We start from the raw sequence: 57671 nt of genomic DNA, 5'->3' as shown, positions 1-57671 counted from the left end.
GCGACCAGGGCGTCGACACGGCATGGCTCACCACCTCCCTGTTCAACGCCTTCGTCGACGAGGACCCCTCCTGCTTCCTCGGCCTCCGGCACGTGATCACCGGCGGCGAGAGGCTGTCACCGCACCATGTGCGCCGCTTCCTGGACGCCTACCCGGAGGTGCGGCTGACCAACGGCTACGGGCCGGTCGAATCCTGCGTCTTCACCACCACACACGACGTGGTGCCGACGGACACGGAACTCCCGCACGGCATCCCCATCGGCAGGCCCGTGCCGCACACGACCGTCCACGTGCTGCGGGACGGCCGGACATGTCCGCCGGGGGAGACCGGGGAGATCTGCATCGGCGGGGACGGCCTCGCCGTCGAATACCTGGACATGCCGCAGGACACGGCCGCACGCTTCGTGGACACCCCCGTCGGCGGCCGGACCGTCCGCCTCTACCTGACCGGGGACCTCGGGTTCACCACCCCTGACGGACTGTTCCACTACGTCGGCCGGGCCGACCGCCAGGTCAAGATCCGGGGACGGCGGATCGAGCCGCTGGAGATCGAGAACGTCTGCCTCGCCCTGCCGCACGTCAAGCAGGCGGTGGCGGTGCCCGTCCCGGGCCCGGACGGCGCCTACACCGCCATGGTGCTCTTCTACGTCGCGGAGCCCGGAGCCCCCGGGGACGCCGTCGCACCGGCGGCCGTGCGCGCCCACCTCGTCGCCGGGCTGCCTCCCCACAGCGTCCCGGACGACCTGCGGAGCGTCGACGCCATCCCGCTGTCGCCCACGGGCAAGACGGACACCGCGCGGCTGCTGTCGACGACCCGGCGGGCACCCGCCGGCCCGCCGGAGGAGACGACCGCTCCCGGCGGGCCCGCACAGCCGCGGAGCCCGTGGACGGCGGTCGTCCTGGAGGAGATCCGCGCCCTCCTGGAGACCGACGCGGCGCCCGACGCGCCGTTCGCGGTTCTGGGCGGGACGTCCCTCGACGCCATCCGGCTCTGCGCGCGCCTCTCGGACCGTACGGGCATCTCCGTGCCGGTCTCCGGCTTCCTGCGCAACCCCACGGCCGAGGGCCTCGCGGAGTTCCTGGAAACCCGCTCCCCCGCCGCCCCGGCGGAACCGGCCGGCCGTACCGACCGGGTCCGCCTCGACGGCATCCAGGCCCACTTCGGCCTGCTGCACGAGCTGGACCCGAGCGACTCCACCGCCCTGTGCCACCTGCTGTGGGAGGTCACCGGTCCGCTGAACACCACCGCCCTGGAACAGGCCCTCAACGACCTGCAGCGGCGCCACGAGGCCCTCAGATCGGCCTACCGACTCGACCCCGAGCCGGTGGCTCTGGCGCCCGAGACCGCGCATGCCGTCCGCGTCGAGACGCTCACCCCCGGCGACCGGACCCAGGACGCGCGGGCCCTGGTGGAGGAGGCGATGAACCGCCCCCTGCGCATCGAGGACGCGCGGGTGTGGCGATGCGTGTGCGCCCCGGTGGACGACGACACGGCGCTGGTCGGCCTCACCGTCCACCACATCGCCTTCGACGGCTGGTCGCAGGACCTCCTCATCACCGAGCTGACACACGCCTATGAAGCCCGCAGCCGCGGCGCCGATCCGCACTTCGAAAGCCTCGCGCCGACCCTGCGGGGGCTGGCCGACGAGGCCGCCCGGTTCGACGACCCCGACGAGACCGCCGCCCAACTGGCCTACTGGACCCGGCACCTGGCGGACCTGCCGGACCTCGCCCTGCCCGCGCCCGGAGCGGAGCCGGAGCAGCCTGCCCAAAGCCTCGGCTTCGCCGTGGACCCGGTGGTCACCGCCCGCCTCCGCGCCGAGGCCGGCCGCCTCGGAGCGACCCTGTTCCTGCCCCTCGCGGCCGGATACGCCGCCGCGCTCGCCGACGTGACCGGACAGGACGACTTCGGCATCGGCGTCCCCCTCGTGCGCCGCTCCGGACCCGCCTCCATGGCGGCCGTGTCCTGCCTGGTGGACGTCGTGTGCCTGCGGCTGCCGGAAGGTGACGGCGCGCCGGCGCTCGCGGACCTGGCGAAGGCGGCACGCCCCGCCGTCGAGGACGCCTTCGCGCGCCAGGACGTGGCGTTCTCGGAGGTGGTCCGCGCGATCCGGCCGCCCAGGACGGGCCGCAACCCGCTGTACCAGACGATGTTCGCCGTGCAGAACGGCGTGCCCGAGGAGCTCGCCCTCGCCGGGTGTGCGGTGCGGCGCCTGCCGATGGAACCACCCGCCGCGATGCACGAGATCGTCTGCGAGATCTGGCCGACGGCCGACGGCGGGCTGCGGGTGGACATCAGCTTCCAGGCCGACCGCGTCGCGTCGAGCACCGCGCACCGCCTCGCCCGTGTCTACGAGGAGCTGCTGGTGTCCGGGAAGCCGCCGGCCTCCCAGTGCTTGTGAACGACCACCACTCGAAGGGACCCCACCTCCCCATGCAGGACATTCCAGAGGAACGGACGGTCGTGCGCCTGCTGCGGCGCATCGTCGACTCGGACCCCGAGGCGACGGCGGTCGAGTGCGGCAAGGACGAGCTGACGTACCGGCGTCTGTGGGACGAGGCCGGTACCGCGGCGGCACGGCTCCAGGAGACGCCGGGCTTCGAACCGGGCTGCCTGCTCGGCGTCCTGTACGAGCGGGGCGTGCCGGGCGTGGTCGCCCAACTGGCGGCCTGGCGCGCCGGGGCCGCCTACCTGCCCCTGGACCCGGCCCTCCCGGACGGGCGCATCGAGTCGGTCCTCCACGACGCGCGGCCGTTCGCCGTGCTGGCCCGCCCCGATCTGCGCCACCGGGTGCCGCGTACGGTGCCCACGCCGCAGGACGTTCTCCCCGGCCCCGCGCGGGAGCCGCGAGCGGTCGGGTCCGCCCTCGCGTACGTCATCTACACCTCCGGCTCCACCGGGACGCCGAAGGGGGTGGAGGTCGCTCACGCCAGCCTGGTGAACCTGCTGGACTGGCACCGGGCCACCTACGGGACCGGGCCCGGCACGCGCGTGGCCGCCTTCGCGGGCCTTGGGTTCGACGCCTCCGTCTGGGAGACCTGGGCGGCGCTCGCCAGCGGTGCGACCCTCGTCCTGCCCGCCGAGCCCCCGGGCGCCGACGTGACGGCCATCACGGGCTTCCTCCAGGACAACGCGATCGAGCAGTGCTTCCTGAGCACACCGCTCGCCGAGGAACTGATCGGCTCCGACTCGCCCCCGCGCTCCCTGCGGGTCCTGCTCACCGGCGGTGACCGGCTGCGGGTGTGGCCGAGCCCCTCGTTCCCCGCCGCCGTCCACAACCACTACGGCCCCACCGAGGCGACCGTCGTCACGACCGCCAGCCGGGACCTGCGCGGCGGCGGCGACCCCGGCCGCGCTCCGGTCATCGGCACCCCCATCACCGGCGCGCGCGTCCGGCTGGTCGATCGTCAGGGCCACGACGTCACCGGACCCGGAGCGACCGGCGAACTCCTCATCGGCGGGGCGGTCCTGGCCGCCGGGTACCGAGGTGACCCCGCTCTCACCGAGGAGAGGTTCGGCGCGGCGGCCCTCGTCTCGGACGCCGGGCCCGCCGGGGGGAGCCCCGCCGCCGCTGAGCGCTGGTACGCCTCGGGTGACGTCTGCCGCTGGACGGACTCCGGGGACCTGGAGTTCGTCGAACGGCGCGACGCCCAGCTGAGCGTCCGCGGCATCCGCGTCGAACCCGCCGAGATCGAGCACACCATGCTGACCTTGGCGGAGGTCAGCCAGTCCGCGGTCGTGCTGTGCGACGACGGCTCGGGCGGCTCCCTGGTCGCCTTCTACTGCGGCGGGGCCACCGTGGAGACGGTGCAGGAGGTGCTGGCGGCGAGGCTGCCCCGGTACCTGGTCCCCTCCCGCGTCCAGCGGCTGGACGCCATGCCGCTGACCCCGAACGGCAAGATCGACCGCAAGTCCCTGCTGGACGCGCCGTCCGAGCCCGCACAGCGGCCCGAGGCGGCCTTCCCGCCCGGCTCCACCGAGGAGGCCATCGCCGGGATATGGACTGAGCTGACCGGCATCGTGCCGGGCGCCCGCGACAACTTCTTCGACGTCGGCGGGCATTCGCTGCTCGCGGCACGCATGATCGGCAAGGTACGCGACCGGTTCGGCGTCAAGGTGGGCCTGCAGGCGGTCTTCGACCATCCGGTCCTGGCGGAGCTGGCGGCCGTGGTCGACGCGGCGCCCAAGAACGGAGACTGAAGCGAATGTCCGGCGAGACGACTCCCCACGACGGCCGGCCGGTCGTCGTCATCGAGTTCGGCAACGAGATACCACCGCGCAGCTTCGACCCCGTCCTCCCGCCCGAGCTGCACGCCCACCGCCTCAGGATCGATCCGCTGCGCTACCCCGGACTCGCGGAGACGGTCCCCGACCTGGCGACGCAGGCTCGGCACTGGGCGGCCCGGATCGCGACCGGCGCCCCGCCACGGGCCGTGCTTGCCTACTGCTCCGCCGTCGAACTCGCGGCGCTGCTGGTCGGCGAACTGCCCGTGCCCGGCACACCGCTCGTCGTCCTCGACCCCGTGGTCCCCGGCCCTGGCACGCCCCGGGAACTGCTGCTGGACCTCGCCCTGGACATGGACGACGCGCTGGACCCCGCCGAGCTGCCCGACATCACCGGCCTCCCGGCGTCCGAGGCCCTGCGGGAGGCGAGTGCCTTCCTCCGCTCCCTTGTCACCCGGACCGCGCCCGACCTGGACGACGACATCGCCGACGAGCTGACGCAGGCGCAGCGGGCCTGGCTCGGCTTCACGTTGTCCGCGGCGGCCGACCGCACCGACCCCTTGCAGCTCGGGCACGTCATCCTCAGCGAGGGCTCCGAGTGGCCGGACGCCGACGCACGGTCGGTGCACCGCACCGGACTGACCGTGAAAGAGCTGTTCGGTACTCCGGCGGTGACGCCGCTGCTGTCGGAACTCCTCTCGGCCCGCGCAGCCGAGAGCGACCAGGGGAAGGAAGCGCCGTGCAGTCGCATTTCGTAGAGCGGGACGCCACCGAGGCCGTCGTGGCCGCCCAGTGGTCCCGGGTGCTGGGCCGGCCGCCCGCCTCCCTGGACGCCGACTTCTTCGGGTCGGGCGGGTCCTCCCTGCTCGCCGCGAAGCTGGTCGCCGCTCTGCGGGGCGCCCTCGGTACCCGGGTCCCCCTGAAGACGCTGTTCGAGGCGCCCACGTTCGGCGGCCTCAGCGCCCGCATCAGGAACGACACCCCCGGGCCCGGCGGCCGGCTGCTCACCCTCAACCCGTACGGCACCGGCGCCCCGCTCCTGCTGGTGCCGGCGGCGAGCGGCGGCGTCATCGGCCTCCACCGCTTCGGAGGCGACCCGATCGACCGCCCCGTGCTCGGCTTGCAGGCCTGCGGCCTCGACCCGGCCGAGGGTGCGCCCTGCGGAACGCTCGCGGAGATCGTCGACGACTTCGTCGGAGTTCTGGAGAAGGCGGACGCGCCGCGCAGCCTGCACCTGGCCGGATACTGCGTGGGAGGCATCCTCGCCTACGAACTCGCCGCCGGACTGCGGCGGCGCGGATGGGACGTGCGCTCCGTCGTCCTGCTCAACACCTCGCTGTACTGCCCGCCGCTGACGGTGGCCGAGGCCGCCGGGGAGAAGCTCCTGTCCGTCGCGCACGAGGCGGGCATCGCGATACCGGAGGGCCAGGAGCCGGACGCCGCCGAGGTGTACCAGGCGGTGAGCACGCAGGGGCCGGACCCCATCGAGACCGACTTCGCGGAGTTCCAGGCCGGACTGCGGGTCTTCGGCTCCGTCGGCTCGGCGGTGTCGGGTTACGTGCCCGAGCCGGGCGACTTCGCCGTGCGGCTCTTCTCGACCGACGACCGGGACGACCCGTCGGACGTCGAGCGCACCCTCCACCGGGTGACCGACTGGCCCGACCTCGGGCTCACCGACTACCAGCAGTACCGGGTGCCCGTCGACCATTTCGAGATGATCGCGCACGAGCCGACCCTGAAGGCCGTCGAAAACGCCATGAAGGACATCGACGACGGCCGAAGAGGTCAGAGCGAACCGAGTGAGGACTCCCGCCCGGACGCCTGAACGGGCCCGACGAGACGTTTCGCCATTTCCGCGAGAAGGGGCTCCCGCGACGCATGCAGGAAGAAATGGTCGCCGGGCAGGACCACCGAGTCGAGCTCTCCCTCGATCAACTCGGACCACTGCTGGAGGTGATTCATTCCCACGCCCGGGTCGCTCGCTCCGCCGAATACCGTCACCGGTGCGCCAGGAGGCTTGCACGGAAGAAAGGAATAGCGTGAGAGCATCGCATAGTCCGCCCTTACGGCGGGCAGCAGCATCCGCATGAAGTCGGCGTTCCGGAGAATCTCCTCCGGTGTTCCGTTCATGAGCCGGAGTTCCTCTATGAGTTCCGCTTCGGGCAGTGTGTGAAGGTCCCGCCGGCCGTCGTGCACGGCGGGCAGGGCGCGGCATCCCGAGAGGAACACACGGGCCGGTTCAAGGTTGTGCTCCTCGCGCAGAACGCGGGCTGCCTCCCAGCAGACGATCGCCCCGAGACTGTGTCCGAACAGGGCAAACGGCTCCTTGGAGTACTCCAGCAGCTCCGGGACGACGGCGTCCAGAGTCGCCTGCAAGGTGTCGACCGGGTCCTCGAACAGCCGGTCCTCGCGGCCCGGCGGCTGAATGGCGTGGACGTCGATCTCGTCCGGCAGCAGCTCGGCCCAACCGCGGAATGTGGAAGCGCCGCCACCGGCATAAGGAAAACAGAACAGCCGTATACTTCCGGGCGGATTCGTCTTCGACAGTCGGTGGATCCAGGGGCGCGTGGGCGCATTGCCGTGCATGTGCGGCCTCTTTCTGATTCCGGTCCTGCTCATCGGCCAGAACAGCGTGCCACAGAGCTGTCTCCGGGGCGAGCGTGAGGAGTGGGTTCCAGGCGCTTTCGCCTCCTATCGCGCACGTCACGCCGGAAGCCATTGTGGCGCGTGGGATCCTGGGTTAGTCTCACTGCCGATCGACGTGAGCTGCGAACACCGAGCGATGGACCATCGAGCAGCATCGATTTCCTGCTCTTTCGAGATTCTCGAGGGCAGTCGTTGGGGGAATGAGTGCGGTACGGGGCAACAAACAACGCCGATGGAACCGAGGCCGGTGAGGCCGTCCGGCCTGAGGAGGCCGACGCCCGCCTCCTGCCCCTCGGGTCCCAGGAGTCCGTCACTCCGGCACCGCCGTCGCACTCGCCCACGGCCGCGCAGGCCGCCCGTACCTGAGGTATGCAGCGGCCCGCCCGGCACGCGGACGACCGCGCGGCGGGAGCGCCCTGGCCCACCACCGCGAAGACAGCAGGCCGCAGGGGGCCTCGGCAGCACCGATGGACGCGTGCAGGACGGAGGGAGCAGTGATGAGCGACACGAACGACGAGGGGTTCGACGACCCGTCCGTGCCGGAAGGCGTCGCCATCATCGGGATGTCCGGACGCTTCCCGGGTGCCCGGGACCTGACCGAGTTCTGGGCGAACCTGCGCGGCGGCGTCGAGTCCGTCGTGGAGTTCGGGGACGACGATCTGCTGGCGGCCGGGGTCGACGCCGAGGAGTCCCGGCAACCGCACTACGTGAAGGCAGGCCCCTCGTTCGAGGGCATCGACCTGTTCGACGCGGAGTTCTTCGGCTACACCGCCAGGGAAGCCAAGATCATGGACCCGCAACACCGGCTGTTCCTCGAGACCGCCTGGGAGGCGCTGGAGCACGCGGGCCTCGACCCGGCCCGGTACCCGGGCACCGTCGGGGTCTTCGGAGGCGCGAGCAGCAGCGCGTACATCGGGAACGTCCTCAGCAACATGGACGACGGGGAGGGCATCCGCGGGGAGAACATCGGCCTCGGCAACGAACTGGCCTTCCTGACCACGCGGGTCTCCTACAAGCTCGATCTCAAGGGACCGAGCTATCCCGTCCAGACGGCCTGCTCCAGCTCGCTGGTCGCCCTGCACGCCGCCTGCCAGAGCCTCCTGGGCTACGAGTGCGACATGGCCCTGTCCGGCGGGGTCTCGTACAAGGTCCCGGAGAAGACCGGCTACGCCTACCAGGAGGGCGGGTTCCTCTCCCCGGACGGCCGTGTCCGGCCCTTCGACGCCGCCGCCCGAGGGACGGTCTTCGCCAACGGCGTCGGGGTGGTGGCGCTGAAGCGACTGGCGGACGCCCTCGCCGACGGAGACACCGTCCACGCGGTGATCAGGGGCACGGCGGTCAACAACGACGGTGCCGTCAAGGCGAGTTTCTCCGCGCCGAGCGTCGCGGGGCAGGCCGCGGTGATCGCGGAGGCCCTGGCGACGGCCGGGCTGGAGCCGGGGGACATCGACTACGTGGAGGCGCACGGCAGCGGCACCCTGATCGGTGACTCGATCGAAGTCCAGGCCCTGACTCGGGCCTTCGCCGGCGCACCGGGAACCTGGCGGATCGGCTCCGTGAAATCCAACGTGGGGCACCTGGACGCCGCCGCCGGGATGGCCGGACTGCTGAAGACCGTGCTGGCCCTGCGCCACGAGGAACTCCCCGCCTCCCTGAACCATGTGGAGGGGAACAAGGACATCGACTTCACGGACGGGCCGTTCCGGGTGCACACGGAACTCGGGGCGTGGCCGCGGACGGCCGGGCGGGTGCGCCGCGCCGGGGTGAGCGCGTTCGGCTTCGGCGGCACGAACGCGCACGTGGTGCTCGAGGAGGCCGGCCCCGCCCCCGAACCCGCACCGAGCCCCCGAGAGTCCGAACTCCTGGTGCTGTCGGCGCGCTCCGAACACGCCCTGGACCAAGCCTCGGACCGGCTGGCGGCGTTTTTGCGCCGCGAGCGTCCCGCACTGGCCGACGCCGCCTTCACCCTGGCCACGGGCCGACGCGACTTCCCGTACCGGCGCACCGTGTGCGGGACCGACGCCGAGGCGGTGGCCGCCGCGCTGGAGACCCGCGACCCCGCGTACGTGACGAGCGGGCAGGCCGCGCCGAGCGCGCCGCACGTCGCGTTCATGTTCAGCGGGCAAGGGGCCCAGTACCCGGGCATGGGGCGCGGACTCTACGCGTCCGAGCCGGCCTTCCGGTCGGCCGTGGACACCTGCGCGGAGCACCTGCGGCCCCACCTGAACGGGGACGTACGCGACGTCCTCTTCCCGAAGGACGCGGTCGCAGCCGCGCTCCTGGGACAGACGCGGTGGGCGCAGCCGGCGCTGTTCGTCGTCGAGTACGCCCTGGTCGCGCTGTGGCGGGAGTGGGGTGTGGAACCCTCACACCTGCTCGGGCACAGCCTGGGGGAGTGGGTCGCGGCGTGCGTCTCCGGAGTCTTCCGGCTGGAGGACGCGCTGCGGCTGGTGGCCCTGCGCGGTGAGCTGATGCAGAGCTGTGGGGCCGGAGCGATGCTCGGCGTGGTGGCCGAGCGGGACGCGGTGGAGTCCGCGCTGCCCGACGGGGCCTGCCTGGCCGCGCACAACGGCCCCCGCGACTGCGTCGTGTCGGGGCCCGCCGACGCGGTCGAGGAGTTCGCCGTGACGGCCGACGAACGCGGGTGGGCGACCCGGCCGCTGGAGGTGTCCCACGCGTTCCACTCGGTACTCATGGAACCGGTCGTCGACGGATTCGTCTCGGCAGTGGCCCGGGTGGAGCGGGCGGCGCCCGGTATTCCGTTCGTCTCCAACGTGACCGGTGACTGGATCACGGCGGAGCAGGCGCGGGACCCGGAGTACTGGGGACGCCACATACGGCAGTGCGTGGAGTTCGCCGCCGGTGTGCGCCTGCTGGCACAGAGCGCACCGGTGCTCCTGGAAGTCGGCCCCGGACAGACCCTCGCGAGCCTGGCGCGGCGGACGCTCGCCGACGCGGGCACCGGGGGCGTCACGGCCACGGCGTCGCTGCCGCACCGCCGCGACCCGCGCGGTGCCGGTGAGACGATGCGCCGCACCCTGGGCCAGCAGTGGCTCCTCGGGGTGGCGCCGGACTGGGCCCGCTACTACGGCCAGGACGGGCGGCGCCGGGTTCCCCTGCCCACGTACCCCTTCGAGCGCAAGCGCTACTGGCTGGAGCCCGCGGCCCCCCGGGTGTCCCGTGAGCCCGGCCGCCACCCGCTGCTCGACGAGGTGCTGCTCCGCTCCGCCGGACAGACCGTCTTCGCATCCGAGCTGTCCCTCGACCGCCACTGGGTGCTCGCCGAACACCGCATGCTCGGTGAGGCGATCGTCCCCGGGACCACCTACCTCGAAATGGGCCGGGCCGCCGCCGCAGCGCATCTGCGCCGCCCCGTCACCGAGATCAGGGACGTCGACTTCCTGGTGCCGCTGCTCGTGCAGGAGAACAAGCCCCGCACCGTGCACACCACCGTCCGCGAACTCGACGACGACACCGTGGAGTTCTCCGTGGCCGGCCACGACCCCGAGCGCGACGTGTGGACCGTCCACGTCCAGGGCAAGGCCGCCGCCGGCAGCCTCGTCCCGCCGCCGCGCCAGGACCCGGACGCCCTGCTTGCGCGGTGCGCTCTGGAGACCGTCGACCTCGGCAGGGCCCAGGCCGAGCACAAGGTGATGGAGTTCGGCCGCCGCTGGACGGACAGCCTGCGCACCATGCACGTCGGCGTCCGCACCGCGCTCGGCATCCTCGACATGCCCGAGCGGTACCGCTCCGAGTGCGAGGACCACGTCCTCCACCCGGCGCTGCTCGACCTCGCGACGGGCTTCAGCGGATTCGCCGTCCACGAGACCCGGGAGGACGTACAGGAGTACCGGGGCAGCCGCGCCTTCTTCCTCCCCGTCGGGTACGACGTGCTCCGCATCCACGCGCCGCTGCCGCCCACCGGGACCAGTCTCATCACTCCCCACCCGGACGCCGGGCGCGGCACCGAGATCCGCAAGGTCGACGTCACCGTCCGCGACGCCGACGGCAACACCGCGGTGGAGATCCTCGGCTTCACGGTCAAGCGTGTCCCCGACCCGCGGCACACCGTCGCCCGCATCCGCCCGCACTCCCGGCACCACACCCTGCGCTGGATCCCCGCGCCGGACGTCACGGAGCAGCGAGAGGCGCCCGCCGCCGTACTCCTCGTGACGGAAGGCGGCGGGCTCTCCGGGGACCTGGGCGTCTCGCTGCGCTCCCGAGGTGTACGGGTGATCACGGCCGAGCTCGCGGGGGAGTGGAGCGCCCCCGGCGACGACCACTACGGCGTTCCCCCCACGGCCGAGGGGTGGGGACGGCTGCTCGACACTCTGGGCGACGCGGTGCCCGGCGAAGCGGTGTTCGTCGCCGCCCCCGCCGCCGACGCCCAGCGCGGGGTCGCGGAGCTCGACCGTCGGCTGCGCGGCGGGGCCGACAGCCTGTTCCACCTGGTGCGGGCCCTGGCGGCACGGGACGCCGTCCCCGGCCGGCTCGCCGTGATCGCCCCGCACGTGGCACGCGTGACGGGCGACGAGCCGGCCACGGCCCCCGTACACGCGACCCTGTTCGGCCTGGCGAAGGTCATCGGCCAGGAGCACGAGGGGACCGAGGTCCTCTGCCTCGACGTCGACGAGGACACCGACGCGGTCGCGCTGTGCACCGAACTCCTCGGGCCGTGGTCACCGACCATGGTCGCGCTCCGCGGTGGCGGACGTCATGTCACCGAGCTGGCGCCGCTGCACCTGCGGGATCGCTCCCGCCAGGAGGACGAGCGCCCCGAGGGCGTCCACCTCATCACCGGCGGCCTCGGCGGCCTCGGACTGGCCGTGGCCCGGCATCTGAGCCGCACCGTACCCGGCATCCGTCTGGCGCTTGTCAGCCGCGGCGCCCCGGACCCGCGCGACCACCGTGACGAGACGGGCGCGGAGGACCCGCGACGCCACCGGCAGCTCACCGCCCTGCGGGAGCTGGAGGACCTGGGTGCCCGGGTGCGCTGCTACCGGGCGGACGTGGCCGACGAGGCCGCTATGGCGGACGTCGTCCGTGCCGTCCGCGCCGACCTGGGCCGTATCGCCTGTGTCATCCACGCGGCGGGCGTCGCGGGCGACGGCTTCCTCTTCCGCAAGGACGCCGGGACGTTCCGGGCCACCCTCGCCCCCAAGGTGCTCGGCGCGACCGTCCTGGACCTCGTCACCGCGGACGATCCGCCGCAGCTGATGCTCTGCTTCGGATCGACCACCTCCGTGTTCGGCGTCGCCGGCCAGGGCGACTACACCGCGGCCAACACCTACCTCGACCACTTCGCCGACCACCGCACCGCTCTGGGCCGCAGGACGGTCACCGTCGACTGGACCGACTGGCTGGACACCGGCATGGCGTTCGATCACGGCGTCCAGCGGGACCAGGGCTTCTTCCGGTCGATCAGCGTGGAGGACGGGCTCGGCAGCCTGGACGAGATCCTCGCCGCGCCCTGCTCGCCCGTGGTGGTCGGCGAGATCAACTACGGGGTGCTGGGCTCCGTGGACCCCGACCGTCTGGCGGCCCAGTTGCGCAGGGCTCCGCTGGTCCTGGAGGAGTCCGTCCGGCAGCGGGTCGCCGAGGCCGGCGGTGAGTCCCGCCGGCCGGCGGCGGACGCGTCCGCCGGGCCCGCACCGGCCGAAGGCGTCACGCTCCTCGGCCGGGAGGACGGCGGGTACAGCGAGACGGAACACCAGCTCGCCCGGATCTGGGCCAGGGAACTCGGTCTGGACCGGCTGAACATCCATGAGAGCGCCTTCTCGCTGGGCGGGGACTCCCTCGTCGCCCTGCGGATGGCACAGAGCATCCAGAAGACCATGGCCGTCAGGGTGTCGATGGTCGACCTGTTCCGGTACGTCACGGTCGCCGACCTGGCGACACACCTCGACGGCAAGAAGTCCCACGGCTGAGACGGCGAACCCGTTCGGCCGCCCCCTTCCAATCATCTGAGGCGGTATCAGCATGAACATCCGTACGGTGGGTGTCATCGGCGCGGGCACCATCGGCCGTGGAGTGGCACAGTCCCTGGCCCAGTCGGCGTTCGACGTGCTGCTGATCGACGTGTCCGAGGAGCAGCTCGCCTCCGCCACGGCACAGATCGGGAGCGACCTGCGGCTGCAGGGCATGTTCCGCGCGGAGCGCCTGAAGGACGACCCGGCCACCATCCTCGCCCGCATCACCACCGGAACCGACCTGTCGGCCCTGAGCGCCGCGGACTTCGTCGTCGAGAACGTCACCGAGAACTGGGACATCAAGCGCGACGTCTACGAGAAGATCGACAAGATCTGCCGTCCGGAGGTCGTCTTCGGCGTCAACACCTCCGCGGTGCCCATCACCCGGGTCGGCTCGGTCACCGAGCGCCCCGAGCACGTGCTCGGGCTGCACTTCATGAACCCCGTGCCGCTGATGGACACGGTCGAGGTCGTCCAGGGCCACTTCACCTCGGAGCTGACCCTGGACACCGCGCTGGGGCTCCTGCGGGACCTCGGCAAGGAGGGCATCGTCGTCCAGGACGCCCCGGGCTTCGTCACCAACCGCGTACTGATGCTGACGATCAACGAGGCGATCTTCTGCGTTCAGGACCAGGTCGCCACGGCCGAGCAGGTCGACCGGATGTTCAAGGGCTGCTTCGGCCACAAGATGGGCCCGCTGGAGACCGGCGACCTCATCGGCCTCGACACGATCCTGAACTCCCTCACCGTCATGTACGAGAGCTTCCGGGACAGCAAGTACCGCCCGGCGCCGCTGCTCCAGCGAATGGTCGACGCCAGGCTGCTGGGCCGCAAGGCCGGACGCGGTTTCTACACCTACTGACCACCCCACCCCACCCCACACTGGAGGCAGAACGATGCAGGACGACGTGCGCACCCGGGTCCGGGAGTTCCTCGCGCCGCAGCTCAACGGCCGGGCCCTGGCCGACAGCGACGACATCTTCGCGCTGGGATACGTCAACTCGCTCTTCGCCATGCAACTGGCGCTCTTCGTGGAGCAGGAGTTCTCGCTCCAGCTCACCCCCGACGACATGGAGTTCGACAACTTCCGGACGGTGGACGGACTCGTCCGCCTGGTGACGTCGAAGACCACGACGGCGGCGTGACCCTCGGGAACGCCGCGCGTGGCCGTCCCCGACGGCCACGCGCGGCGTCGTCCGCGGTGACCCGCGAGACAGAAAGGCGTACGACATGACGGCGCGGACCGAGGACGCCGTACCGGGCCCCGGCGCGGCCGGCGCGTCCGTCGTCCCTCTGCTGCTGCGGCTGCGGGCCTCGAACGTCCGCGTGTGGGCGGCCGGCGGCCGGCTGCACCACGAGACGCCGCCGGGCGGAGTCGACGAGGAGCTGCGGACACTGCTGGAGGAGCGGTCGGCGGACGTCCTGGCCTACCTCGAAGCCGTCGACGGCATCGAGTCCTCCACCCACTACGTCACGATGCGCGACGGCGTCCGGATCGCCGTGGACGTGCTCCGTCCCAAGCGGGACGGCCGGGTGGTCGAGGAGCCGCTGCCGGCCCTCTGGTGCCACGACCGCTACCACCGCTCGGACGTGGTGGACGGCCTGACCTGGACCAAGCTCGACAGCCGACCCTGGCTGCGCCGGATCCTCGACGACGGCTACGTGATCGCCGCCGCGGACGCCCGGGGCACGGGCGCCTCAAGCGGCGTGCGGGGCATGGAGTTCGGCCCCGAGGAGAGCCGGGACGCCTACGAGATCACGGAATGGCTCGCCGCGCGGGACTGGTGCGACGGGAACGTCGGCATGTACGGCGAGTCCTATCTCGGAATCACCCAGTTCCTCGCCGCCGGCACCGCCCCGCCCAGCCTGAAGGCGATCTTCCCGCAGGTCGCGCTCTTCGACCTCTACTCGTTCCTCCGTCCCGGAGGCGCGTTCCGGCACGACTTCATCCGGAACTGGGGCGCGATGGTGCGGCGGCTGGACACGGAGACCGGGGCCGCGCCCGTACGGGAGGACTCGGCGGCCGTGCGCGCGGCCGCCGAGGAGCACCGGGCCAACACGGACGTCTTCGCCAGGGCCGCTGCGCTGCCCTTCCGGGACAGCCGGGGCGAGGGCGACGACGAGCCGCCGTACGCGCGGCAGAGCCCCTCCACCCGCGTCGCGGCGATCGCCGCCGCGGGCGTTCCCGTGTACCAGCTCACCGGCTGGCACGACACATGGGTGCGGGACGCGTTCCTGTGGCACGCCAATCTCACCGGGCCGCGCAAGCTCCTCGTGGGCGACTGGTCCCACAACGGCAGGGAGGGCGTCGACCTGGCGGCCGAGCACCTGCGCTGGTTCGACCACTGGCTCAAGGGCGTCGACACCGGCGTCATGGACGAGCCGCCCATCCGCTACCGCCGGCGCAACGCGCCCCCCGGCGAGGAGTGGCGCACCACGCACCAGTGGCCGCCCGCCGGGGTCCGTACCACGCGGATGTACTTCGGTCCCGGCCCGGACCTGCCCGCGACCTCCGTCAACGACGGCACGCTGACGGACCGGGCGCCCTCGCGGCTCGGAGGCGTGGACGACCTCGTCGTCGACTACACGGCCACCTCCGGCACGGCGACCCGCTGGACCGACGCCTACGGCGGACCGTTCGGCTACGAGCCGATGAACGGCAACGACCGGACGGCCCTCACCTACACGACGGCCCCGCTGGAACGGGAACGGGAGGTGACCGGGCACCCGGTCGCGGAACTGTGGGTGACGTCGACCCATCCGGACGGCGACTTCTTCGTCTACCTGGAGGACGTCGACGCCGAAGGGGTCTCCCACTACGTCACCGAGGGCGTGATGCGCGCCTCCCACCGGGCGCTGGGCCCCGCTCCGTACGACAACCTCTCGCTGCCGTACCACCCGTGCTCGGAGCGGACCCGCTCACCGCTGCCCGAGGAGCCGGTGGCGCTGGTCTTCGACCTGCACCCGATCAGCCACGTGTTCGCTCCGGGGCACCGGCTCCGGATCGCCGTCACCTGCTGCGACCGGGACAACGCCGAGACCTCCGCGCACCACCCGCCGCCCGTCGTCCAGATCCACCGGAGAGGCGCCCACGCGTCCTTCGTCGGCCTCCCTGTCCTCCCAGCCGCTCAGGAGCAAGAGACATGACCGACACCACCCGACAGGACACCGCGCCGACGGGCGCGGGGACCGGGGAGTTCCGTACACGGGTCGAGCTGCACACCCCGGTGGCCGGGGAGCTCGCCGCCGAGATCGAGCGCCGCCTCCTCTTCGTGTCCTCGAAGATCACGGGATACGAACTGGACACGGCCGACGGCGAGGTGCGCGGGGTGACCCTCCGCTCGGCCACCCCGCTCCCTGCGGGGGAGCTCGCCGAGAAGGTGAACCGGGTCGTCGACGGTGACGTCCGCCGGCAGCGGACGACCCCGCCGAAGTCGGTGTGGACGTCCCCGCACGAGCGAGTGGTCGAGGAGGGGACGTTCGAACTGCTCGCGCGGGCGGGCGCGGTGACCGAGGCGGGCGAGGGACAGGTCGCCGTCGGTGAGCCGCTGCTGTCGCTGCTCGCGTACTTCGACGGGGCGGTGAAGCGGATCCTGGCCGAGGACTTCAGTCCGACGGAGTACCGCTACCCGACGCTGATCAGCACCGGGGCCCTTGCGACGGCCGGCTACTTCGCCTCGTTCCCGCAGCACCTGATGTTCGTGACCCGGCTGCACAACGACATCGACGTGTACCAGGGCTTCCAGAAGTCCTATGCCGAGACGGGCGTCGACTCCACCGTCCTCGACGCCTGCCGCAACGTGGACTACTGCCTGCCGCCGACCATGTGTTACCACACGTTCCACCAGTACCGGGGGCGGACGCTGGACACGGACGGGGTGCACGTCGTCACGGCCAAGGGCAAGTCCTTCCGCTTCGAGGCGGCTTACGCCACGACGATGGAACGGCTGTGGGACTTCACCATCCGCGAGATCGTCTTCATGGGGCCGCGCGAGGACGTCCTCGCCTCGCGCGAACTGTTCATGCGGAAGATCTTCGGGTTCGTGGAGGATCTCGGCCTGAGCGGCTTCTGCGAGGTGGGCAACGACCCGTTCTTCGGCGGCGGCGACACCTCCGCGCGGATCTGGTCGCAGCGGTTGCTGGAGCTCAAGTACGAGCTGCGCCTCACCGTCGCACCCGGGCGGACCATCGCGGTGGGCTCCTTCAACTTCCACGACGACCTGTTCGGGCGCGGCTTCGGCATCGACTACGGCACGCAGGGCGCGGCGCGCAGCGCGTGCGTCGGGTTCGGGCTCGAGCGGCTCGTCTACGCCTTCCTGTGCCAGTACGGCCTCGACTCCGCCGACTGGCCCGACCGCGTGCGCGAGGGAGCCCGGGCCTACGGCGGGGCGGTCTGACGCGACACCCACGCCGACCGCGGGACGAGCGCGTCGCGAGGCCTCGCAGGGCCGCGACGCGGTCGTCCCGCGGCGGCTCGGTCCACCGCGGCTCGGCCCCCGTGCGGCGCGCGCGCCGACGACGGCTTTCCATCGGTGGATTCCGGATAACAGATCGTGGTAACCGGATATCTGGTGTTGTCGAACATGTACCGGTCCATCGGTATGAGGTGTTCGCCGCCGGTCAGTGCCCGTTCGGCAGGCGGCCCTATGTGGAGTCCCGATGCATATGTACGGCCCGTATGTCGAGCCGCTGGTGCCCCTGGCCTGCCGTTGTATCCGTATCAGATCCCGGAACTGCACCGGAACCCCCGGCGAGGTTCCCAAAGGCCGGTTCGAAGCACGTGGTGTTGGTGCCGGAGAATTCCGCCATGGCGGTCGGATCGCTTGCCCGCGCATGGGTGGCGAACTCGACCTCGGCGACATGGGCCACGCCGTCCTCGACGGCCCCGAGTAACACGGCGAAACAGGACGGCGCTTCTTCCGCAGTAGTGTATTTATCGTATCCGGGGCGCGCGGCACTTGTGAAAGATTCGAGGAGTCGAAACCGATCAGGACGGTGTGCTGACGGGCGAAGGTCGTCGTGCCGTCGTGTCCGGTTCGTCGGCGGACGGCGGCGAACCGGGCCGGCGCCACCGCACCGGGGCTTCTTCTCCAGAGGGTGTGCCCTCCTTACGGCCCACCTCGATGGCGATGACCACCTGGTCCCGGACCTTGCGCGTGCCGAACCGGCGGTGTCGACCGAATTCCCGCCGGCCGAGAAGTACGCGTCGAGGACGGCGCTAGGTGCCCTGGTCGACGGTCCGGCCGAAGACGCTTCCGCTCAGGCAGAGAGGGAAAACATCCACGTCGGATTGCCCAGAGGCAGCCATTGTCGCTTCCTCCGATGCAGTGTGCGGTTCCTCGTGATTCGGTGAATACGGAGGCGTCTCCGTCGTGGTGCCGGTGTATCTCGGATCGAGAACGGTCGAATGCTCTGACAGGTTCCTCCGGCATGCAAGGCTTACTGTCCAACTCGCCCTCCATGTCGGGAAAGTTCGCGTATGGAGTTGAGCGCCGGATGGGCGTCTGGGAAGCGGGTGTGAGCCTTCTCGGAAACGCTTGCCGGGGTCCGCCGGTTGACGTAGCGTGGCTCGGGCCGGGCGTGATCGTAAATGGCCGGTGTTCTCCGGCGGTTCGGTCGAAAAGTCGTATCGCCGGCACCGAGGTCACCCACTCTCCGGGAATCCCGTGCGAGGAGTGGCCGCGGGACGGGTGGGCTGCAGGGCCCACCGCATCTGCGGGGGAGCGCTGATGATCGAAAAGCTGTTACCGGCCGCGGTGGCCGTCGCGGAGACGTGCGGCGACCCGCCCGACGCGCCACTCCTCGACGGGGAGCCGGAGGTCGTGAGCCGCGCCGTGGAAGAGCGAAGACGGGAGTTCGCCGCCGTCCGCCGGTGCGCGCGAAGAGCGCTCGCGGACCTGGGTGTCGGCCCCGTCTCCATCCTGCCGGGCGAGCGCGGCGCCCCCGTGTGGCCGGAGGGCCTCGTCGGCAGCATGACCCACTGCGACGGATACCAGGGGGCGGCCGTGGCCCGGGTGTCCGACGGCGTGCTCGCGATCGGTGTCGACGCCGAACCCCATCTGCCCCTGCCGGACGGGGCGCTGCGCCTCGTGGGGCTCGAGGCGGAGCGGCTGCGGATCGCGGACATGGCGCGACTCGACCCCGGAGTCGACTGGGACCGGCTGCTGTTCAGCATGAAGGAGTGCGTGTACAAGGCGTGGTTCCCGCTCACCCGCAGATGGCTGGGTTTCGAGCAGGCGGACATCACGATCGAGTACGAGGGCACCTTCTCGGCCCGGCTGCTGACGGCCGATCCCGCGGTGCCCGCCGACGGGTTCACCGGGCGGTGGCTTGTGGAGCAGGGGCTGATCGTCACCGCCCTCGCAGTGCCGGCGGCGCCGTCCTGACCGAGCGCGTGCCGGCGTCCGGGAGACAGCCGGTTCGTCGCCATGCGCACACCATCGAAGTAATAACACCGTCGACGTGAAGTCGCCATCCGGTGACTTCGGATGTGTCAATTCCGATGACGGAAATATGGGCCGGTGAGCCAGGTCACAGAATTCTCGGTTGAGGCTGGTCATGTCTGTGACATACTCGGAAAGCGGGACGTTGTATTTAGCGGGATGGAGCTGATGCAGGGGTGAGGGAACGGGGCCTGCTGAATATCCCTTTGCGGTTCTGAGTTTCTCGTACGGGGGCAGGTGGGCATGGTGCGGCGAATGCGGCCGCGGTGCGGATCGCGCGAGCTCGACCTCTCGCGTTTCTACGGTTTGCAACCGCTAACCTTTGTCGTTCTGCTGCACGCGTCGCAGCGGGTGCCCGGTTCTCCCTCTCTTCCTTCATGTCTGCGGTATGCAGTGACAGTGTGAGGCCCGGGGACTTCCCATGGTGCAGACGGGAATCGAAGTGTCGAACGATGTACAGCAGAGCGATCAGTGTCACAGTTGCAAATGTGACGTCATTCGAATGCGGCAGGTCGGTCAGGCCCGACTGCATGTGTGCGGAAGTTGTTTCGATCAGTTCAGGCGAAATCTGACATCTCTTCCGCGCCTTTACCGCCAGTGCGAGGAAATGCTGACGGTGTCGCCGCAGAAGGGCGAGAAGGTGTCCCGTCAGCCAGGTCGGGGGATTTCGCTCAATTCCAGTGCCGTGGAGGCCCGGGATTTCGTCCGGGCGCGCCTGCTGGCGTGGTCCGACCTGGTCGCCAACGAGCGGGCCTGTGCCGCCCCCGACCGGTCGGTCGCCGCCATGGCGGCCTTTCTGCACCGCCATGCCCACTGGCTCTGCGCGCACACGGCAGCCGCTGACGTCGTCGCCGAGATCGCCGAGACGGCGGCCACAGCGAAGCGAGCCGCCTACCCCCACCGGGTGCGCAAGTTCAGGGTCGGCCCGTGTGTCGAGCAACGGTGCGGCGGCTCCCTCGTCGCCGTGATCCAGCCCCATGAACAGCTCCTGCCGAGCGAACTGCGCTGCGACGTCGACCCCGAGCACGCCTGGCCGGCCCACCGCTGGCGCGAACTGGACCGGCAGGTGAGCCGGCAGAACGCCTCGGGCGGCGAGCGGTGGCTCACCGTCGTGGAGGTGTCCAAGCTGTGGGGCCTGTCCACCAGCAACGTCTACCGGCTCGCGTCGGTGAACGCCTGGCGGCGTCGCGCGGACGGCCGCAGGGTCTACTACTACGAGGCCGATGTGCTCCAGTCCGTGGGCTGACACCGTCCGTGGAGGGCTGCGCGTGGCGGCAGTTGGCTCTTGACTTCCGGTTGGACGGCTAAGAACATGAAAGCCAGATTGCACAGGTGTCTGTGCAGGTCGCCCCTCGAACCGTCCTTCGAACGGGTCAGGCGGAGCACCATCCCGGCGGTGACGCCGGCACCGTTGAGACGCCACGCGGTACCGCCCCGGCGTCCTGCGGCCCACCCCGGTCTTCCCCACTTCCACGAGCGTCCCTTCGACCGATGACGCTCGGCTCGCGCGCGTCCACCGCGGCGCGGGCAGTTCAATCCTCCGCTCGCGACACAAGGTGGTGCTTGTTTGTGATCGTCCAGTTGTCTGTGGATCAGCGGGCGGCCCGGAGCCGGTTCAAGGTTTTCGCCGAGAAGGAGATCCTTGCGCACGCCGCCGCGTTCGACGCCGAACAGGCCATCTCCACGGACGTGGTGCGCGCGCTCGCCGACGAAGGCTGCCTCGCGGCGCCCGTGCGGGTGGACAGCGGTGGCGGCGGCATGGACTGGGTGACGTACGGGCTGATGAGTGAGGAGTTCGGCCGCGCCTGCCAGAACATCCGCAACTTCGTCGCGGTCGAGGACATGGTGGCCCAGGCCCTCGACCGCTGGGGCACCGCCGAGCAGCGCGACCGCTGGATCGGACCGATCCGCCGCGGCGAGACGCTCGCCGCCTTCGCCCTCACCGAACCGGGCATCGGCTCCGACGCGGCCTCCATCGAGATGGAGGCCGAGCCCGTCGCCTCCCCGGACGGTGCGGACGGCTTCGTCCTGCGCGGGAGCAAGAAGTGGATCAGCTTCGGCCAGATCGCGGACCTCTTCCTCGTCTTCGCCAAACTGGACGGCAAGCACACCGCGTTCCTGGTCGAGCGGGACACCCCCGGCCTCACCGTCAACCCCCTCAACGGCCTGCTGGGGCTGCGGGGTTCGATGCTCGGTGAGCTCGTCTTCGACGACTGCCGCATCCCCGCCGAGGCGCTCGTGGGCCGGCCCGGTATGGGCCTGACCTTCATCGCCTCCTCCTCCCTCGACCTGGGCCGCTACAGCACCGCGTGGGGATCGGTGGGACTGGCCCAGGCGTGCATGGAGGCCTCGGTCCGCTACGCCGACGGGCGCCACCAGTACGGCGGCCCGGTCAGCGACCACCAACTGGTGCGGCGCATGCTCGCCGACATGGTCACCGACATCGCCGCCACCAGGGCTCTGTGCCACCAGGCCGGACTGAGCAAGGACCAGGGCGAGGCGGACGCGGTCAACCTCACCCTCATGGCCAAGTACCGTGCCTCGCTGCTGGCCAACCAGGCCGCCGCCGACGCCGTCCAGATCCAGGGAGCGCAGGGCATCGGCACTCCCGGCCAGGTGGAACGGCACTTCAGGGACGCCAAGGTCATGGAGATCATCGAGGGCACCACCCAGATCCAGCAGTCCATGCTCGGCCAGTACGCCAGGCAGGTCGTAGGCCGCGGCTGACCACCGACCGGTACGTCGCCCGGGCCGCAGAACCGGCCACCGCAGACAACACCTCGATCACGGGGGAAGGACCAGCCTCGATGAACAGTGGACGGCCTGCGAGCCGCGTCGCCGACTCGCTCACCGGCCTGTTGCTGCGTCGCTCCGCGGAGCAGCCCGACTCCGTCGCCTACACCTTCCTGGAGCGCGACAGCGAGGTCTCCTGGACCTACGGCGAACTCGACGCCCGGGCCCGGCAGATCGGCGCGACACTGCGGCGGCACTGCGCCCCGGGGGAACGCGTCGTGCTCGTCCTGCCGCCCGGACTCGACTACGTCGCCTCGTTCTTCGGGTGCCTGTACGCCGGGGTCATCGCCGTTCCCGTGTACCCGCCGAACGGGTCCGCTCTGGTCCGTAGCCTGTCCCGGCTGGAGGCGATCGTCTCCGACGCCCGCCCGACCGCGGCCCTGACCCTCGGGGCCGTCGCGGCGCAGCGCGACACGTTCGCCGAGTCCAACCCCCTGTTGGGCACGCTCCGGTGGATCGGGGTCGACACCGACCTGGCCCCGGAGACCGACTGGCGGCCGGCCCCGGTGCCCCGTGACGCGCTCGCCTTCCTCCAGTACACCTCCGGCTCCACCGGCACCCCCAAGGGGGTGATGGTCAGCCACGGGAACCTGCTGCACAACGGTGCGGACATCGAGCGGTTCTTCCAGCTCACACCCGACAGCAAAACCGTGATCTGGCTGCCGCCTTACCACGACATGGGCCTCATCGGCGGCATCCTGCAGCCGCTGTACACCGGATACCCGACGGTGCTGATGCCGCCGATGTCCTTCGCGGCCGACCCCCTGCGCTGGCTGCGGACCATCTCCGACCACCGCGCCACGACCAGCGGCGGACCGAACTTCGGCTACGAGCTGTGTATGCGCAAGATCTCCCCCGAGCAGATGGAGGGCCTGGACCTCGGCTGCTGGCAGGTCGCCTTCAACGGCGCCGAGCCCATCCGCGCCGACGTCATGGACGCCTTCGCGGACTTCCTGGCGCCCACCGGCTTCCGCCGCGAGGCGTTCTACCCCTGCTACGGACTGGCCGAGGGCACCCTCATCGTCACCGGCGGCTCGCCCAAGGCGGCACCCGTCGTACGCGAAACCGAGGGCGCCGGCCGCGAGGTGGGCTGCGGACAGCCCTCCCCGGAACAGGAACTGGCCATCGTCGACCCCGAGACGCGCCGACGCCGCGTGGACGGAGAGGTCGGGGAGATCTGGGTCAGCGGCCCGAGCGTCGCCCAGGGTTACTGGGAGCGCCCCGAGACCAGCGCCGAGGTGTTCGGCGCGCGCATCGAGGGCTCGGAGGAAGGCCCCTTCCTGCGCACCGGCGACCTCGGATACGTCGTCGACGGCGAGCTGTTCGTCTCCGGCCGCATCAAGGACCTGATCATCATGCGCGGGGTGAACCACTACCCGCAGGACATCGAGTACACCGCCTTCCGTTCCCACCCGGCACTCCGGCACAACGGCGGAGCCTGCTTCACCATCCCGGTCGACGGCCAGGAGGTGCTGGTCGTCGCGCACGAGGCGGAGCGGGTCGCCCGCGACGCCGACGTGCGGGAGGTCGCGGCGGCGGTGCGGACCGCCGTGGGAGAGGACCACCTCATCGCCCCGTACGCCTTCGCGCTGGTCCGGCCCGGACGGCTGCCGCGCACGTCGAGCGGGAAGATCCAGCGGTTCGCGGCCCGCGAGCAGTACCTGGCCGGCACGCTCGCCGTGCTCGGCGTCCACGAGTACGGCCAGGACGACGCGGCTGACGCCTCCACCGCCACCAGCGTCGCGCGACCCGGCCAGGCAGGCACACCGAAGACGGTGGAGGCGTTCCTGAGGACGGGCATCGCGCGGCGCGCGGGCGGCGACCCCGACGCCTTGGACCTCGGCCTGTCCGGCCCCGCACTGGGCCTCGACTCCCTCGACCTCCTGGAGATCCAGCACGAGGTGGAGAAGGCGTTCGGCGTCGAACTCGGGTACGGGGCCATGCACGGCGCCCCGGTCCGGGACGTCCTCGCGACCGTGGTCGCCGCCGTCGAGGCCGCCTCGGACACGGTCGTACCCGAGGCCGCCGGACCCGACGCACCTCCCGCCACCTCACCCGACGAACTGAGCCACGGCGAGCGCGGCCTGTGGTTCCTCGACCACGTCACCGGCTGCGGCCCCGCCTACAACGTCGCGGGCGCCGTACGCCTCCCCGACGACGTCGACCCGGGCGCCCTGCAGCGGGCGCTCGACCGGGTGGTGGAGCGCCACGCCGCGCTGCGCACCTCGTACACCGCGGGTGACGGGCACCCGGTGCGGCGGATCGACGCCGGGCGGAAGGTCGTCCTCGACCGTACGGACGTCGCGGACGCCGCGCCGGACGCCCTGGAAGACCTGCTCGCGGACGCCGCCGCCGAGCCCTTCGACCTGACGCGAGGACCCCTCGTACGGGCCCTGCTGTACGCGGGCGCCGACGGCCGGCGGGTACTGCTGCTCGTCATGCACCACATCGTCGCGGACTTCTGGTCGATGTCCCTGGTCGTGGACGAACTGGCGCGCTGCTACCGGGCGGCGCTGACCGGCACGGCCGCGCAACTTCCGCCGGCCGGCGACTACGCGGACTTCGTCGCGGCACAGAAGCGGTACGCGCAGAGCGCCGAGGGCGAGGCCGCCGCCGCGTTCTGGGGAGAGCGGCTCGGCGGCGAACTGCCCGTACTGGAGCTGCCCACCGACCGGCCCCGCCCGCCCGTCCAGACATACCGCGGGGACACCCACGACTTCACCGTGGACGCGGGACTGCTCGGCGGGCTCACCGCCCTGGCCCGGCAGTCGGGGACGACGCTGTACACCGCGCTGCTGTGCGCGTTCGAGGTCTTGCTGCACCGCTACAGCGGCCAGACCGACATCCTGGTCGGCTCGCCGGTGTCCGGCCGGGGCCGCCCCGCGTACGTGGACACCGTCGGCTACTTCGTCAACCCCGTCGTCATCCGCGGCGACCTCGGCGGCGACCCGGTCTTCCGCGAGCTGCTGACCCGGTTCTCCCGGACCGTTTCCGAGTCGCTGGCCCACCAGAAGTACCCGTTCGGCCTGCTGGCCGAGCAGCTCCAGGCGGGCCGCGACCCGGCACGGTCCCCCGTCTTCCAGGCCATGTTCATCCACCACCAGGCACCCTCCCGCTTCCCCGGCGACCTCGCCGCGGTCGCCACCGGGCACGGGACGCGGCCGTTCACCGTGGCGGGGTTCGACCTGGCGCCGGTCCACGTGCCGCAGCGGACCGCGCAGTTCGACCTCACCATGATCGTCGCGGAGCACGGGGACGGTCTCGTCGGACGCCTCCAGTTCAACGCCGACCTGTTCGACCGCGCCACCGTCGCCGACCTCGCCGACAACTTCCGCACCCTGCTCGCGGGCATCGCCGCCGACCCCGACCGGACCCTGTCCGCGCTGCCGCTGCTGAGCGACGAGAAGAGCCGGCGGGTGCTCGCCGACTGGAACGACACCGCCCTGGACCTCCCCGGGGAGTTGTGTGTCCACGAGGAGTTCGAGGCCGCGGCCGCGCGTACGCCCGACGTCGTCGCCGTGGTCTTCGGGTCGGCGCGGCTGACCTTCGAGGAGCTGTCCCAGGCGTCGGACCGGCTGGCCCGGGAGCTCGTGGCGAGGGGTGTCGGCGCGGAGTCCCGGGTCGGCATCTGCCTGGACCGCTCCCCGGAGCTGGTCGTCGCGATGCTGGGCGTCCTCAAAGCCGGCGGCGCGTACGTGCCGCTCGACCCGGACTACCCGCGCGACCGGCTGGACGTGGTCGTCTCGGACGCCCGGCTCGACCTGCTCGTGACCCGCAGCCGCGTGGCGCACCGGGTCGCCGAAGGAGCCGTCCCCCTCCTCGACGTCGACACCGTCCTCGCCACACCCGACGGGCGGACCGGATGCCCGGCCGGCCGGGCATCCGCGGACAACGCCGCGTACCTCCTCTACACCTCCGGCTCGACCGGCGTCCCCAAGGGCGTGGTGGTCACCCACCGCAATGTGGGCAACTTCTTCGCCGCCATGGACGAGAAGGTCGGGTGCGGGACCGACGACACGATGCTCGCCGTGACCAACGCCGGGTTCGACATCTCCGTCCTGGAACTGCTGTGGACGCTCACCCGAGGCGCCAAGGTGGTACTGGCGCAGGACGTGCTCTCCCGGCAGGCCGCGCCGTCGGCCCCGGCCAAGCCCGTCGACTTCAGCCTGTTCTTCTTCGCCAGCGACGCCCGGTCCGGCACGGACGACGCCGGCCGGCGCTACGACCTCGTCTTCGACAGCGCCCGCTTCGCCGACCAGCACGGCTTCACCGCGGTGTGGACCCCCGAGCGGCACTTCCACGAGTTCGGCGGCCTCTACCCCAACCCCTCGGTGCTCAGCGCCGCCATCGCCGCCGTCACCCGCGACGTGGCCGTCCGTGCGGGCAGTGTCGTCCTGCCGCTGCACTCGCCGGTGCGCGTGGCGGAGGAGTGGTCCCTCGTCGACAACATCTCCGGCGGACGGGCCGGCGTCGCGTTCGCCTCCGGCTGGCACGCCGACGACTTCGTCTTCTTCCCGGAGCGGTACGAGGACCGCAAGGAGCAGATGTTCCGGGACATCGACACCGTGCAGCGGCTGTGGCGGGGGGAGACGGTCTCCCTGCCCGGCGGCACCGGCAAGCCGGTGGACATCGCCATCCGCCCCGCCCCGCTGCAGCCCGCGCTGCCCACCTGGATCACCGCCGCCGGCAGCCCCGACACCTTCGCCAGGGCGGGAGCCATCGGCGCGAACGTCCTCACGCACCTCCTCGGCCAGACCGTCGAGCAGGTCGCGGAGAACGTACGCCGCTACCGGGAGGCCCGGCTCCAGCACGGCCACGACCCGGACGCCGGCGTGCTGACCCTGATGCTGCACACCTTCATCGGTGACGACGTCGAAGCGGTGAAGGAGCAGGTCCGCGAACCCTTCACCGCCTACCTGCGGTCGTCGGTCGGTCTGATCGAGAACCTGGTGCGCACGCTCGGCCTGCCCGTCGACCTCGCCGGCATGAGCAAGTCCGACATGGACGACCTGCTGGAGTTCGCCTTCAACCGGTACTTCGACACCGGCGCGCTGTTCGGCACGCCCGAGTCCGTACGCCCGCTGATCGAGCGGTGCGCCGAGGCGGGGGTCGACGAGATCGCCTGCCTGGTGGACTTCGGACTGCCCCGCCGGACGGTCCTGGACGGGCTGCCGGCCCTCGACCAGGTGCGCCGGCGCAGTGGACGCGACACCGCCGCCGAAGCCGGCACCGCCGGGGGCGAGGACATGTCCCTCGCCGGCCAGATCGCCGCCTGGCGGCCGACCCTGCTCCAGGCGACCCCCTCCGCGATGCGGCTGATGGCCCTCGACAAGGCGGCCCTGAGCGGACTGACGTCCCTGCGGGCGCTGCTGCTGGGCGGCGAGGCGCTCCCGCCCGACCTCGCCCGGGAACTGCGCGAACAACTGCCCGCCCGGCTGATCAACATGTACGGCCCCACCGAGACCACGATCTGGTCGGCCACCCACGAGGTGACCGACGTGGAGGAGACGGTGCCGCTCGGCGGCCCCATTGCCAACACCCAGATCCACATCGTCGACGACGGGCTGCGCCCCGTCCCGGTCGGCGTGGCCGGCGAACTGGTGATCGGGGGCGCCGGGCTGGCCCGCGGCTACTGGGGCCGCCCGGACGCGACCGCCGAGAAGTTCGTACCGAACCCGTTCACCCGCACGCCCGGGGCGCGGCTGTACCGCACCGGCGACCTCGCCCGCTACCGCCCGGACGGCCGCGTCGAGTTCCTCGGGCGGATCGACCGGCAGGTCAAGGTGCGAGGGCACCGCATCGAGCTCGGAGACATCGAGGCGGCCCTGGCGGCCCGCGAGGACGTACGGGAAGCCGTCGTGATCGCCCAGCGGGAGACGTCCGCCGGCTCCCGGCTCGTCGCCTGCGTGGTGGCGGCCGACGGCGCCGCCCCGTCCGTCCGCGACCTCCAGCGCGGCCTGCGCGAGCGGCTGCCCCAGTCCATGGTCCCCAGCGGGTTCGTCCTCCTGCCCGACCTGCCGCGCACCGCACACGGCAAGGTCGACGTCAAGGCACTGGCGGCCCTGGAGTGGGCAGGCTCCGGGAACGGCGCCAAGGCGGCACCCGTGACGGAGCTGGAGCGGTCGATCGCCGCGATCTGGAGCGAGGTGCTCGGAGTCGAGTCGGTCGGGCTGTACGACAACTTCTTCGACCTCGGCGGACATTCCATGCTGATGGTCCAGGTCCACAACCGGCTGCAGCGTGAAACGGGCGTGGAGCTGCCCCTGATCAAGCTCCTGGAGCACCCCACGGTCAGCGCGCTCGCCACCCATCTGGGCGAGGGCGGCGCCGCTACGGAGCAGCGGGTGTTCTCCGACAGCGAGGAACGAGCGCGCCGTCAGCGCGACAGCAGGCGAAGGTCCCGCGGGCTCGGTGGAAGGGGCAGGGCGTGATGAGTGAACTCAACGAGCCGGCGCAGGACCACGGATCGGACATCGCCGTCGTGGGCATGGCCTGCCGGTTCCCCGGCGCGCCCGACGTCGAGACGTTCTGGGCGAACCTGCGCGACGGAGTCGAGTCCATCCGGCACTTCACCCCGGAGGAACTGGCCGGGCTGGGCGTGCCGCCGGAGGTGTCGGGGCAGCCCGGCTTCGTCCCCGCGGGCGCTCCGATCGACGACCCCGAGGGCTTCGACCACCGCTTCTGGGGGTACTCCCCGCGCGAGGCGGCGCTGCTCGACCCGCAGCAGCGGCTCTTCCTGGAGACCGCCTGGGCCGCGCTGGAGCATGCCGGGCACACCGCGTCCGGCCGGTCCGGCACCATCGGCGTCTACGCCGGCATGGGCCTGAGCACCTACCTGCTGTACAACCTGCTCGACCACCCGGACATCGGCGACTCCGACACGCAGCTCGCCATGCTCGGCAACGACAAGGACTTCCTGAGCAGCCGGGTCTCGTACCACCTCGATCTGCGCGGCCCCAGCATGACGGTCCAGACCGGCTGCTCGACCTCGCTCGTCGCCGCCCACCTCGCCTGCGACAGTCTGCTCAGCTACCAGTGCGACGTGGCTCTGGCCGGCGGAAGCACGGTGGTGCTGCCCGAGCGCACGGGCTACGTCCACGTCCCCGGCGGCACGGCTTCCTCCGACGGGCGGTGCCGGGCCTTCGACGCGGCCGGTGACGGCACGATCTTCGGCAGTGGGGCGGGCGTCCTCGCCCTCAAGCGGCTGGACGACGCCCTGGAGGACGGCGACACCGTGTACGCCGTCATCAAGGCGTCCGCGGTCAACAGCGACGGCGCCAACCGGGTCGGCTTCACCGCGCCCAGCCTGGACGGCCAGGCCGAGGTCGTCCTGCGCGCGCAGAAGATCGCGGACGTCGACCCGCGGACCATCTCCTACGTCGAGACGCACGGCACCGCCACGAAGCTCGGCGACCCGGTGGAGGTCGCCGCGCTGACCAAGGCCTTCCGGCAGGGCACCGACGCCACCGGGTACTGCGCCATCGGCTCCGTCAAGACCAACATCGGGCACCTGGACGCCGCGGCGGGCGCGGCCGGCCTGATCAAGACGGCCCTGGCCCTGCACCACGGGAAGATCCCGCCGTCACTGAACTTCGACGCCCCCAACCCGCAGATCGACTTCGCGGCGAGCCCCTTCTACGTCAACACGGAGCTCGTCGACTGGCCCGACCGGGACGGCCCCCGGCGGGCCGGCGTCAGTGCCTTCGGCTTCGGCGGCACCAACGCCCACATCCTCCTGGAACAGACGCCCGCCATCCCGCTCGCCCCGGACGGCACCGGGCCGGAGCTCCTCGTCCTGTCCGCCAAGACGCCCTCCGCGCTGGAGGAGATGACCGCAAGGCTCGCCCGCCACATGGAGGAGCGGCCCGAGCTGACGACGGCGGACGTCGCCCACACCCTGCGGCAGGGCCGGGTCCCGTTCGAGTACCGCGGGGCGTTCGTGGCGCGGGACCGCGAGGACGCCCTCGCCGTACTGGGCGGCGGCGACCCCGCGCGGCTGCACGAGGGGACCGCGGCCCGCCAGGACCGGCCCGTCGCCTTCATGTTCGCCGGACTCGGAGACCAGTACCGGGGGATGGGCCGGGACCTGTACCAGGGCATGCCGGAATTCCGGGCGGCCGTGGACGAGTGCTGCGACCTGCTCCTGCCGCTCCTCGGCCGCGACCTGCGGGACGAGTTGGGGCTGCGCGGCCCGGCCGTCGAGGCGCCCGCGAGCGGCGGGTTCGACCTGCGGCGCATGATGTTCGGCGGACCCGACGAGGAGGACGACCCGCTGCGGCGTACCGGGCTCGCCCATCCGGCGCTGTTCGTCGTCGAGTACGCGCTGGCCCGGCTGTGGCAGTCGCTCGGCGTGTCGCCCTCCGCGCTCATCGGGCACAGCCTGGGCGAGTACGTCGCCGCCACCGTCGCGGGCGTCTTCGCCCTGGAGGACGCCCTGAACGTGGTCGTCGCCCGCGCCAAGCTGTTCGACGGGATGCCGGAAGGCGCCATGCTGGCCGTCCCGCTCGGTGCGGAGGAGACCGAAGGGCACCTCGACGGATCCCTGGCCGTCGCCCTCGTCAACGGGCCCGCCCTGACCGCCGTGTCGGGGCCGGTCGACGAGATCGAGGCGCTGGAGCGGCGCCTCGCCGACCGCCGGATCGCCGCCCGGCGGATGCGCGCCGAACGGGGCTTCCACTCGCCCATGGTCGCCGGCATGGCCGCGCCCCTCGCGGAGCTGATCGCCGGGATACCGCTCTCGCCGCCCCGCATCCCGCTCGTGTCCAACGTGACCGGCACCTGGATGACCCCGGAACAGGCCACCGACCCCATGTACTGGGCCCGGCACAGCGTCAGCACCGTCCGGTTCGCGGACGGGCTGGCCACCCTGTGCGCGGATCGGGACCGCTCCCTCGTCGAGGTGGGCCCCGGGCAGTCGCTGAGCGCGCTGGCGGCGGAGCACCTCGCCGAGGCGGACCCGCGGGCGCGTCCCGTGGTGCTGCCCTCGCTCCGGGCCGTCTACGACCGCCGCCGCCCCGACGACCTCAGTCATCTCCTGGACGCCGTCGCCCAGTTGTGGACCACCGGCCAGACCGTCGACTGGGATGCCCTGGCGGACCCCGACGGGCGCCGGAGGGTCGGGCTGCCCGCCTATCCGTTCGAGCGCACACGCTGCCGGTTCGACCCGCCGGGCGAGCGTTCCGGGCCCTCCCGGCGACTGCCCGCCACCACCCGGCCGAACGACCCCGAGTCCTGGCTGCTCGCTCCCGCCTGGCAGTCGGCGCCCATGCCGCCCCCGGCGCCGCCCCGCCCCGCCGGCGAGCACTGGCTACTCCTCGCCCCGGTCGGACGGGACGGCCTGCCGCACCCGCTGGCCCGGAGCGTCAAGGACCGCGCCACGGCGGCCGGACACCGGCTGACCGTCGTCGCGCCCGGCACCCCGGCGCCCGCCGACGGCCCCCGGAGCGCCGTCGACCACTGGATCGACCCGGCCGACCCGGCCGCCTACGCCGAACTGCTGGCCGTGCTCGACGGCGACCGGTGGCCCGCGAAGGTGCTCCACCTGTGGAGTGTCGACGCGGACGGCGACGCCCCGGACGACGACCCCGCTACCCGCGGCATGCACAGCCTGCTGTGGCTGTCCAGGGCCCTCTCGGCCCGCAGCGCCGCCGCTCCCGTCGACCTGTGGGTCGTCTCCCACGGGCTCGTCCGCGTCGAGCGCGCCGACCGGCCGAGGCCGGAGGTCGCCACCCTGCTGGGTGCCGCCAAGTGCGTCCCGCAGGAGTACGAGGGAATCAGCGTCCACTGCGTCGACGTCGCCCCGGACGACACCCTGGGCTCCGGCGCGGGCGAACTCGCGGACCGGCTCGTCGACGTCATCGCGGAGGCGCCCGACGAGCGCCTGATCGCCTACCGCGGACGTACCCGGTGGACGCGGACCTTCCAGCCGCTGACGCTCGGCACGGCCCGCGGCCCCCTGCGCGGCGACGGCGTGTACGTGATCACGGGCGGGCTCGGCGCGGTCGGCCTGGAACTGGCCGACCACCTGGCCGGCATGGCCGCGTCCGTCGTGCTGATCGGGCGTTCCGCCTTCCCCGGCGAGGAGGAGTGGGACGGCTGGACGGCCCGCCACGGCGACGCCGACCCCACCAGCCGCAGTATCCGGCGGCTGCGCGCCATGCGGGAACGCGGCGCGCGTGTCCTCGTGCAACGGGCGGACGTCACCGACGAGGCGGGGATGGAACGGGCCCTGGCGCAGACGGAGCGGCTGCTCGGACCCGTCACCGGCGTGTTCCACGCCGCCGGCATCGTCGGCGAGAACGCCTTCGCGCCCATCGACACCCTCGACCGGCGGTGGCTGGACGGAGTGATGCGCGCCAAGGTCGACGGCACGCGTGTACTGGAACGGACCCTGGCCGCACGTGAGCCCGAGTTCGTGCTGCTGTTCTCCTCGAACGCGGCGCTGCTCGGCGGCCTCGGCACCGCCGGCTACACCTCGGCCTGTGTGTTCCTGGACTCGTTCGCCCAGGCCAGGGCCGAACAGCCGGGGACGCGGTGGATCAGCGTCGACATGGAGGACTGGATACCCGACGACGGCCTCGGCCGCCCGATGACCAGCGTCACCCGCTACGGCGTCGGCGTCGCGGACGGCGTCCGGCTGCTGAGCCGTATCGCGGAGAGCGCCGAGGCCGGCGTGACCACCATCGTCACCGCCGACCTGGAGGAGCGGCTCGACCGGTGGGTCCGCCACCCGGAGGCAGCCAGGCGCGGTCCCGTACTCGCCGGCGGGGCCCGCCACCCGCGACCGGAGCTGAGCACCGGCTACACGGAGCCGTGCGACGCCACGGAGACGGTCATCGCGGAGATCTGGGCCGAGATGCTGGGCATCGACACGGTCGGCCGCGACGACGACTTCTACGAACTCGGCGGGCACTCCCTGCTCGCGACGCAGATCGTGTCGCGGGCCCGCGCGGCGCTGGGCGTCGAACTGTCGCTGCTCAACCTGCTGCGCCGGCCGACCGTGGCCGGTCTCGCGGAATACGTGCGCAGCGACGAGAGCGAGGCGGCGGCCCAGGACCCCATCCCGGTCGCGCCGCGCGACGAGGCGCTGGCCCTGTCGTACGGGCAGCAACGGTTCTGGATCATCGACCAGCTCACCCCCGGCAACTCCGTCTACAACATCCCCGACGTCGTGCGCGTCGAAGGGTTGCTGGACGCCGAGGTGCTGCGGCGGTCCCTCGACGACATCGTGGCCCGGCACGAGGCCCTGCGGACGTCCTTCGGCCTCGACGGCGAGCGGCCCACCCAGCGCATCGCGGCGGACGTCTCCGTTCCGCTGCCCGTCACCGACCTCCGCGACCTGCCGGAGGAACAGCGGCGGCAGCGCTGGGAGGAGCTGGCCCTCGCCGAGTCGCGGCGGCCGTTCGACCTGACCCGGGCGCCCCTGCTGCGGGCAGCGTTGCTGCGGGTGGGCGACGAGGAGCACATCCTGCTGCTCACGATGCACCACAGCGTGTCCGACGCCTGGTCCACCGGCGTCCTCGTACGGGAACTCGGCATCCACTACGCCCGCCGTCTCGGCGCGGCCACCGAGGAACCGCCGTCGTTGCCCGTCCAGTACGCGGACTACTCCGCCTGGCAGCGGGCGCGGCTCGAGGGGCCGAAGCGCGAGGAACTGGCCGAGTACTGGCGGACGCAGCTCGCCGGCGCGTCCCAGCTCGTGGAGTTCCCACCGGACCACCCGCGCCCGGCGGCCCAGAGCTTCGCCGGCGCGACCGTGCCGCTCACACTGCCCGGCCCGCTGGTCAAGGGCCTCCAGCAGTTGGGCGGCAGCCAGGGCGCCACCCTGTTCATGACGCTGCTCGCGGCCTTCACCTTCCTGCTGCACCGGTACTCGGGCGAGCGGGACGTGGTCGTCGGCTCCCCGATCGCCGGGCGCACCCATCCCGACGTGGAGAACCTGATCGGCGTCTTCGTCAACATGCTGGCCCTGCGCACCGACGTCGACCCCGGCCTGTCGTTCCGCGACCTGCTGGGGCGGGTCAAGGAGACGACGCTCGCCGCCTACGCCCACCAGGAGCTGCCGTTCGAGCTGGTCGTGGAGGCCGTCGCACCCGAACGGAGCCTGGGCCACGGACAGTTGTTCCAGAACGTCCTCGTCCTGCAGAACGCCCCGCTGCCTCCCCTCGACCTCGCCGGACTGCACCTCGAACAGGTGCCGATGCCCGCCGTCAACGCCAAGTTCGACCTCATGATCATGCTTCGTGAGACGGGCGACGAGGCGGTCGGCATCCTGGAGTACGCGACGGACCTGTTCACCGAGGAGACCGTGCGCCGGATCGGCGCGCACTTCGTCACCCTGCTGAACAAGGTCGTGGCGGACCCCGACCGGCCCCTCGCGCGCCTCGACCTGCTCTCGGAGACCGAGCGGGCGAAGGTCACCGGCGAGTGGGCGCACGGACCCGAGGGCCACGTCGGTCGGCGCTCCCTGCCCGAGATGTTCCAAGAGCGCGCCGCCGCCGCGCCGGACGCGGTCGCTGTCCGCGACGCGCTGGACCCCGCCGCGTCCCTGACCTTCGGGGAGGTCGAGGCCGCCTCCAACCAGCTCGCCAGGGAACTGCGGCGACGGGGCGTCGGTGCCGAGTCACGCGTCGCCGTCTGCGCCGAGCGATCCCCGCGGACGATCGTGCTGCTGCTGGCCGTCATGAAGGCCGGTGCCGCTTACGTGCCCCTCGACCCCGCGTACCCGACGGACCGGCTCCGGTTCATGCTGGCCGACGCCGGAGCCGACCTGGTGCTGGTCGAGGGCGAGTACCGGGAGCGCCTCGGCGAGGGCACGCACACCGCGCGGACGGTGGACGTCGACGCGCTGCGGCGGGCGTCCGCCGACCGGCCCACCACCCCCCTCGACGTACGCGTCGATCCCGCCCAGCCCGCCTACGTCCTCTACACCTCCGGCTCGACCGGCGTCCCCAAGGGCGTCGTCGGCCTGCACGGGGGCATGGTCAACCGACTGGAGTGGATGTGGCGGGAGTTCCCCTTCCGGCCCGGAGAGGTCCTCTGCCAGAAGACTTCGCTGAACTTCCTCGACTCGTTCTGGGAGATCTTCGGGCCGCTCTGCCAGGGCGTACCGGTCGTGGTGCTGCCGCAGTCCCTGCTCGTGGACCCGCCCGCGCTGGTCGCGGCGCTCGCCGAGCACCGGGTCACCCGCATCGTGCTCGTCCCGTCCCTCCTGCGGACCCTCCTCGACACGGTGCCCGGCATCGCCGGCGAACTGCCCGCCCTGCGCCTGTGGGTGAGCAGCGGTGAAGCCCTTCCGGCCGACCTCGCGGGCCGCTTCCTCGAGACCCTTGCGGGCCGGGTGCTGCTCAACCTGTACGGGGCGTCCGAGATCTCCGCCGACGTCACCTGGCACGTGCTCACCGACGCCGACGTGGCGGCGGGCAAGGTGCCTCTGGGCAGGCCCATCGCGGGCACCAGCGCATACCTGCTCGACGAGCTGATGCGGCCGGTCCCCGCCGGGGTGGCGGGAGACCTGTACATCGGCGGGCCCGCCCTCGGCCGGGGTTACGCCGGACGGCCGGACCTCACAGCCGAGCGCTTCGTGCCGAACCCCTTCCCCGACGGACCCGGCGGACTGCTCTACCGCACCGGTGACCGGGCGCGGTTCCGGTCCGACGGGGTGATCGAGTACGTCGGCCGGAGCGACCTGCAGGCCAAGGTCCGCGGGTTCCGGGTCGAGCCCGCCGAGGTCGAGCAGGCCCTCGCCGCCCATCCCTCACTGGAACAGGCCGTCGTGACGGCCGAGGGCGAGGTCCTGGCCGCCTACTGCTTCGCGGCCGAGGGACAGCGGGTCGACGCGGAGGAGCTGCGCCGGCATCTGCACGGGCGGCTGCCCGCCTATATGGTGCCGACGCTGTTCGTGCCCTGCGCCGAGCTGCCCCTGACCCCGAGCGGCAAGATCGACCGCCGGGCGCTCAGCAACCTCGCCCGTACCGAGGCGCGGACCGCGACGGCCACCTCGGTCGCACCGCGCGACGACGCCGAACGGGCGGTCGCCGTGCTGTGGCAGGAGACGCTCGGCACCGAGGGACCGGTGGGCGTCTACGACGACTACTGGGCCTCGGGCGGCTACTCACTGCTCGCCACCCGGCTCGCCGTACGCATCCGGGAAGCCTTCGGCGCGGCGTTCCCGTTGGACCGGTTCTTCGCGGACGCCACCATCGCCGGTGTCGTCCGGACCCTGCGGGACGACCCCGGCACCGGCCACGAGGTCGACGAGCGCGCGGCGCTGGTGCTGCGGGTCGCGGAGCTGTCCGACAGCGACCTCGATCGACTGCTGACCCAGGAGGACCTGTGAGCGGCACCGGCGGAGACAACGCCGACAAGCGGCGGGAGGCCATGCGCCGACTGCTGGCTCAGCGCGGACTGAGCACGAGGTCCGAGTCGCGGATCGCCGCCCACCCGGAGCGCGGCAGCGCCCCCCTGTCGTACCCGCAACGTCAACTGTGGCTGTTCGAGCAGATGTTCCCCGGCACGGGGGCGTACAACGTGCCCGCGGCGGTACGGCTGACCGGCACGCTCGACGTCCCGGCCCTCCAGACCGCTCTGGACGCCTCGATCGCCCGGCACGCCGTCGTCCGCGCCACGTTCGGCCTGGACGGCTCCGAACCCCGGCAGTACTTCGCCCCCGACCCGGACCGGGTACCCGTCCAGCGGCACGACTTGACCGGGCAGCCGGCCCCGGAGCGGGAACGGCGCGCCCGCGAGCTGGCCAGGTCCGTCGCGGCCCGCCCGTTCGACCTGACTTGCGCGCCTCCCCTGGCCGTCCACCTCGTCACCCTCGCCGAGGACGACCACGTCCTGGTGCTCAACATGCACCACCTCGTCGGCGACGCCCTGAGCTGGGCCGTACTCCTGCGCGAGGTCGCCGCCGGATACGACGCCGTCCTGCGCGGCGAGAGGCCCGCCGCCGAACCCACGCCCGTCCACTACGGCGACTTCGCGCGCTGGCACCGCGACCGGCTGCGCGGCGCGGCCTACGACGACCAGATCGCCTACTGGGAACGGGTGCTGGCCGACCCGCCACCCGTCCTGGAGCTTCCGGCCGACCGGCCCCGTCCGCTCACCCCGGCGTACCGCGGCGACGTGGTGGACTTCGGCCTGGACGCCGCCACCGTCACCGGGCTCCGGGAGCTCGGACGGCACGAAGGCGCGACCCTGTTCATGGCCGTCATGGCCGCCCTCGACGTCCTGCTGTACCGCTACACCGGCCGGACGGACTTCCTCGTCGCCACCTCGGTGGCCAACCGTGGCCACTCCCAGGTCGAGCCGATGATCGGCCTCTTCGTCAACACGCTGCTGCTGCGGGCCAGGCTCGACGGCGACCGGACGTTCCGCGAGGTCCTGCGCCACGTCCGGGAGGTGACCGGTGAGGCGCTCGTCCACCAGGAGGTCCCGTTCGAGAAGGTCGTGGAGCGGCTGCGCCCCGACCGCACCGGGGGCGCCGTCCCCTACTTCCAGGTGATGTGCACGCTGCGCCCCGCAGCACGTTTCCCCACCATGGCCGGTCTGCGGCTGACCGACTTCCCGGTCCACAACGGGACCAGCAAGCGCGACCTCACCCTGAACCTCGCCGAGGACGGCGACACCGTCCTCGGGCAGTTCGAGTACGACACGGAGATCTTCGACCGCGAGACCGTGACCCGCCTGGCCGCACACCTGCGGCAGCTCGTGACCGCCGCTCTCGGGGCGCCGGACACCCCGGTCGGCGCACTGCCCCTGCCCACCGACGCCGACCATGCCCCGCCCGCCGAACGGACCGTGTACCCGGCGGCGGCCTCGTGCGTGCACGAGCTGTTCGCCGAGCAGGCCGCCCGCACCCCGGACGCCGTCGCCGTACAGGCTGAGGACACCGCGCTCACCTTCGCCGAACTCGACCGGCTCGCCAACCAACTGGCGCACCTTCTGCGGGAGGCGGGTGTGGGACCGGAACGCCCGGTCGGTCTGCTTCTGGAACGCACCCCGGCCATGGCCGTCGCCGTGCTCGGCGTGCTCAAGGCGGGCGGCGCCTACGTGCCGGTGGACCCCGCCGACCCGGAGGCTCGCCGCGCGGCCGTCCTGGCCGACTCCGGTGCCGCCGTCCTCGTCCACACGGGCGTCGCGGACCCCGGGGCCCCGATCAGGACGGTGCGACTCGACCCGGGCTGGACCGCGCTGCGCGACCGGCCCACCGACTGCCCCGACGGCGGGGCGGCACCCGGGAACATCGCGTACGTCCTCTACACCTCCGGCTCCACCGGCGCGCCGAAGGGCGTCGCCGTCGAGCACCGCCAGATCGTCAACTACACCTTCGCGGTCCTGGACCGGCTCGGCGTCGACGAACCGCTGAGCTACGCGATGCTGCAGCCGCTCACCGTCGACTCGTGCCTGACCATGCTGGTGCCTCCCCTGGTCACGGGGGGAGTGCTGCACCTGATCACCCGTGAGCGCGCCCTCGACGCCGACGCCCTCGCCGACTACATGACGCGACACCGGGTCGACTGCCTGAAGATCGCCCCCTCCCATCTGAAGGCCCTCATGCGCTCGGGGCGGTGCGCGGATCTGCTGCCCCGCCGCCGTCTCGTCATCGGCGGCGAGGCCTCGGCCTGGCAGTGGCTGCGCTCCGTCGCCCGCACCGCCGGCCCGGACTGCCGGGTGTACAACCACTACGGCCCCACCGAGACCACTGTGGGCGTGCTGACCTGGCTCGTTCCCCGCGACGCGGACCCGGAGGCGGTGAACGCCCCGCTGGGCCGGCCGCTGCCCAACACGACGGTCCACGTGCTCGACCGCGACGGACGGCAGGTGCCGGCCGGGGTCCCCGGGGAACTCTGCGTCTCCGGCGCCAACGTGGCCCGGGGCTACGTGGGCAGACCGGACCTCACCGCGGCCGCCTTCGTCCCCGGTCACCTCGGCTCGACCGGCGCGGCGCAGCCGCCCGGCGGGGAGGTCGAGGCCAGGACGTATCGGACCGGTGACCTCGTGCGGCTGCGCGGGGACGGCACCCTCGAGTTCCTGGGGCGCGGCGACGACCAGGTGAAGATTCGCGGGTTCCGGGTCGAGCTGGGCGAGATCGAGGCGGCCCTGACCGCGTGCCCCCTCGTACGGGAGGGGGTCGTGGCCGTCCGGCGGGAGGGGCAGGACGAGCCCCGGATCGTCGGCTACCTCGTCCCGCGGGACGCCGGGGACGAGGGCCTGGGCGGCGTCGACACGAGTGCCGTGATGGAGCACCTGCGGGCACGCCTGCCCCGCCACATGGTTCCCTCCGCGCTCGTGGCGCTGTCCGCTCTGCCCCTGTCCGCGCACGGCAAGATCGACCGGAGGGCACTGCCCGCCCCGGCACGCACCGAAGCGCCCGCAATCGCCCCCCGCAACGACACGGAACGGGCCGTCGCCGACGTGTGGCGTGACCTCCTGGGCGTCCACGACATCGGCCTCGACCAGAACTTCTTCGACCTCGGTGGCCATTCGCTGCTGCTCATCGAACTGCACCGCCGGCTCGCGGCGGACGTGGGCATCCGCACCGAGTTGATGGAGTTGTTCCGCTCGACCACCGTCCGCGCCCAGGCCACCCTCGCGGGGGACGCGACCGGCCCGGACGGGCCCGCCGGCCCGGACGGGCCCGCCGGCCCGGACGGGCCCGCCGGCCCGGACGGGCCCGCCGGCCTGGACGGTGCCAGGGAACGCGGCAGACGACAGCACCGGCAGATGAGGCGCAGGCAGGCCACCCGGCCGCAACGGCCCTCGACCGACGGACCTTGACACCGGGAAGGGCGGCTAAGAGTATGAGCGGGACGCTGCCGCAATGTATCGACGTTCCCGCAGCGCGACCGACATACCCGGCTCCCGGCCTTCTTCCGGGACTCCTGCCGGATGGTTGTCTCCTTCCCGCCCCGCCCCGCCCGGTCCGCGCCGGCCTGTCGCGCGCCCGGCCCGGCAGGGGCGGCTCCCGGAACCACGACGGACACCGCCGCGTGCCCGTCGCCGCGGTGCGCGATCGCGCGCGGGCAGCGTCAGTCAGAACACCACGCGGTAGTACGGATTGGGGGAGTTGTGGAAGAGGCCGACGACTCGCAGGAGCTGGGCACCGACATCGCCGTCATCGGCATGGCCGGACGATTCCCGGGCGCACCCGACCTGGACCGGTTCTGGTCGAACCTCCGGGACGGCGTCGAGTCCGTATCCTTCTTCGACGACGCCGAACTGCTCGCCGTCGGTGTCCCCGAGGCGGAGTTCTCCCGCCCCGGCTACGTCAAGGCCGGGGCCCGTGCGGAGGGCGTCGACCTCTTCGACGCGGAGTTCTTCGGGTACACCCCCCGCGAAGCCACCATCATGGACCCGCAGCACCGGATCTTCCTCGAACTGGCCTGGGAGGCACTGGAGCACTCCGGCTACAGCCCCGGGCGGATCGGGGACAGCGTCGGTGTCTTCGGCGGCGCGGGGACCAGTGCCTACCTCCCGCACGTCTTCGCCAACCTGGAGAGCGGCGCCTCCATCGGCGCCTCCAACGTGGGGCTCGGCAACGAGCTCGGCTTCCTCACCACACGGGTCTCCTACAAACTCGACCTGCACGGCCCGAGCATCCCTGTGCACACCGCCTGCTCCAGCTCCCTGGTGGCGGTCCACCTCGCCTGCCAGAGTCTGCTCAACCACGAGTGCGGCATGGCGATCGCCGGCGGAGTGGCGTTCAAGGTGCCGCCGGGCAAGGGGTACCGGTACCAGGAGAGCGGCATCCTGTCCCCCGACGGGCACTGCCGTCCCTTCGACGCCGACAGCCGGGGCACCGTCTTCAACAACGGCGCGGGCATCGTCGTACTCAAGCGCCTCGACGACGCACTGCGCGCCAACGACACGGTGTACGCGGTCATCAAGGGCACCGCCGTCAACAACGACGGCTCCGCGAAGGCGAGTTTCACCGCGCCCGGTGTGGCAGGGCAGAGCGCCGTCGTACTGGAGGCCCTGGAGATCGCCGGTGTCGAGGCCGGCGACATCAGCTACGTGGAGGCTCACGGCAGCGGCACCCGGATCGGCGACTCCATCGAGATCGAGGCGCTGACCAGGGCCTTCGGCGCCGGCTCGGACCGCGTCGGCCGCTGCGCGATCGGCTCGGTGAAGTCGAACGTCGGCCACCTCGACGCCGCCGCTGGAATCGCCGGGCTCCTCAAGACCACGCTCGCCCTGGGAAACCGCACGCTGCCTCCCACCGTCCACTTCCGCCAGGACAACCCGGCCATCGACTTCCCCAGCACGCCGTTCTACGTCCAGCGGGAGCTCGCCCCCTGGAACACCCCCGACGGCGGCCCCCGACGAGCCGGGGTGAGCGCCTTCGGATTCGGCGGCACCAACGCCCATGTCGTCCTCGAAGAGGCACCGGAACCCGCCCCGCCCGGCCCCGCCCGCCCCTCCCAGGTACTCGTCCTGTCGGCCCGCACCCCGCAGGCCCTGGAGCGGGTCTCCGACCGGCTGGCCGCGCGACTGCGGCAGGAGGACCTGTCGCTCGCCGACGTCGCCTTCACCCTGGCGCAGGGCCGCCAGGAGTTCCGCCACCGCCGCGTCGTCGTCGCCCCGGACCCGCGCAGCGCGGCACGCGCCCTGGAAATGCGCGACGGCGGGAGCATGACGACCGGCACCGCCGACGCCGCCTCGCCCTCCGTCGCGTTCCTCTTCACCGGGCAGGGCTCCGCGTACCCGGGAATGGCGGCCGGGCTCTACGCTCACGAGGCGGTGTTCCGCGCGGCCGTCGACCGGTGCGCCGAACTGCTGCGCCCCGAACTCGGCACGGACGTCCGCGACCTGCTGCTCGCCGCGCCGGACGACGAGGAAGCGGCCCGCCGGCTCGGCACCACCGCGCTCGCCCAGCCGGCCCTCTTCACTCTGGAACACGCGCTGGCCGAGCTGTGGAACGCCTGGGGCGTCACCCCGTCCGCCATGATCGGGCACAGCCTCGGCGAATACGTGGCCGCCTGCCGCGCGGGGGTCTTCGAACTCGCCGACGCGCTGCGGCTGGTCGCCCTGCGCGGCAGGCTCATGGAGCGGCAGGCGGGCGGCGCGATGCTCAGCGTCGCCACCGACCGGGCCACCGTGGAACGGCTCCTGCCCGCCGGACTCTCCCTGGCGGCGCACAACGGCCCGTCCGACTGCGTCGTGTCGGGCCCGCACGAGGCGATCGCCGCGTTCGCGGCCCTCGCCGAGCGGCAGGGGATCGCGACCCGGCCGGTCGCCACCCCGCACGCCTTCCACTGCGCACTGATGGCCCCGATGGTCGAGGAGTTCACCCGCGCCGTCGCCCAAGTGCCCCGGCACGAGCCGGCGGTGCCGTTCCTCTCCAACGTGACCGGCGACTGGATCACCACCCGGGAGGCCACCGACCCCGCCTACTGGGGCCGCCACGTCCTCGCGACGGTCGAGTTCGCGCGGGGCGTCGAGGTCCTGGCGGCCGACCCGGACGTGGCCTTCCTCGAGGTCGGCCCGGGCCAGACGCTGCGCAGCCTCGCCGCACGGAACCTCGCGGGCGCTCAGCCGCCGCGCCTGGTGACCGCCACGCTGCCGCACCGGCAGGACAGCCGCGGGCCGCTGGAAACCGCCCAGCGCGCCCTGGGCCTGCTCTGGCTCCACGGCATCACCCCCGACTGGACCGCTTACCAGGCCGACGAGCGGCCCCGCCGCGTGGCGCTGCCGACCTACCCGTTCGAGCGCACGCGCCACTGGCTGGAGCCCGTATCGGCCCCCCGCGCGCCGCTGACGCCGGGGCCCCACCCGCTCCTGGACGAGATGCTGGTGCGGACGGTGGACGAAGCGGTATTCCGCACCTCCTTCGACCTGGAACGCCACTGGGTGCTGAGCGAGCACAAGATGCTCTCGGAGGCCATCGTGCCGGGCACCACGTATCTGGAGATGGCGCGCGCCGCGGGCACGGATTACCTCGGCGAGCAGGTCACGGTCCTGTCCGACGTCGAGTTCCAGGTCCCCCTTCTGGTCACGGCGCGGCAGCCGCGGGTCGCGCACACGATCGTGCGCTCCGACGGCGATGACGGCGCCGCGTTCAAGGTCGTCAGCCAGGACCCGGCAGCGCCCGAGGGGCGGCGGTGGACCGTACACGTGCGCGGGAGGCTCTCGGCGGGGCCCCGGCCGCCGCGCCACGCCGACCTGCCCGCCCTCGCCGCCCGCTGCCGGCTCGCCACCGTGGACGTCGGCACCCTGCAGGCCGAGCACCGGGTCATGGACTTCGGCGGTCGCTGGCAGGACAGCCTGCGCTCGGTGGACGTCGGCGTGCGGGCCGCGCTCGGGCACCTGAACCTGCCGGAGCGTTACCACGAGGAGACCGGTGCCTTCGCGCTCCACCCCGCGCTGCTCGATCTGGCGACCGGGTTCCACCGCTGGGCGATGCTCCAAGGCGACGACGGCGCCGCCGACGCGTCCGGGCACGACTTCTACCTGCCGCTGGCCTACGACCACCTCACCGTGCACGGGCCCATGCCCGCCCAGTGCGTCAGCTTCGTCCAGCCCGACCCGGACTTCCCGCAGAGCGACGAGATCCGCAAGGTCGACGTCCTGGTCTGCGCCCCCGACGGTGCCGTCGTCCTCGACGTCAAAGGCTTCACGGCCAAGCGTGTCCACGACCCCCGGCGAACCGTCCACAACGCCCGCGGGGCCTCGGCACACCACATCCTGCGCTGGGTGCCCGCGGCCCGCACCGAGGCGGCCGGTGACCCCGCCGGCGCGGCGGGTGCCGCACGGCGGCCGGTCGACCGCGTTCTGGTGGTCGGAGCCGACTCTCCCCGGCGCGCGGCTGTCGTCGCCGAGCTGCGGGACGCCGACGTGACCGTCGACGTGACCGGCGCCGACACCGACTGGACCACCTGGACGGAGCCGCTGCCGCCGGAGACCGTGTTCGTGGCGAGCGAGGACGAGGCGGGCAGCCCCGGCCGAGACGCTCAGGAACGCCTCCTGGACAGTGGTGTCATGGCCCTGCTGAGCCTGGCCCAGACCCTCGGCAGGCAGAGCACCGGCCCGCGCCGGCTCACCGTGGTCGCGGGGCACGTCGAGACCGTCACGGGCGACGAGCCCTACGTCGTCCCCGCCCACTCCGCGCTGTTCGGGCTGGCGAAGGTCATCGGCCAGGAGCACCCCGACGTCCGCTGCCGGTGCGTCGACACGGCCGCCGGCGTCCCGCCCGGCACGCTCGCCCGGGAGATCCTCGGGACGGACCCGGCCGGGCAGGTCGCCCTGCGCTCCGAAGGCCGCTACGTCCTCGAACTCGTCGAAGCGGACCTGGGCCCCGAACCGGAGGACACTCCGGCGGTACCGGACGGCGTCCACCTGATCACCGGTGGCCTCGGCGGACTCGGCCTGGAGGTCGCCCGGTCCATCGGCGCGGCCCGGCCCGGAGCGAGGATCGCGCTGGTCGGCAGGAGCGGACTGCCGCCCCGCGAGCAGTGGCCCGACGTGCTGCGCGACGGGCCGGCCGGACAGGCCGGGCGGATCCGCCTGATCCAGGAGATGGAGTCCCACGGCGCCCGCGTCCTCGTCTGCGCGGGCGACGTCTCCGACCACGACGACATGGCACGCGTCCTCGCGACCGTCCGCCGCGACCTCGGCCGCGTCACCTGGCTGATCCACGCGGCGGGCACCGCGGGCGACGGCTTCCTGATGAACAAGACGCCCGACACCTACCGGGCCACCCTGGCCCCGAAGGTCATGGGCGCGATGGTGCTGGACGAGGTGACCGCCGACGACCCGCCCGAGCTGATGGTGATGTTCAGCTCGACCACCGCCCTGTTCGGCTCACCGGGCCAGGGCGACTACACGGCGGCCAACCTCTTCCTCGACGCATACGCGGCCTGGCGCGGACAGCGAGGGCTGCGCACGATCACCCTGAACTGGACCGACTGGCTGGGCACCGGCATGGCCGCCGACCACGGCGTCCAGCGTGACCAGGGCTTCTTCCGGTCCGTCGAGATCGAGGACGCGCTGGCGAGCTTCCACGCCGCCGTCCGGTCGAACCACGGGCAGGTGATCGTGGGGGAGATCAATCACGACGCGCTGGCCGTGCTGGACCCGGCCGTGCTGCGGGCCCGTATGGCGGCCTCGCCCATCCGCCTGGGCGAGCCGATCCGGCGGGCCGTGTCCGCCCGGTCGGCGGCGTCCGCCACCCGGGCCGCCGCCGGGTCCCGGGCATCCGTCCCGGACGTGACACTGCTGGGGCGGCCCGACGGCGCGTACAGCCCGATGGAGGAGACCCTCGGCAGGCTGTGGGCCGCCGAGTTCGGCATCCGCGAGATCGACGTGTCCGCCACCTTCCTCGACCTCGGAGGCGACTCGCTGCTGGCCCTGCGCCTGTCGAACAACCTGCAGGAGGCCCTCGACGTGAAGACGTCGATCGCCGACCTGTTCGCCCACCCGACGGTCGCTGACCTCGCCCGGCACCTGACCGCCGACGACGAGGCGGCCGACCAGGCGCAGGACCCGGACCCCGCCGCGGTCCCGGACTCGGTGACGACCCCGGGCACCGAGCCCACCACGACCACCGCGACCGATTCGGGCCGGGCGGCCGCGGACGAGACCGACCCGGCTTGGTTCGGCCTCTGGAACGCCCAGAGCGGCATGTGGGTGCAGCACCAGTTGGGGGAGGGCCGCGCCGAACTCAACCTCCCGGTGTGGACGCACGTGCACCGCGCCGTCGACCCTGAGGTCTTCCGCAGGGCCGTCGCGTACCTGATCGACCGGCACCAGGCGCTCCGCCTCGTGTTCCGGGACACCGCGGACGGGCCCCGCCAACGGGTCCTGCCCGCTTTCGACCTCGACGTCCCGCTGATCGACCTGAGCGCGCACCCCGACCCGGAGGCCGAGGCCGAGCGGCTGATCCGCGCGGACAGCGCCGTCCCCTTCGACGACCTGGGCACCCCGCCGCTGCGCGCCGCGCTGTACCGGCTCGGCTCCGAACACCACTGCGTGCACTACACCATGCACCACCTCATCTCCGACGGCACCGGCATCGGGATCTTCCTGCGGGAGCTGCTGGAGACGTACGAGGCGCTCGCCCAGGGCCGGGAGCCGTCGCCGGAGCCGCTGGAATCGACGTACGAGGAGCTGATCCGCGGCCGGTTCGCGTGGCTGGCCGGTCCCGAGCGCCCGGCTGCCGAGGCCTACTGGCTGGGCGAGCTGGCCGGCCCGCTGCCCCGGCTGCACATCGGTGACTACGACGCGCCCGGCGCCGAAGTGTCCAACGAGACCGTGGACTTCACGGTCGACCCGGACCTGTCCGAAGCCGTGGCGGCGCTCGCCGGGAAGTGGGACGTCACCGTGCACGTCCTCCTCCTCAGCGCGTACGCCGCGGCGCTGCGGGGCATCGGGTCGGACGACGACATGGTGATCTGCGTGCCGTTCTCCGGGCGGGACAGCAAGAGCATGGGCAACCAGATGGGCATGTTCGTCAACCCGCTCGCCGTACGCCTGGCGCTCTGCGACACCGACACGTTCGAGGAACTGGTCCGGCGTGCCCAGCGCAAGAGCGTCGGCGCCTACGCCCACAGCCGCTACCCGTTCACGCTGATCGCCGAGCAGGTGGCGCCCGCCGACGGCACGCCCCGGATCGGCCGGAACCCGGTCTTCTCCACCGCGTTCCAGTTCACGGACTTCCTGCCACCCGCCAACCAGACCTCGCAGCTCGACATCTGCCTGTACGGCAAGCCGGGCGAGGACGGTCTGAGCATGCGGCTCACCTACAACTCCCTGCGGCTGACCGAGTCGGAGGCCCTCGAGGTGCGGGCGGCCTTCCTTGCCGCGCTGCGCGAGGTGACGGCCGAACCGGGGACGACGCTGGCGGCCCTGGCCGGACCCATGCGGCGGGCCCTGCGGGCAGGCGGCGTCGCACCCAGGGGACGACGCCGCCTGGGCGCCCCGCGGTCCACCCGGGCCCCGGGCGCCTGACAGGGGAACGGCGGCCCGGGGCCGCAACCGGGTCCGGCAACCGGCGGACCCGCTCATCAGAGAAGGAAGAGGTCCATGGACGAGCGGCAGGAAGAAGCCCAGTACGCCGTGGTGGTCAACCACGAGGAGCAGTACTCGATCTGGCCGCTGGGCCGCGAGGTTCCCGGAGGCTGGAAGCACGCCGGTCACGAGGGCCCGAAGGACGCCTGCCTGGCCCACATCAAGGAGGTGTGGACCGACATGCGTCCGCTGAGCCTCCGCCTGAAGATGGAGAACGAGAAAACCCGATGACGACGCTTGTCCGGCCGTTGGTCCTCAGGCCCCACGCGGCCATCAGGCTGCTGTGCCTGCCGCACGCCGGAGGCGGTGCCTCGGCGTACCGCGCGTGGGCCGACGAGCTGCCCGACGGCATCGAGCTGTGGGCGGTTCAGCCGCCCGGCCGTGAGGACCGGGTCCTGACCCCGCCCCTGGACCGCATGGACGACCTGCTCAACGCCCTGGTCCCCGCCGTCGTCCCGCTGCTGGACCGCCCGTTCGCCCTGTTCGGCCACAGCATGGGGGCCGTGGTGGCGTGGGAACTGGCCCGGGCGCTGCAGCAGCTCGAAGCGGGCTCGCCGGTACGGCTGTTCGCCTCCGGCTGTGTGCCGCCGCAGATCAGGGACGTACCGGATCCACCGCTGCACACCCTGTCCGACGAGCGGCTCGGCGACCGGCTCAGGGAGTGGGGCGCGACCCCGGAGGCCGTACTCACCGACCCGGAGTTGATGGCGCTGCTCCTCCCCGTCATACGCGCGGACCTCGCCGTGGTCGAGAGCCGCGTCCACCGCGGCGAACCCCTGCTCACCTGTCCCGTCACGGCGTACGGCGGCACCGAGGACGGCAGCGTCGGCAGTGACGTACTGGCGCGGTGGGGCGAGGTGACGACGGGGCCGTCGGACTGCCGCATGTTCCCCGGAGACCACTTCTTCCCGCACTCCGCGCGCACGGCCGTCATGGCGGACATCACCGACCGGCTCGGCGCGGTCTCGCTCTACGGAAAGGCTGGAACGGCATGACCTCGCAGTACGGGACCGCCCCGCAGGGCGACACGCACACCCCTTCCGTCACGGACACCGTGACCTCCGTCTGGGCGTCCGTGCTGCGCATCGACACCCCGGACCCGGACGCGAACTTCTTCGCCCTCGGCGGCAACTCGCTCCAGGGCGCCCGGATGGTCGGCCGGCTCCGTGAGGAACTGGGCATCCGCATCCCGCTCAGCGCGCTCTTCGAGAGCCAGACGGCCGCCGAACTGGCGGCCAGGATCGAGGACCTGCGCGGGGACGACGCGCCGCTCACCGGCCCGTCCGTCCCGGCGTTCGCGGAGCGGACCGACGGGACCTTCCAGGCGCCGGCCTCCTTCGCCCAGCAGCGCCTGTGGGTGGAGGAGCACATCCTGGGACCCAGCTCCCGGTACAACGTCCCCGCCGCCGTCGAGATCGAGGGGGACCTCGACGTCGCGGCACTGCGGCTGGCCCTCCGGACGCTGGTCGACCGCCACGAGCCGTTCCGCACGACCATCCGCGCCGTCGGCGGCGTGCCCCACCAGGTCGTCGAGGCCGCCATGGAACTGCCGCTGGAGATCATCGACCTCCAGGGCGAGCCGGAGGAGCAGCGGGAGCAGGTCCTCGTCGACCGGATCGGCGCGTCGGCGCAGCGCCCGTTCGACGTCGAGCGGGGGCCACTGCTCAGGGCGGAGCTGTACCGGCTGGCGGACCAGTGGCACGTCCTGCTGGTCAACATGCACCACGCCATCACCGACATCCACTCCTTCGAGCTCGCCGTGGCGGAACTGCTGGAGCTGTACGCGTCGGCCGCCAAGGGCACCGTCCCAGCGGCCGACCCGCCGGCCCTCCAGTACGCCGACTTCGCGGCCTGGCAGCGGCGCACCGTCGGCGACGCCGCGTTCGACGCGCAACTGGAGTACTGGAAGGAGCGCCTGCGCGGCCCCCTTCCCGTACTCGACCTGCCCACGGACCTCACCCCGCAGGGCTCCCCGAGCGGCCGGGGCGCGACCGTCGCCGTGGAGCTGCCGCGGGCCGTCTCGCGCCGCGTCCGGGAGCTGGCCCGCCAGAACGACGCCACGCCGTTCATGACCGTGCTGACCCTCCTCGCCGCGCTGCTGCACCGGTACAGCGGCCAGACGGACATCGTGGTGGGCACCCCCAGCGCCAACCGCGACCTGCCCGAGCTGGAAGGCATGCTCGGCTACTTCCTGAACACCCTCGCCGTACGCTGCGACCTCTCCGGCGACCCCACGGTGCTCGGGCTGCTCGGGGAGGTACGCGAGCGGACGCTGGGCGCCTACGCGCATCAGGACGTCCCGTTCGAGCGGGTGGTGAACGCCGTGGCCACGGACCGCTCCGGGCTGCAGTCGCTGTTCCGGGTCATGCTCGCCTTCCAGCAGGAGATGCCGTCACCGGAGCTGCCCGGCCTCACGGTCACCGACGTCGACCTGGACCGCAACGCAGCCAAGTTCGACCTGGTGTTCTCGGTGACCGAGACCGAGACCACCTACAGGGTGGCGCTGGAGTACAACACCGACCTCTTCGTCGAGGACAAGGCGTGGCGGATCCTTGACCACTTCCGCACGCTCGCCGCCGACGCGGTCGCCGCGCCGACGAAGCGGCTCTCCGGCCTGCGGGTTCTCCCCGCGGACGAGCAGCGGCAGATCGAATCCTGGTCGGCGGCCCGCTGCGGGCCGTACCCGACGGACACGTTCCTCCACCACATGTTCGAGGAGCAGGCGCGCAGGACTCCGGACGCGGTGGCCGTCGAGAGCGGCGACACGGAGGTCACCTACCGCGAACTGGACCGGCGCGCGGATCTGCTGGCCGCCGCGCTCGCGGAACGCGGCGTCAGCACGGACCACCTCGTGGGACTCTGCGCGGCACCCTCGGTGGACCTCCTGACCGGCATCCTCGGCATCCTCAAGGCGGGTGCGGCCTACGTGCCGATCGACCCGCTCGCCCCCGAGGACCGCATGACCCACATGGTCGAGGACAGCGGGCTGCGCGTGCTCGTGACGACCGCCGAGCTGCACCCCCTGCTGCCCGGCGGCGCGCTCGACGGCGTCGACGTGGTGCACGCGGAGGCCGAGGGCCCCGTCGACGCGGACGGCGGCACCGCACCGGCCCCAGCCGGGGCGCGCCCCGACCCGGCGGTGGACCCGGCACAGCTCGTGTACCTCATGTACACCTCCGGGACGACGGGCAGGCCCAAGGGCGTCGGACTGCCCCACACGGCCGTCACCCCCTGGATGCGGTGGGCACAGGACGTCCGGCCCATCGGCGAGGGCACCCGCGTCGTGCACAACCTCTCGTACCACTTCGACTGGTCGGTGGAGCAGATGTTCCACGCGCTGACGGCCGGTGCCCGCCTGGTCATGCTGCCGCTGGAGGTACGGGCGGACCCCGAGGCCACGGCCCGGTTCGTCGACGATCACGACATCCACATGCTGTACCTCACGCCCACCCAGATGCGGGCGCTCACGGGCACCGGAGTCACCCTGCCGACCCTGCGCCACGTCTCCCTGGGAGGCGAGAACCTCAGCGGAGACCTGGTCGCCCGCATCCGCGAGGTCGTGTCGCCCGGGTGCCTGATCTGGAACGAGTACGGCCCCACGGAGACCGCCGGCGTGGCCCTCGCCGGGCGCATGGGCCACGCTTCGCGGGACCGCGCCTCCATGCCGCTGGGCGAGCTCGTCTCCAACGCCTCCTGCGCCGTCGTGGACCGCTGGGGCAACCAGCAGCCCATAGGTGTCCCCGGCGAGCTGCTGGTCGGCGGGGACGGCGTCGCCCGCGGCTACCGCAACCGGCCCGAACTGACCGCCGAGCGCTTCGCCCCGGACCCCGCGAGGCCAGGACGCCGCCTCTACCGGACGGGCGACATGGTCCGCTGGCTGCCGGACGGCGAGATGGAGTTCCTCGGCCGCACCGATCACCAGGTCAAGATCCGCGGCGTGCGGGTCGAGCTGGAGGAGATCGAGTCCGTGCTGCGCGGCCACCCCGGCGTGGCGGACGCGGTGGTGGTCCTGGAGCCCGGCGAGCGGCTCGTCGCCTATCTCGTACCGGCCCCGGAAGGCGGCCCGGACGATCCGGAGCTGCGCTCGTACCTGGCGCCCAAGCTGCCCGCGGTCATGCAGCCCGCCCTCCTCGTCCGGCTCGACACGATGCCCACCTCGGCCACCGGCAAGGTGGACCGGGCCCGGCTGCCCCGGCCCACCGACCAGCCACCGGCCGAGGTCGTGGTGGTCCCGCCGAGCACCGAGACGGAGCACGCCGTCGCCGCCGTGTGGAGCGAGGTGCTGAAGCTCGACGTGGTCGACGTGAACACGACCTTCTTCGAACTGGGCGGCGACTCGCTCACCCTGCTGGCCGTCGTGGAACGACTGCGCCGGTCCCAGGACCTGGAGATCCCGGTGCGCGCCGTCGTCGACACGCCGACAGTCGCGGGCCTCGCCGCCCGGATCGACACACTGCGCTGGACCCTCCGGTCCCGGGAGACGGCCGTCGACACGACCGGCGCGCGCGAGCTGGGCGAGCTGTGACCCCGCACGTGTCCGAAAGCGTCGTCGACCTCCTCCTGTCCCTGCGCGCGCAGGGCATAGCCCTGTGGGCCGAGCACGGGAAGCTGCGCTTCGACGCCCCGGCCGGCGCCGTGACCCCCGCCCTGCGCGAGAAACTCCTCGCGCGCAAGGCGGAGATCGTCGCGTTCCTCGCCGAGGCCGACCTGGCCGAGCGCAGCACCGTACGGATCACCATGACCGACGGGGTGCGCCTGGCCGCCGATCTGTACCGTCCCAAACGTGAGGGTGTGGTGGTCCAGGAGCCCTTGCCGGTTGTCTGGTGCCACGAGCGCTACCGCAGGGCCGAGCACGTCAGCGGCGGCGTGCTGACCAAACTGGACAGCCAGCCCTGGCTCCGGGAACTCCTGCGCAACGGTTACGTGGTCGGCGTGGTCGACGTGCGCGGCGGCGGCGCGTCGGAGGGCACCCGGCCCGTCGAGTTCGACCCCCAGGAGGCCCGGGACGCCCACACGGTGACCGAATGGCTGGCCGAGCAGCCCTGGTCCACCGGACGCGTCGGCATGTTCGGCATGTCGTACTCGGGGATCAGCCAACTGCTCGCCGCCGGTACGGCGCCACCGCACCTGGCGGCGATCGTCCCGCAGATGGCGATGTTCGACCTCTACGCGTTCCTGCGCCCCGGCGGAGTCTTCCGGGACGACTTCGCACGCAACTGGGGCGAGACCGTCCGCAGGCTCGACACGGAGGCGGGCGCCGCCCATTCGAAGGATGCGGACGTCGCCGGTGTCGTGGCCGGACACCGGCTCAACGCCCGGGTGTTCGAGCAGGCCGCGACGCTGCGGTTCCGTGACAGCACGGACGAGGCGACGGGCATCACACCGTACGAGCACGTCAACCCCGCCGCCGCGCTGGCCGACATCAGCGCCTCCGGCGTCCCCGTGTGCCACCTGACCGGCTGGTACGACATCTGGGTCCGCGACACGACGCTCTGGTACCGCAACCTGGCCAACCCCCAGCGTCTCGTCATCGGCCCCTGGAGCCACAACAAGTGGTCGGACGAGGACATCGCCCGTGAGCACTTGCGCTGGTACGACCACTGGCTCAAGGGCGTCGACAACGGAGTCATGGACGAACGACCGGTCAGGTACTTCACCATGAGCGCCCCGCCGGGCACCGAGTGGCGCACCGCGAGCCACTGGCCGCCGCCCCACGTGCGGCCCCGGACGTTCCACTTCCACGAGGGCCCGACCGGCACCGTCCCCTCCGCCAACGACGGACTGCTGCTCGCCGACGACGGAACCGGGCCCGGCCCCGCCGACGGCGCCGACGCCTACGAGGTCGACTACTCCGCCACCACCGGGACGACCTCCCGCTGGTCCGACGGGTACGGCGCCGGGTTCCGCTACGACCTCACGGCGAACGACCGCAAGGCCCTGACCTACACCTCGCCGGTGCTCACCGAGGACCTCGAGGTCACCGGCCACCCCCTGGTCCACCTGTGGGTCACGTCCACCCACCCGGACGGCGAGTTCTTCGTCTACCTGGAGGAGGTGGACGAGAAGGGCGACTCCCACTACGTGAGCGAGGCGGTGATCCGCGCATCCCACCGCGGCCTGGACACACCCCTGCACGACGCCATGGGCCTGCCCTACCACCCGGGGACGGCGGACTCGGTCGCGCCGCTCCCGGGCGAACCGGTGGAACTCGTCGCCGACATGCACCCCACGTCGAACGTCTTCGCGGCCGGCCGCCGACTGCGGATCAGCGTCACCTGCTGCGACCGGGACAACGCCCAGGTGCCTCAGCGGGACCCCGTGCCGGTCGTGCGGGTCCACCGGGGCCCAGGCCACCCGTCGAGGGTGGTCCTGCCCACAGCGCCCCAGGTGTGAAGAGGCCGGCACCCGGCCCGTGCCGCCACCGGGCCCCCGCGACGGCCCACCCTGATCCCCCCCCCGTACCGGAAAGCGCCATCATGAACACGGAAACCGAAGCACGCCGGGAAGCCGTAGTGAGGGCCTGGCGAGAGACGCTGGAGTCCGACCCCGTCTCGGACGACGAGGACTTCTTCGAGGCCGGGGGCAACTCCCTCCTCGCGGTGGAACTCCAGCGCCGTCTGATCGCGGCGCTCGGCCACCGCGTGCCCCTGCGGCACATCCACGACCACCCCACCGTCCGCGGACTCCTCGGACTGCGACCGCCGCGGCAGCCGCGCCCCGCTCCGCCCGAGGCGGCCGGCGTACCCGTCCTGAACCTGTACTGCCTCCCGTACGCCGGCAGTTCCGCCCGCATGTACGAACCGTGGAAGACCCGGCTGCCGTCGTCGGTGGCCGTCATCCCGCTGGAGCTGCCGGGGCGCGGAGCCCGCTGGCCCGAGCGCGCCAAGTCCGAACTGGAGCCCCTGCTCGACGACCTCGCGGGGGGGATGGAGGAGGCACGCCGCGCCCCGTACGCCGTCTTCGGCCACAGCTTCGGAGGCGTCCTCGCCTTCGAACTCGTCCGCCACCTGCGCGCGCTGGGTTTTCCGCCGCCCCGGCGCCTGCTGGTCTCCGGCTGTCCGGCGCCCCATCTGGCCACGCCCGCCGAGACCACGTACGACCTGTCGGACGAGGAGTTCACCGAGCGGCTGCGGCGGCTGCGGGGCACCCCCGAGGAGCTCCTGGAGAACGAGGAGCTGATGGAGCTGTACATCCCGATCCTCCGGGCCGACTACGCCATCCTCGACCACTACAAGGCGCCCCCGTCCGAACCGCTCGACTGCCCCGTCTCCGTGTTCTACGGACGCGGGGACGAGGACGCCGGACGGGACGTCACGGAGCAGTGGAGCGCGTACAGCGGCGGGCCCGCCGCGATCGAGGAGATCGCCGGGGACCACTTCTTCCTCCGGGACGCCGAGGAGGAACTGCTGGCGAAGATGGCACGGCATCTCGGGGCCCCACCGCCCGGCAATCCGTGACCGGTCCACACCCACGGCGATCCGAAGAGAGAAGCCCATGTCCTACCCCCACTCCGCCGCCCGGCCCGTCCGCATCGGCGTGCAGATCCAGCCGCAGTACTGCTCCTACGCGGAGATCCGCCGCGCCGTCGCCCAGTACGAGGAACTCGGCGTGGACATCCTGTTCAACTGGGACCACTTCTTCCCCGTCTACGGTCCCGCCGACGGCGAGCACTACGAGTGCTGGACGATGCTCGGCGCCTGGGCGGAGGCGACCTCCCGCGTCGAGTTCGGCCCCCTGGTGAGCTGCAACTCCTACCGAAACCCCGACCTGCTCGCCGACATGGCGCGCACGGTCGACCACATCAGCGACGGCCGCCTCATCCTCGGCATCGGCGCCGGCTGGAACGAGAAGGACTACGACGAGTACGGCTACGAATTCGGGACGCCGAAGAGCAGGCTCGCGGCCTTGGGCGAGGGGCTGGAGCGGATCGAACGGCGGTGGCAGCGGCTCAACCCCGCGCCCACCCGCAAGATCCCCGTCCTGGTCGGCGGCAACGGAGAACGCAAGACCCTGCGGCTGGCCGCCCGGCATGCCGACATCTGGCACGGCTTCGGTGATGCCACGGAACTGGCGCACAAACACGGCGTCCTCGACGCCTGGTGCGCCGAGACGGGCCGAGACCCGGCGGAGATCGAGCGCTCGACCCGGGTGTTCCGGCGCGGCCCCGAGGAGGTCGGCCAGGACCTCGTGGACGTGGGCACGCGCCTGTTCCAACTGGTCGCCCGGTCACCGGACTTCGACCCCGCGCCCGTCAAGGACTGGCTGGACTTCCGGGACGACGTCAACAAGCGTCTCGTCGCGTCCTGACACCGCGTCGGACGCCGTACGGCCTCAAGATCACGCTCTCTTGACACACCGGGGAAGCTCTAAGAGTATGGCCAGCACGCTGCTGACATGTGCCCACCGAGGCCGTGCCGGCCGGGAAACCGGTGGGCCGGAAGCCTCACCCGGTCGCAGCGCTCCCGGCCGTACGAGGCCGTCCCCGCAGTGTCCCGCCGCCCCGGCCTCGTCGCGCCCACGTCCCATGACCGCGCCCGCCGCGCCGCGGTCCGAAGCCAAGGCCCACGTCGATGAACCCCCCTGTACAAGGACGGCCGAGATGACCGAAGGATCCGCCCTGCCCACGCGCGAGCGCCGGGTCCCCTACACCGACCCCGGCACGCCGGACCTTGGCAGTCCGGCCCGCTACCTGTGGTGGCTGGTCGTGATGCAGCGCGGCCGGATCCTGCTCGGTTCCCTGTGGGGTTCCCTGTGGATGTGCGCGCTGATGCTGCCGCCGTACTTCATGGCCAAGGCCATCGACGACGGCCTTCGGCGGCGCGACACGGACACGCTGGTCCTCTGGGTCGTGATCATCCTGGTCACCGGCGCGGCCATCGCCACCCTCGGCATCCTGCGGCACCGCACCATGACCCTCATCCGCACGGACGCGGCCTACCGGACGGCGCAGGTCGTCGTCCGGCAGGTCACCAGGCTCGGTGCCACCCTGCCGCGCAGGGTCTCCGTCGGTGAACTCACCCACCTCCAGGCGGGCGACATGGGGCGGATCGCCGTGACGCTCACCATCACCGGCCCCGGCGTCGGCGCGGTCGTCGCCTACTCGGCCACCGCCGTCCTGCTGTTCACGATCTCCCCGGTGCTCGCCGGCGTGGTCCTGCTGGGCGTCCCGCTCCTCGCCCTCGCGGTCGGCCCCCTCCTCGGCAAACTGCATGGCGCGGAGGGCACCTACCGGGAACGGCAGGGGGAGCTGACGGCCCGCGCCGGCGACATCGTCTCCGGCCTCGGCGTGCTGTGCGGCATCGGCGGCAAGGCCGCCTTCGGCAAGCGGTACCGGGAACGGTCGCAGGCCGTCCTCACCGACGGCTACCGGGTCGCCTCCTTCACCAGTTGGGTCCAGGCCATCGGCGCGGGCCTCCCGGTGATCTTCCTGGCCGTCGTCACCTGGATCAGTGCCAGGATGGCCGCCAGCGGAACGATCACCGTCGGTGAGATGGTCGCCGTGTACGGCTACGTCGCCGCGCTCCTGGTCCCCGTGTCGTTCTTCATCGAGGGCGCCGACGACCTGCCCCGCGGCCTCGTCGCCGCCCGACGGGTGATCGACATCCTGGCTCTGGAGCCCGACGTGGCGGACGGGGCGAGCCCGGCGGCGGCCCCGGCCGGCCCCGCCGCCCTGCACGACCCGCACTCCGGCCTGACGCTGGAACCCGGCCGGATGACCGCCCTCGTCTGCGCCCGCCTCGACGAGGCACGCGTCGTCGTCGACCGGCTCGCCCGCTACACCGATTCCGACGCGACCTGGGGCGGCACCCGGCTCTCCGAGATCGAACTGGCCGAAGTGCGGCGCCGTGTCCTCGTCGCGGACAACGACGCCCACCTCTTCGCCGGGGCCCTGCGCTCGGCCGTCTCCGTCCACGACGACCACACGGCCGACGAACTCGCCGGGGCCGTGCGGGCCGCCGTGGCCGAGGACATCGTGGAGGCCCTGCCCGAAGGCCTCGACGACCGGCTGGAAGCCCGGGGCCGCAACGTCTCCGGGGGCCAACGCCAGCGTCTGCGCCTGGTACGGACCCTTCTCGCCGACCCCGAAGTACTGCTGCTGGTCGAACCGACGTCGGCGCTCGACGCGCACACCGAGGCCACCGCGGCCCAGCGCGTCCTCGAGGCCCGGGACGGCCGCACCACTCTGGTGGTCAGCACTTCACCCCTCATCCTCGACCGGGCCGCCCAGGTGTCCTACCTGGTGGACGGCGAGGTCGTCGCCGTCGGCACCCACGGCGGACTGCTCGCCACCCACCCGGGCTACCGGGAGCTCGTGCTCCGGGGCAGCGACGAGAGCGCCCCGGCCCCGCACGCGACGGCCCTCCAGGAAGGAACCAGCCGATGAGCCGCCCGAACGAGCCATGGCGGCTTCCGGTCGCGGACCGCGCGACCACACGCCGGGCCGGCGTGGAACTGATCAAGGCCGACTGGCGGTCCATGACCGTCGTCGTCCTGCTCGCCGGCCTCGCCGCCGTGGCCGGCCTCGCCGGACCGTGGCTGCTCGGCCGGATCGTCACCCGCGTCGAGACCGGCGACGGCGCCGTGTCC

Annotated in this window: 25 protein-coding genes (2 of these 25 cut by a window edge); 24 read left to right on the top strand and 1 reads right to left on the bottom strand. The window is 72.3% G+C overall.

Annotated features, from left to right (window positions below; translation table 11 throughout):
- The 4 genes in view from B1H29_RS09300 to B1H29_RS38030 are tightly spaced (at most 32 nt apart) and all read left to right on the top strand, a layout consistent with a single transcriptional unit that may run on beyond the window.
- A protein-coding gene (locus B1H29_RS09300) for a non-ribosomal peptide synthetase (protein WP_055419793.1) crosses the window boundary here: on the top strand, positions 1-2402 show its 3' portion. The gene continues 715 nt to the left of window position 1, outside the view; 2402 of the gene's 3117 nt are visible here — the last part of the coding sequence; its start codon lies beyond the left edge, outside the window; the stop codon is at positions 2400-2402.
- Positions 2403-2434: 32 nt separating this feature from the next.
- A complete protein-coding gene (locus tag B1H29_RS09295) occupies positions 2435-4201 on the top strand; it encodes a non-ribosomal peptide synthetase (protein WP_159027807.1) in 1767 nt (588 codons plus the stop codon).
- A 5-nt stretch (positions 4202-4206) separates the two neighbouring features.
- Positions 4207-4983, top strand: a complete 777-nt coding sequence (locus B1H29_RS38035) for a hypothetical protein (protein ID WP_055419791.1) — start codon at positions 4207-4209, stop codon at positions 4981-4983.
- A complete protein-coding gene (locus B1H29_RS38030; protein ID WP_055419790.1) occupies positions 4965-6050 on the top strand; it encodes a phosphopantetheine-binding protein in 1086 nt (361 codons plus the stop codon). Before B1H29_RS38035 ends, B1H29_RS38030 begins: the two co-directional genes overlap by 19 nt.
- On the opposite strand, the gene B1H29_RS09285 is transcribed toward B1H29_RS38030, so the two are convergent.
- Positions 6011-6811, bottom strand: a complete 801-nt coding sequence (locus B1H29_RS09285; protein WP_055419789.1) for a thioesterase II family protein — start codon at positions 6809-6811, stop codon at positions 6011-6013. The two genes, B1H29_RS38030 and B1H29_RS09285, sit on opposite strands and share 40 nt — an antisense overlap.
- 557 nt (positions 6812-7368) lie before the next feature.
- Between B1H29_RS09285 and B1H29_RS09280 the strand changes: the two genes are divergently transcribed.
- From B1H29_RS09280 to B1H29_RS09185, 20 genes are all read left to right on the top strand, one after another.
- Positions 7369-12798 carry a type I polyketide synthase gene (locus tag B1H29_RS09280; RefSeq protein WP_055419788.1) on the top strand — a complete coding sequence of 1810 codons (5430 nt, stop codon included), beginning with the start codon at positions 7369-7371 and terminating at the stop codon, positions 12796-12798.
- A 52-nt stretch (positions 12799-12850) separates the two neighbouring features.
- Positions 12851-13702, top strand: coding sequence for a 3-hydroxyacyl-CoA dehydrogenase family protein (locus B1H29_RS09275; RefSeq protein WP_055419787.1), 852 nt, complete (start codon positions 12851-12853; stop codon positions 13700-13702).
- Between the two features lie 34 nt (positions 13703-13736).
- Entirely contained in the window at positions 13737-13985 is a 249-nt protein-coding gene (locus tag B1H29_RS09270; protein WP_055419786.1) for an acyl carrier protein, read from the top strand.
- 85 nt (positions 13986-14070) lie between these two features.
- On the top strand, positions 14071-15987 hold the full coding sequence (locus B1H29_RS09265; protein ID WP_055419785.1) for a CocE/NonD family hydrolase: 1917 nt from the start codon (positions 14071-14073) through the stop codon (positions 15985-15987).
- Positions 15984-17237, top strand: a complete 1254-nt coding sequence (locus B1H29_RS09260) for a hypothetical protein (protein ID WP_055419784.1) — start codon at positions 15984-15986, stop codon at positions 17235-17237. The genes B1H29_RS09265 and B1H29_RS09260 overlap by 4 nt, the downstream gene beginning before the upstream one ends.
- Before the next feature lie 1332 nt (positions 17238-18569).
- Positions 18570-19226, top strand: a complete 657-nt coding sequence (locus B1H29_RS09255) for a 4'-phosphopantetheinyl transferase family protein (protein WP_055419783.1) — start codon at positions 18570-18572, stop codon at positions 19224-19226.
- Between the two features lie 742 nt (positions 19227-19968).
- Positions 19969-20529, top strand: a complete 561-nt coding sequence (locus B1H29_RS09250; RefSeq protein WP_055419782.1) for a hypothetical protein — start codon at positions 19969-19971, stop codon at positions 20527-20529.
- A gap of 323 nt (positions 20530-20852) precedes the next feature.
- Complete coding sequence (locus B1H29_RS09245) at positions 20853-22010, top strand: acyl-CoA dehydrogenase family protein (protein WP_063787514.1); 1158 nt, start codon at positions 20853-20855, stop codon at positions 22008-22010.
- A gap of 80 nt (positions 22011-22090) precedes the next feature.
- Positions 22091-28507: a MupA/Atu3671 family FMN-dependent luciferase-like monooxygenase gene (locus tag B1H29_RS09240; RefSeq protein WP_055419781.1), complete on the top strand. Its 6417-nt coding sequence runs from the start codon at positions 22091-22093 to the stop codon at positions 28505-28507.
- Complete coding sequence (locus B1H29_RS09235; RefSeq protein ID WP_055419780.1) at positions 28507-36414, top strand: hybrid non-ribosomal peptide synthetase/type I polyketide synthase; 7908 nt, start codon at positions 28507-28509, stop codon at positions 36412-36414. Before B1H29_RS09240 ends, B1H29_RS09235 begins: the two co-directional genes overlap by 1 nt.
- Entirely contained in the window at positions 36411-39857 is a 3447-nt protein-coding gene (locus tag B1H29_RS09230; protein WP_055419779.1) for a non-ribosomal peptide synthetase, read from the top strand. Before B1H29_RS09235 ends, B1H29_RS09230 begins: the two co-directional genes overlap by 4 nt.
- A 291-nt stretch (positions 39858-40148) precedes the next feature.
- Complete coding sequence (locus B1H29_RS09225; RefSeq protein WP_055419778.1) at positions 40149-47024, top strand: type I polyketide synthase; 6876 nt, start codon at positions 40149-40151, stop codon at positions 47022-47024.
- A 75-nt stretch (positions 47025-47099) separates the two neighbouring features.
- Positions 47100-47315, top strand: coding sequence for an MbtH family protein (locus B1H29_RS09220; protein WP_055419777.1), 216 nt, complete (start codon positions 47100-47102; stop codon positions 47313-47315).
- Positions 47312-48079, top strand: coding sequence for a thioesterase II family protein (locus B1H29_RS09215; protein WP_055419776.1), 768 nt, complete (start codon positions 47312-47314; stop codon positions 48077-48079). Before B1H29_RS09220 ends, B1H29_RS09215 begins: the two co-directional genes overlap by 4 nt.
- The gene (locus B1H29_RS09210; protein ID WP_055419775.1) at positions 48076-51609 is read left to right on the top strand and encodes a non-ribosomal peptide synthetase; all 3534 of its coding nucleotides are present in this window, start codon (positions 48076-48078) and stop codon (positions 51607-51609) included. Before B1H29_RS09215 ends, B1H29_RS09210 begins: the two co-directional genes overlap by 4 nt.
- A gap of 8 nt (positions 51610-51617) precedes the next feature.
- Positions 51618-53477, top strand: coding sequence for a CocE/NonD family hydrolase (locus B1H29_RS09205; protein ID WP_159027806.1), 1860 nt, complete (start codon positions 51618-51620; stop codon positions 53475-53477).
- Between the two features lie 119 nt (positions 53478-53596).
- Positions 53597-54541: an alpha/beta fold hydrolase gene (locus B1H29_RS09200; protein ID WP_055419773.1), complete on the top strand. Its 945-nt coding sequence runs from the start codon at positions 53597-53599 to the stop codon at positions 54539-54541.
- Between the two features lie 37 nt (positions 54542-54578).
- Complete coding sequence (locus B1H29_RS09195) at positions 54579-55391, top strand: LLM class F420-dependent oxidoreductase (protein ID WP_055419772.1); 813 nt, start codon at positions 54579-54581, stop codon at positions 55389-55391.
- A gap of 292 nt (positions 55392-55683) precedes the next feature.
- A complete protein-coding gene (locus tag B1H29_RS09190) occupies positions 55684-57468 on the top strand; it encodes an ABC transporter ATP-binding protein (RefSeq protein ID WP_079160118.1) in 1785 nt (594 codons plus the stop codon).
- Positions 57465-57671 carry the 5' end (the start) of an ABC transporter ATP-binding protein gene (locus tag B1H29_RS09185; protein WP_055419771.1) on the top strand. It continues 1578 nt past the right edge of the window, so 207 of the gene's 1785 nt are visible here — the first part of the coding sequence; the start codon lies at positions 57465-57467; its stop codon lies off the right edge, out of view. Before B1H29_RS09190 ends, B1H29_RS09185 begins: the two co-directional genes overlap by 4 nt.

Origin of the sequence: Streptomyces pactum, from assembly GCF_002005225.1 — a bacterium.
Lineage (GTDB): Bacteria > Actinomycetota > Actinomycetes > Streptomycetales > Streptomycetaceae > Streptomyces > Streptomyces pactum_A.
The sequence above is the reverse complement of the archived record's forward strand: the minus strand, read 5'-3'. Positions and strand labels throughout refer to the sequence as shown.

Coding starts and splice junctions, on each gene's coding strand:
- B1H29_RS09295 (WP_159027807.1), top strand. CDS start 2,435: ATGCAGGACATTCCAGAGGAACGGACGGTCGTGCGCCTGCTGCGGCGC.
- B1H29_RS38035 (WP_055419791.1), top strand. CDS start 4,207: ATGTCCGGCGAGACGACTCCCCACGACGGCCGGCCGGTCGTCGTCATC.
- B1H29_RS09285 (WP_055419789.1), bottom strand. CDS start 6,811: ATGCACGGCAATGCGCCCACGCGCCCCTGGATCCACCGACTGTCGAAG.
- B1H29_RS09280 (WP_055419788.1), top strand. CDS start 7,369: ATGAGCGACACGAACGACGAGGGGTTCGACGACCCGTCCGTGCCGGAA.
- B1H29_RS09275 (WP_055419787.1), top strand. CDS start 12,851: ATGAACATCCGTACGGTGGGTGTCATCGGCGCGGGCACCATCGGCCGT.
- B1H29_RS09270 (WP_055419786.1), top strand. CDS start 13,737: ATGCAGGACGACGTGCGCACCCGGGTCCGGGAGTTCCTCGCGCCGCAG.
- B1H29_RS09265 (WP_055419785.1), top strand. CDS start 14,071: ATGACGGCGCGGACCGAGGACGCCGTACCGGGCCCCGGCGCGGCCGGC.
- B1H29_RS09260 (WP_055419784.1), top strand. CDS start 15,984: ATGACCGACACCACCCGACAGGACACCGCGCCGACGGGCGCGGGGACC.
- B1H29_RS09255 (WP_055419783.1), top strand. CDS start 18,570: ATGATCGAAAAGCTGTTACCGGCCGCGGTGGCCGTCGCGGAGACGTGC.
- B1H29_RS09240 (WP_055419781.1), top strand. CDS start 22,091: ATGAACAGTGGACGGCCTGCGAGCCGCGTCGCCGACTCGCTCACCGGC.
- B1H29_RS09235 (WP_055419780.1), top strand. CDS start 28,507: ATGAGTGAACTCAACGAGCCGGCGCAGGACCACGGATCGGACATCGCC.
- B1H29_RS09220 (WP_055419777.1), top strand. CDS start 47,100: ATGGACGAGCGGCAGGAAGAAGCCCAGTACGCCGTGGTGGTCAACCAC.
- B1H29_RS09215 (WP_055419776.1), top strand. CDS start 47,312: ATGACGACGCTTGTCCGGCCGTTGGTCCTCAGGCCCCACGCGGCCATC.
- B1H29_RS09210 (WP_055419775.1), top strand. CDS start 48,076: ATGACCTCGCAGTACGGGACCGCCCCGCAGGGCGACACGCACACCCCT.
- B1H29_RS09195 (WP_055419772.1), top strand. CDS start 54,579: ATGTCCTACCCCCACTCCGCCGCCCGGCCCGTCCGCATCGGCGTGCAG.
- B1H29_RS09190 (WP_079160118.1), top strand. CDS start 55,684: ATGACCGAAGGATCCGCCCTGCCCACGCGCGAGCGCCGGGTCCCCTAC.